The organism is Cedecea sp. P7760, assembly GCF_013386425.1.
In the GTDB taxonomy this organism is placed as follows: Bacteria; Pseudomonadota; Gammaproteobacteria; order Enterobacterales; family Enterobacteriaceae; genus Cedecea; species Cedecea selenatireducens.
In genome coordinates, this window is sequence record NZ_JACARU010000008.1 from 140,165 (window position 1) to 197,431 (window position 57,267).

Annotated in this window: 53 protein-coding genes and 1 pseudogene (1 of these 54 running past the window's edge); 19 read left to right on the forward strand and 35 right to left on the reverse strand. The window is 56.4% G+C overall.

Going from position 1 to position 57,267, the window contains the following annotated elements; genetic code table 11:
• Positions 1 to 365: 365 nt before the first annotated feature.
• Positions 366 to 1,619 (forward strand): valine--pyruvate transaminase, encoded by a 1,254-nt coding sequence (gene avtA / locus HX778_RS03490; protein ID WP_038477409.1) that lies wholly within the window; start codon positions 366 to 368, stop codon positions 1,617 to 1,619.
• 39 nt (positions 1,620 to 1,658) lie between these two features.
• Here the strand turns inward: avtA and HX778_RS03495 are convergent, their stop codons facing one another.
• From HX778_RS03495 to hycA, 13 genes are all read right to left on the reverse strand, one after another.
• Positions 1,659 to 2,681 (reverse strand): HoxN/HupN/NixA family nickel/cobalt transporter, encoded by a 1,023-nt coding sequence (locus HX778_RS03495; RefSeq protein ID WP_176981302.1) that lies wholly within the window; start codon positions 2,679 to 2,681, stop codon positions 1,659 to 1,661.
• Positions 2,659 to 4,917, reverse strand: coding sequence for a carbamoyltransferase HypF (gene hypF / locus HX778_RS03500; RefSeq protein ID WP_176981303.1), 2,259 nt, complete (start codon positions 4,915 to 4,917; stop codon positions 2,659 to 2,661). Before hypF ends, HX778_RS03495 begins: the two co-directional genes overlap by 23 nt.
• Positions 4,918 to 5,054: 137 nt before the next feature.
• Positions 5,055 to 7,205, reverse strand: a complete 2,151-nt coding sequence (fdhF, locus tag HX778_RS03505) for a formate dehydrogenase subunit alpha (RefSeq protein ID WP_176981304.1) — start codon at positions 7,203 to 7,205, stop codon at positions 5,055 to 5,057.
• A 37-nt stretch (positions 7,206 to 7,242) separates the two neighbouring features.
• Positions 7,243 to 7,788 (reverse strand): electron transport protein HydN, encoded by a 546-nt coding sequence (gene hydN / locus HX778_RS03510; protein ID WP_008457677.1) that lies wholly within the window; start codon positions 7,786 to 7,788, stop codon positions 7,243 to 7,245.
• Positions 7,789 to 7,933: 145 nt separating this feature from the next.
• Positions 7,934 to 8,413, reverse strand: coding sequence for a hydrogenase maturation peptidase HycI (gene hycI / locus HX778_RS03515; RefSeq protein WP_038477397.1), 480 nt, complete (start codon positions 8,411 to 8,413; stop codon positions 7,934 to 7,936).
• A complete protein-coding gene (locus tag HX778_RS03520; RefSeq protein ID WP_176981305.1) occupies positions 8,406 to 8,816 on the reverse strand; it encodes a formate hydrogenlyase maturation HycH family protein in 411 nt (136 codons plus the stop codon). Before HX778_RS03520 ends, hycI begins: the two co-directional genes overlap by 8 nt.
• Positions 8,816 to 9,580, reverse strand: coding sequence for an NADH-quinone oxidoreductase subunit B family protein (locus HX778_RS03525; RefSeq protein ID WP_038477391.1), 765 nt, complete (start codon positions 9,578 to 9,580; stop codon positions 8,816 to 8,818). Before HX778_RS03525 ends, HX778_RS03520 begins: the two co-directional genes overlap by 1 nt.
• Positions 9,580 to 10,122 carry a formate hydrogenlyase complex iron-sulfur subunit gene (locus HX778_RS03530; protein ID WP_038477388.1) on the reverse strand — a complete coding sequence of 181 codons (543 nt, stop codon included), beginning with the start codon at positions 10,120 to 10,122 and terminating at the stop codon, positions 9,580 to 9,582. Before HX778_RS03530 ends, HX778_RS03525 begins: the two co-directional genes overlap by 1 nt.
• A 149-nt stretch (positions 10,123 to 10,271) precedes the next feature.
• Positions 10,272 to 11,981 (reverse strand): NADH-quinone oxidoreductase subunit C, encoded by a 1,710-nt coding sequence (locus tag HX778_RS03535; RefSeq protein WP_038477385.1) that lies wholly within the window; start codon positions 11,979 to 11,981, stop codon positions 10,272 to 10,274.
• Positions 11,982 to 11,998: 17 nt separating this feature from the next.
• Positions 11,999 to 12,925, reverse strand: coding sequence for a respiratory chain complex I subunit 1 family protein (locus HX778_RS03540; protein WP_176981306.1), 927 nt, complete (start codon positions 12,923 to 12,925; stop codon positions 11,999 to 12,001).
• A gap of 9 nt (positions 12,926 to 12,934) precedes the next feature.
• On the reverse strand, positions 12,935 to 14,743 hold the full coding sequence (hycC, locus tag HX778_RS03545; protein WP_176981307.1) for a formate hydrogenlyase subunit 3: 1,809 nt from the start codon (positions 14,741 to 14,743) through the stop codon (positions 12,935 to 12,937).
• Complete coding sequence (locus HX778_RS03550) at positions 14,740 to 15,345, reverse strand: 4Fe-4S dicluster domain-containing protein (RefSeq protein ID WP_038477376.1); 606 nt, start codon at positions 15,343 to 15,345, stop codon at positions 14,740 to 14,742. The genes hycC and HX778_RS03550 overlap by 4 nt, the downstream gene beginning before the upstream one ends.
• 88 nt (positions 15,346 to 15,433) lie before the next feature.
• Positions 15,434 to 15,889 (reverse strand): formate hydrogenlyase regulator HycA, encoded by a 456-nt coding sequence (gene hycA, locus HX778_RS03555; protein ID WP_176981308.1) that lies wholly within the window; start codon positions 15,887 to 15,889, stop codon positions 15,434 to 15,436.
• A 413-nt stretch (positions 15,890 to 16,302) separates the two neighbouring features.
• Between hycA and hypA the strand changes: the two genes are divergently transcribed.
• From hypA to yiiM, 10 genes are all read left to right on the forward strand, one after another.
• Positions 16,303 to 16,665 carry a hydrogenase maturation nickel metallochaperone HypA gene (gene hypA / locus HX778_RS03560; RefSeq protein WP_038477370.1) on the forward strand — a complete coding sequence of 121 codons (363 nt, stop codon included), beginning with the start codon at positions 16,303 to 16,305 and terminating at the stop codon, positions 16,663 to 16,665.
• On the forward strand, positions 16,658 to 17,521 hold the full coding sequence (gene hypB, locus HX778_RS03565) for a hydrogenase nickel incorporation protein HypB (protein WP_176981309.1): 864 nt from the start codon (positions 16,658 to 16,660) through the stop codon (positions 17,519 to 17,521). The genes hypA and hypB overlap by 8 nt, the downstream gene beginning before the upstream one ends.
• Complete coding sequence (locus tag HX778_RS03570; protein WP_038477365.1) at positions 17,512 to 17,772, forward strand: HypC/HybG/HupF family hydrogenase formation chaperone; 261 nt, start codon at positions 17,512 to 17,514, stop codon at positions 17,770 to 17,772. Before hypB ends, HX778_RS03570 begins: the two co-directional genes overlap by 10 nt.
• Positions 17,772 to 18,893, forward strand: coding sequence for a hydrogenase formation protein HypD (gene hypD, locus HX778_RS03575; RefSeq protein WP_176981310.1), 1,122 nt, complete (start codon positions 17,772 to 17,774; stop codon positions 18,891 to 18,893). Before HX778_RS03570 ends, hypD begins: the two co-directional genes overlap by 1 nt.
• Positions 18,890 to 19,900, forward strand: a complete 1,011-nt coding sequence (gene hypE, locus HX778_RS03580; RefSeq protein WP_038477360.1) for a hydrogenase expression/formation protein HypE — start codon at positions 18,890 to 18,892, stop codon at positions 19,898 to 19,900. The genes hypD and hypE overlap by 4 nt, the downstream gene beginning before the upstream one ends.
• Positions 19,901 to 20,009: 109 nt before the next feature.
• On the forward strand, positions 20,010 to 22,094 hold the full coding sequence (flhA, locus tag HX778_RS03585; RefSeq protein ID WP_176981311.1) for a formate hydrogenlyase transcriptional activator FlhA: 2,085 nt from the start codon (positions 20,010 to 20,012) through the stop codon (positions 22,092 to 22,094).
• A gap of 46 nt (positions 22,095 to 22,140) precedes the next feature.
• Positions 22,141 to 22,485, forward strand: coding sequence for an HNH nuclease YajD (yajD, locus tag HX778_RS03590; protein ID WP_176981312.1), 345 nt, complete (start codon positions 22,141 to 22,143; stop codon positions 22,483 to 22,485).
• Between the two features lie 150 nt (positions 22,486 to 22,635).
• Positions 22,636 to 23,604 carry a chemotaxis protein gene (locus tag HX778_RS03595; protein WP_176981313.1) on the forward strand — a complete coding sequence of 323 codons (969 nt, stop codon included), beginning with the start codon at positions 22,636 to 22,638 and terminating at the stop codon, positions 23,602 to 23,604.
• 274 nt (positions 23,605 to 23,878) lie between these two features.
• The gene (sodA, locus tag HX778_RS03600; RefSeq protein WP_038477349.1) at positions 23,879 to 24,499 is read left to right on the forward strand and encodes a superoxide dismutase [Mn]; all 621 of its coding nucleotides are present in this window, start codon (positions 23,879 to 23,881) and stop codon (positions 24,497 to 24,499) included.
• A 78-nt stretch (positions 24,500 to 24,577) separates the two neighbouring features.
• Positions 24,578 to 25,255, forward strand: a complete 678-nt coding sequence (gene yiiM / locus HX778_RS03605; RefSeq protein ID WP_176981314.1) for a 6-hydroxyaminopurine reductase — start codon at positions 24,578 to 24,580, stop codon at positions 25,253 to 25,255.
• A 96-nt stretch (positions 25,256 to 25,351) separates the two neighbouring features.
• Here yiiM and phoU read toward each other — a convergent pair whose 3' ends face one another.
• From phoU to asnC, 20 genes are all read right to left on the reverse strand, one after another.
• Positions 25,352 to 26,077, reverse strand: a complete 726-nt coding sequence (phoU, locus tag HX778_RS03610; protein WP_008457720.1) for a phosphate signaling complex protein PhoU — start codon at positions 26,075 to 26,077, stop codon at positions 25,352 to 25,354.
• A gap of 12 nt (positions 26,078 to 26,089) precedes the next feature.
• Positions 26,090 to 26,863 carry a phosphate ABC transporter ATP-binding protein PstB gene (gene pstB / locus HX778_RS03615; protein WP_008457722.1) on the reverse strand — a complete coding sequence of 258 codons (774 nt, stop codon included), beginning with the start codon at positions 26,861 to 26,863 and terminating at the stop codon, positions 26,090 to 26,092.
• A 47-nt stretch (positions 26,864 to 26,910) separates the two neighbouring features.
• Positions 26,911 to 27,801, reverse strand: a complete 891-nt coding sequence (pstA, locus tag HX778_RS03620) for a phosphate ABC transporter permease PstA (protein WP_038477343.1) — start codon at positions 27,799 to 27,801, stop codon at positions 26,911 to 26,913.
• On the reverse strand, positions 27,798 to 28,760 hold the full coding sequence (gene pstC, locus HX778_RS03625; RefSeq protein WP_038477339.1) for a phosphate ABC transporter permease PstC: 963 nt from the start codon (positions 28,758 to 28,760) through the stop codon (positions 27,798 to 27,800). Before pstC ends, pstA begins: the two co-directional genes overlap by 4 nt.
• 64 nt (positions 28,761 to 28,824) lie before the next feature.
• The gene (pstS, locus tag HX778_RS03630) at positions 28,825 to 29,865 is read right to left on the reverse strand and encodes a phosphate ABC transporter substrate-binding protein PstS (RefSeq protein WP_016538819.1); all 1,041 of its coding nucleotides are present in this window, start codon (positions 29,863 to 29,865) and stop codon (positions 28,825 to 28,827) included.
• Positions 29,866 to 30,104: 239 nt separating this feature from the next.
• A complete protein-coding gene (glmS, locus tag HX778_RS03635) occupies positions 30,105 to 31,934 on the reverse strand; it encodes a glutamine--fructose-6-phosphate transaminase (isomerizing) (RefSeq protein WP_176981315.1) in 1,830 nt (609 codons plus the stop codon).
• A 241-nt stretch (positions 31,935 to 32,175) separates the two neighbouring features.
• The gene (gene glmU / locus HX778_RS03640; RefSeq protein WP_038477331.1) at positions 32,176 to 33,546 is read right to left on the reverse strand and encodes a bifunctional UDP-N-acetylglucosamine diphosphorylase/glucosamine-1-phosphate N-acetyltransferase GlmU; all 1,371 of its coding nucleotides are present in this window, start codon (positions 33,544 to 33,546) and stop codon (positions 32,176 to 32,178) included.
• A gap of 297 nt (positions 33,547 to 33,843) precedes the next feature.
• Positions 33,844 to 34,263: a F0F1 ATP synthase subunit epsilon gene (locus HX778_RS03645; protein WP_038477328.1), complete on the reverse strand. Its 420-nt coding sequence runs from the start codon at positions 34,261 to 34,263 to the stop codon at positions 33,844 to 33,846.
• 19 nt (positions 34,264 to 34,282) lie between these two features.
• Positions 34,283 to 35,665, reverse strand: a complete 1,383-nt coding sequence (gene atpD / locus HX778_RS03650; RefSeq protein ID WP_038477325.1) for a F0F1 ATP synthase subunit beta — start codon at positions 35,663 to 35,665, stop codon at positions 34,283 to 34,285.
• Positions 35,666 to 35,821: 156 nt separating this feature from the next.
• Positions 35,822 to 36,685: a F0F1 ATP synthase subunit gamma gene (atpG, locus tag HX778_RS03655; RefSeq protein WP_038477322.1), complete on the reverse strand. Its 864-nt coding sequence runs from the start codon at positions 36,683 to 36,685 to the stop codon at positions 35,822 to 35,824.
• Positions 36,686 to 36,736: 51 nt separating this feature from the next.
• Positions 36,737 to 38,278: a F0F1 ATP synthase subunit alpha gene (gene atpA, locus HX778_RS03660; protein ID WP_008457747.1), complete on the reverse strand. Its 1,542-nt coding sequence runs from the start codon at positions 38,276 to 38,278 to the stop codon at positions 36,737 to 36,739.
• A gap of 12 nt (positions 38,279 to 38,290) precedes the next feature.
• Positions 38,291 to 38,824, reverse strand: coding sequence for a F0F1 ATP synthase subunit delta (atpH, locus tag HX778_RS03665; protein WP_038477318.1), 534 nt, complete (start codon positions 38,822 to 38,824; stop codon positions 38,291 to 38,293).
• A 14-nt stretch (positions 38,825 to 38,838) separates the two neighbouring features.
• Complete coding sequence (gene atpF, locus HX778_RS03670; protein ID WP_038477317.1) at positions 38,839 to 39,309, reverse strand: F0F1 ATP synthase subunit B; 471 nt, start codon at positions 39,307 to 39,309, stop codon at positions 38,839 to 38,841.
• 61 nt (positions 39,310 to 39,370) lie between these two features.
• On the reverse strand, positions 39,371 to 39,610 hold the full coding sequence (atpE, locus tag HX778_RS03675) for a F0F1 ATP synthase subunit C (protein WP_000429386.1): 240 nt from the start codon (positions 39,608 to 39,610) through the stop codon (positions 39,371 to 39,373).
• Positions 39,611 to 39,657: 47 nt separating this feature from the next.
• Complete coding sequence (gene atpB, locus HX778_RS03680; RefSeq protein ID WP_038477314.1) at positions 39,658 to 40,476, reverse strand: F0F1 ATP synthase subunit A; 819 nt, start codon at positions 40,474 to 40,476, stop codon at positions 39,658 to 39,660.
• Between the two features lie 8 nt (positions 40,477 to 40,484).
• Positions 40,485 to 40,865 carry a F0F1 ATP synthase subunit I gene (gene atpI / locus HX778_RS03685; RefSeq protein ID WP_038477311.1) on the reverse strand — a complete coding sequence of 127 codons (381 nt, stop codon included), beginning with the start codon at positions 40,863 to 40,865 and terminating at the stop codon, positions 40,485 to 40,487.
• 617 nt (positions 40,866 to 41,482) lie between these two features.
• A complete protein-coding gene (gene rsmG, locus HX778_RS03690; RefSeq protein WP_176981316.1) occupies positions 41,483 to 42,106 on the reverse strand; it encodes a 16S rRNA (guanine(527)-N(7))-methyltransferase RsmG in 624 nt (207 codons plus the stop codon).
• Positions 42,107 to 42,162: 56 nt separating this feature from the next.
• A complete protein-coding gene (mnmG, locus tag HX778_RS03695; RefSeq protein WP_038477305.1) occupies positions 42,163 to 44,052 on the reverse strand; it encodes a tRNA uridine-5-carboxymethylaminomethyl(34) synthesis enzyme MnmG in 1,890 nt (629 codons plus the stop codon).
• Between the two features lie 370 nt (positions 44,053 to 44,422).
• Positions 44,423 to 44,872: an FMN-binding protein MioC gene (mioC, locus tag HX778_RS03700; RefSeq protein ID WP_038477302.1), complete on the reverse strand. Its 450-nt coding sequence runs from the start codon at positions 44,870 to 44,872 to the stop codon at positions 44,423 to 44,425.
• Positions 44,873 to 44,961: 89 nt separating this feature from the next.
• Positions 44,962 to 45,420 carry a transcriptional regulator AsnC gene (gene asnC, locus HX778_RS03705; RefSeq protein WP_008457765.1) on the reverse strand — a complete coding sequence of 153 codons (459 nt, stop codon included), beginning with the start codon at positions 45,418 to 45,420 and terminating at the stop codon, positions 44,962 to 44,964.
• Between the two features lie 155 nt (positions 45,421 to 45,575).
• Between asnC and asnA the strand changes: the two genes are divergently transcribed.
• A complete protein-coding gene (asnA, locus tag HX778_RS03710; protein ID WP_176981317.1) occupies positions 45,576 to 46,568 on the forward strand; it encodes an aspartate--ammonia ligase in 993 nt (330 codons plus the stop codon).
• Between the two features lie 3 nt (positions 46,569 to 46,571).
• Here asnA and viaA read toward each other — a convergent pair whose 3' ends face one another.
• Complete coding sequence (gene viaA / locus HX778_RS03715; protein WP_176981318.1) at positions 46,572 to 48,023, reverse strand: ATPase RavA stimulator ViaA; 1,452 nt, start codon at positions 48,021 to 48,023, stop codon at positions 46,572 to 46,574.
• On the reverse strand, positions 48,020 to 49,513 hold the full coding sequence (ravA, locus tag HX778_RS03720; protein WP_176981319.1) for an ATPase RavA: 1,494 nt from the start codon (positions 49,511 to 49,513) through the stop codon (positions 48,020 to 48,022). The genes viaA and ravA overlap by 4 nt, the downstream gene beginning before the upstream one ends.
• Positions 49,514 to 49,737: 224 nt before the next feature.
• Here ravA and kup point away from each other — a divergent pair, with 224 nt between their 5' ends.
• The 7 genes and pseudogenes from kup to rbsR all read left to right on the forward strand — a co-directional run.
• Positions 49,738 to 51,606, forward strand: a complete 1,869-nt coding sequence (gene kup / locus HX778_RS03725) for a low affinity potassium transporter Kup (RefSeq protein WP_038477290.1) — start codon at positions 49,738 to 49,740, stop codon at positions 51,604 to 51,606.
• A 237-nt stretch (positions 51,607 to 51,843) separates the two neighbouring features.
• Complete coding sequence (rbsD, locus tag HX778_RS03730) at positions 51,844 to 52,263, forward strand: D-ribose pyranase (protein ID WP_038477287.1); 420 nt, start codon at positions 51,844 to 51,846, stop codon at positions 52,261 to 52,263.
• A gap of 10 nt (positions 52,264 to 52,273) precedes the next feature.
• Positions 52,274 to 53,788, forward strand: a complete 1,515-nt coding sequence (gene rbsA, locus HX778_RS03735; protein ID WP_038477284.1) for a ribose ABC transporter ATP-binding protein RbsA — start codon at positions 52,274 to 52,276, stop codon at positions 53,786 to 53,788.
• Positions 53,785 to 54,750: a ribose ABC transporter permease gene (rbsC, locus tag HX778_RS03740; protein WP_038477281.1), complete on the forward strand. Its 966-nt coding sequence runs from the start codon at positions 53,785 to 53,787 to the stop codon at positions 54,748 to 54,750. The genes rbsA and rbsC overlap by 4 nt, the downstream gene beginning before the upstream one ends.
• 27 nt (positions 54,751 to 54,777) lie before the next feature.
• Positions 54,778 to 55,665 carry a ribose ABC transporter substrate-binding protein RbsB gene (gene rbsB / locus HX778_RS03745; RefSeq protein WP_176981320.1) on the forward strand — a complete coding sequence of 296 codons (888 nt, stop codon included), beginning with the start codon at positions 54,778 to 54,780 and terminating at the stop codon, positions 55,663 to 55,665.
• A gap of 68 nt (positions 55,666 to 55,733) precedes the next feature.
• A complete protein-coding gene (gene rbsK, locus HX778_RS03750; RefSeq protein ID WP_176981321.1) occupies positions 55,734 to 56,663 on the forward strand; it encodes a ribokinase in 930 nt (309 codons plus the stop codon).
• Between the two features lie 3 nt (positions 56,664 to 56,666).
• A pseudogene (rbsR, locus tag HX778_RS03755) lies at positions 56,667 to 57,267 on the forward strand (ribose operon transcriptional repressor RbsR) (it continues 391 nt past the right edge of the window).

Sequence of the window (57,267 nt, forward strand, 5' to 3'; positions counted from 1 at the left end):
AGAGCGATCGTCGGGAACGCCCCCGAATGTTTGGGTGATAGCCGGTGGGTTTACCGCTTTAGCGGCGATGAGCTCGCCGGGCGCCGGGGCTGTTCGGGGGATGGCGTTATCCCCCGGACACGTTCACCGTGCGCTGAAAGTGCAGGGGAAGCAGATCTCAAGGTGAACGGAACTTCATCCGTTTTCCCATAGAAAATATCATATGAGCCAGCATCAATGATGCCGCCGCCATTCAACATATCCTGCTGCACAGCACAAATCCCACAGCATATTCGCCAACAGTGGCCAGGCTTACCGGGTTTGCACGGCGTTATTTGTAGCGCTATGGTTAGCCTCTTTTCAAAAGCATTCAGCAGACCCACGTTATGACGTTTTCACTTTTCGGCGACAAATTTACCCGCCATGCAGGCATTACCCGCCTGATGGAGGATCTCAACGACGGCCTGCGCACGCCCGGCGCCATCATGCTTGGCGGCGGTAACCCTGCGCAAATCCCGGCGATGAACGACTACTTCCAGCAGCTGCTTTCCGAGATGCTGGCCAGCGGCAAACTGACCGACACGCTATGCAACTACGACGGTCCGCAGGGGAAAAGTGAACTGCTAAAATTGCTTGCCGGAATGCTGCGCGATGAACTGGGTTGGGACATCGAACCACAGAATATTGCACTAACAAACGGCAGTCAGAGCGCGTTTTTCTACTTGTTTAACCTTTTCGCCGGACGTCATGCGGATGGCCGCACCAAAAAGGTGCTTTTCCCGCTGGCGCCGGAGTACATCGGCTACGCGGATGCCGGGCTTGAAGAAGATCTGTTTGTCTCCACTCGCCCGAACATCGAACTGCTGCCAGAAGGCCAGTTTAAGTACCACGTTGACTTCGAACATCTGCATATCGGCGAAGATACCGGCATGATTTGCGTATCACGCCCGACTAACCCGACCGGCAACGTGATAACCGATGAAGAGCTGATGAAGCTGGACGCGCTGGCCAACCAGCACGGTATTCCGCTGGTTATCGATAACGCTTACGGCGTACCGTTCCCCGGCATTATCTTTAGCGAAGCCCGCCCGCTGTGGAACCCGAACATCATCCTGTGCATGAGCCTGTCCAAGCTCGGCCTGCCGGGAAGCCGCTGCGGAATCATTATCGCGAACGAGAAAATCATCTCCGCGATCGGCAACATGAACGGTATTATCAGCCTGGCGCCGGGCGGGATTGGCCCGGCTATGGCCTGCGAAATGATTAAGCGTAACGATCTGCTGCGCCTGTCCGAGACGGTTATCAAGCCGTTCTACTACCAGCGCGTGCATGAAACTATCGCCGTTATTCGCCGCTACCTGTCGCCGGAGCGCTGCCTGATTCACAAACCGGAAGGCGCTATCTTCCTGTGGCTGTGGTTTAAAGACCTGCCTATCACCACCGAACTGCTGTACCAGCGCCTGAAAAAGCGCGGCGTGCTGATGGTGCCGGGCGATTACTTCTTCCCAGGCCTGGATAAGCCGTGGCCGCACACTCACCAGTGCATGCGCATGAACTATGTGCCGGAGCCAGAAAAAATTGAGGCGGGGGTGAAAATCCTGGCCGAAGAGATTGAGCGAGCCTGGGCGGAAGCCGGGTAACGAGCAGCAATAGAAAACGGGGCTCAAGGCCCCGTTTTTTTATCTCACCACTAAAGCGTCGTACCCTTTCCAGCGGTAGTTCAGCATCGAAATTCCCCAGCAGGCGATAAACAGCCCGACGACGACAAATCCTGCGTTGCCGAGGTTATCGTTGAGCGCGCCAACCCACGACCAGATACCGTCCTCAAGCCCGAACTTGTCCGCCAGCAGGCCCAGCGCCTCGAGGCCGCCGATAAACAACGCCACCACCACAGAAGTGCCGGTAATCGTCATATTGTAGTAAAGCTTGCGCTGCGGCTTGTTGAAGGCCCAGCCGTAAGCGCCAACCATAATCACGTTGTCGAGGGTATCGATCAGCGCCATGCCGCTGGCAAACAGCGCCGGGAACACCAGAATCGACCAGATAGACATCCCGCTGGACGCGCTGGCGGCAGAAATGCCCAGCACGCCGATTTCGGTGGCGGTATCAAAGCCCAGGCCGAACAGGAAACCGACCAGATACATGTGCCAGCTTTTGCCGATCAGGCGGAAAACGGAGTTAAACAGCCAGCTCATCATGCCGCCGCCGGTCATTTCCGTCGCATCTGCCGCCAGCGGCTCGCCGCGTTTAAGCTGGCGGAAGTTACGCCACACGCCGCGTAAAATAACGAGGTTCACCAGCGCCATCGCCAGCAGGAAGCAGGCTGAAACAGCGGTGCCGATCACGCCGCCAACGTCGTGAAACCAGTCCATTCTTTGCTGGAAGGCCGCCGCCGTGGCCGCAATAGCGACAGAAGCCAGAATCACAATGCTGGAGTGGCCCAGCGAGAACCAGGCCCCCACGCCAAACGGGCGTTTTCCCTGCTGCATCATCTTGCGGGTCACGTTATCAATCGCGGCAATATGGTCGGCATCCACCGCGTGACGCAGGCCATAACACCAGGCCAGCAGGCTGGCCGCCATCAGCGCCGAGCTGTGGTTAAACGCCACCAGCGCCCAGGCCCATGCGGCAAAGTTAGCCGCCACTAAAACCGCCAGCAGCAGGCCGGCTCGTGGATTGTCACGAAGAACACGCATTAACATCTTTTTTATCCTTGTGGTGATTCAAATAGCGGGCAGCGGCAACCACTGCCTGCCCCAGGGAAAGCGCCCCGTCGCCGGCCGGAAGCCGCATCGGGAAGAGAGTTTTAAAATCGGAGAGGTAGAACGCGAGACGCTCGCGCAGCAGACGGTTGTGCAGCACGCCGCCACAACAGGCCACGGTGGTTACGCCGGTCAGCAACGCATGATGGCGAACCAGCTCAGCAAGGCCTTTCGCCAGCGCATCGTGGAAGGCCCAGGCCCGCGCGCCGTCCTCGCCCGGCCAGCCAAACCACTGCCGCCAGAACGCCGCGAGATCGAGATGACCGTTCACCAACGGCAGCGTGACCGGATGCAAACAGGGGCCCGCCTCCAGCGCCAGCGCCTCAAGGCGGCAGGCGGCTTCGCCTTCGTAGCTTTGCTGGTGGGGGGCACAGTTAAGCGCGGCGGCAACCGCATCAAACAGACGTCCGCAAGAAGAGGCCAACGGAGCGTTAACCCCGCGTGCCACGGCTCTAGCCAGCGGCTGCCAGTTCTGCGCCCTGACAGCTTCCGTTTCGGGAAAGCGCTGCCAGCCGGGCACAAACGCCTCGCACTGCGCCAGCAGGTTGCGCCACGGCTGCACGGCCGCCAAATCGCCACCCGGTAGAGCCACGGCAGGCAGTCCGCCAAGGTGTACGCAGCGGCGGTAATTCACCAGCAGGCATTCCCCGCCCCAAAGCCTGCCGTCCTCGCCATAACCAATACCGTCCAGCGCGAGAGCAATCACCTTGCCGCCGTTCAGCGGCCAGCCGTGTTCAGCCAGGCAGGCCGCCGCGTGAGCGTGGTGATGCAGCACTTCGCTGACCGGCAGCGCCATTTCACGCCCCAGCTGCGAGCTGCAGTAGCCGGGATGAGCGTCGAGCGCGACATGTTCAGCTGTAAAGCCGTAGATCTCGCTCATCAGCGCCAGCGAACGCTGCCATTGAGCCTCCACGCCTTCCTGAGCCAGATCGCCAAGGTGCTGGCTGAGCACCGCCTGCCCGCCGCGAACCAGGCAGAAGGTATTTTTAAGATCGCCGCCCAGCGCCAGAATCGGCGGCAGGTCTTTAAAGCCCGCAGGCAAAGGCAGTGCATCGGGCACAAAGCCCCGTGCACGACGCAGCATTTCGCCGCTGGGGCGCACAACGGAGTCGTCCATGCGCTGAAGAATGTCGCGGTTATGCAGCAGAAAGCCGTCGGCAATAGCCTCAAGATCCTGAAGAGCCTGGGCATTATCAACAGCTGGCGGTCTGCCGTTCAGGTTTCCGGAGGTCATCACCAGCGGGCCGCCGAAGTCCTGCGCCAGCAGGTGCTGGAGGGGATTGGCGGGCAACATCACGCCGATTTCATTCCGCCCCGGCGCCACGGCAGCGCTCAGCCCATGCAGGCAGTTGCTTGCCACCAGCACTACCGGCGCAGCGGGAGTTGAAAGCAGCGCCACGGCCTGCTCGGGCAGCCCTTCGGTCGTGGCAATCATCACCGCCAGCGGTTTGGCAGGCCGCTGCTTACGCGCCCGGAGGCGTTCAACGGCGGCATCGTTACGGGCATCCACGGCAAGATGAAAACCGCCGAGGCCTTTCACCGCAACGATTTTGCCCTCGTGCAGCGCGGCAACGGCCTGCGCAAGCGCCAGCTCGCCCTCGAGTCGTTGCTCTCCCTGCTGCCAGAAAATCTGCGGCCCGCAGTCCGGGCAGGCTACCGGCTGAGCGTGAAAACGCCTGTCCATCGGGTTGCGATATTCCTCATCGCAAGCCTTACAGAGCGGAAACGCCGCCATCACCGTGGACGGACGGTCATAAGGCATCGCGCGGATGATGGTGAAGCGCGGCCCACAGTGGGTGCAATTGATAAACGGGTAGCGGTATCTGCGGTCGGCGGGATCGTTCAGCTCGCGCAGGCATTCGGGGCAGGTGGCGGCATCCGGCACGATTTGGGTGTCCATCGCGCCGCTGCCGCTGTGGCGAATGCTAAAGTCCGCAGGCAAAACGTCCCAGGTCATGGGCTGCTGCACCACGCTGTCGATGCGAGCCAGCGGCGGGCAATGTGCGTAAAGCTCGCCCAGAAACGCTTCCGGGCTGGCCTCCAGGCGAACCACAACACCTTCGCCGTCGTTGCAGACGTCGCCCACCAGCTTAAGGCGCTGTGCGATTTGCCAGACAAACGGGCGAAAGCCAACGCCCTGCACTTTGCCGCGAATGCGGAGTACGGTGCCCCTCACCCTAACCCTCTCCCCATAGGGGCGAGGGGACAGATCGAGTTCAACCACAGCTTCTCCCATTTCTGAACGAGGAGAGACATCAGACTCAGATCTTCCCCCTATCCCTTCCAGGGAGAGGGCCGGGGTGAGGGTAAAAATCACGCTTCCACCGCCTCGCGCAGCCGCGCCTTCATGCTGTTGTAGGTCGTTTGCGCGTAGTTCTCGGCCCAGGCCTGATCCTCAATCGCGCTAACCTTCACCGCGCAATACTTGGTTTCCGGCGTTTTGGAGATCGGGTCGAGATTATCCTGCGTCAGTTCGTTACAGGCGCCAATCCACCACTGATAGGTCATGTAGACGGAGCCTTTGTTAATGCGCTCGCTCACGTCGGCTCGGCTGATAACCTTGCCGCGACGCGAACTTACCCAAACCAGCTGCCGGTCTTTAATACCTAACGCATCCGCATCCAGCGGGTTGATTTGCACAAAGCCGGGCTCGTCGGCGAGAGTTTGCAGCGCGGCACAGTTGCCGGTCATCGAGCGGCAGGAGTAATGCCCGACCTCACGCACGGTGCAAAGCACCAGCGGGTAGCTGTCGTCGGGAACTTCGGCTGGCGCGCGCCATGCGGCGGCAAACAGCTGACCTTTGCCTGTCGGCGTGTCGAATTTGCTCCCCTTGTAGAGATACGGCGTGCCGGGATGATCGAGCGTCGGGCAGGGCCACTGCACGTGCCCCATATCGCCCATTTTTTCGTAGGTTACGCCGTAAAACAGCGGGCACAGTTCGCGCAGCTCATCCCAGATTTGCTGGTTGTTTTCGTAGCGCATCGGATAGCCCATCGCCGTCGAAAGCAGGCTGATGATTTCCCAGTCGCGCTTCACGTTGTACTTCGGCTCAATCGCTTTTTCAAAACGCTGGAAGCCCCGGTCGGCGCAGGTAAAGACGCCGCCGTGCTCGCCCCAGGAGGTCGCCGGCAGCAGCACGTCCGCCACTTCGGCCGTTTTAGTCATGAAGATGTCCTGCACCACCACGAAGTCGAGCGCCTCAAACCCTTTGCGCACCAGGCCCAGGTCCGCTTCGGTCTGGAGCGGATCCTCGCCCATGATGTAATAGGCTTTAACCTTGCCCTCTATCGCCAGGTGCGGCACTTCGGTAATGCGCACGCCAACTTTGTCATCCATCACCGCCGGGTCGATGCCCCAGGCTTTGGCAAACTTCGCGCGAACCTCGGGATCGACCACATCCTGGTAGCCGGGGAACTGGTTAGGCAGCACGCCCATATCGCAGGCGCCCTGCACGTTGTTCTGTCCGCGTACCGGACCAACGCCGACGTTTTCGCGGCCCAGATTACCGGTGAGCAGCGCCAGGCTGGACAGTCCTTTAACCACGTCTACAGCCTGGCCAAACTGGGTCACGCCCATGCCCCACATGATGGTGGCAGAAGGCGCCGCGGCGAAGGTGCGCATCGCCTGGCGAACCTGCTGCGCGGGAATGCCGGTCAGGTGCTCGACGTCCTCTGGCGCATACCCCTTCACGGTTTCGCGGTAGGCATCCAGCCCTTCGGCATATTTGGCGACGTACTCTTTGTCGTACAGCTGCTCTTCCAGCAGCACGTAGCCAAAGGCGTTTACCAGCGCCATGTTGCAGCCGTTTTTGATTTGCAGATGCTGGTCGGCAATGCGGGCGGTTTCAATACGGCGCGGATCGCAGACGATAATTTTGGCGCCGTTGCTTTTGGCCTTAATTACCCGGCGCGCCACGATAGGATGCGAGTCGGCGCAGTTGTAGCCCACCACCAGCAGGCATTTGGAGTTTTCGATATCGCCGATGGAGTTGCTCATCGCCCCGTTACCCAGCGTCGCCTGCAGCCCGGCAACGGAAGGGCCATGGCACACGCGGGCGCAGCAGTCGACGTTGTTAGTGTTCAGCACCGCGCGGGCAAATTTCTGCATCACGAAGTTGGTTTCGTTCCCCGTTCCGCGCGAGGAACCGGTGGTCATAATGGCGCGTGGGCCAAACTGCTCTTTGATCGCCTTCAGGCGCGCAGCGGTATAGCTAATCACCTCTTCCCAGCTGACAGGCTGCAGCTTGCCGCCCTTCTCGTAGCGGATCATTGGCTGCGTCAGACGAGGGGTCAGCAGCTTGGTGTCGTTAAGAAAATCCCAGCCGTAGTAGCCTTTCAGGCAGAGTTCGTTTTGGTTAGTCACGCCCTCGGCCGCTTCGGCGCGAATGATTTTGTTGTTCTCGACGACCAGTTTCAGTTTGCAGCCTGCGCCACAGTAAGGGCAGACGCTGGTAATTTTTTTCATCAGTAACAGACCTGTTAAAAGTTGAAATGCATAGGGATTAGAAGGTCAGGGCCGCAGGGGCATCTAACGCAGCACGGCGACGTTTTTCCGCGCTCATTTGTTCCAGCCGGTTGCGGTCAACGCACAGAATGGCGTTGGTCGGGCAGGCTTCCAGACAGGCCGGGCCAGCCTCGCGGTGGTAGCAAAGGTCACATTTGTTGGCCTCGGCTTTTTCCGCCATCACGTTCAGCCCGGCACCGCTGTTGCGAATCACCGGCCGCACGACGACCTCCATCGCGCCATAAGGGCAGGCGACGACGCAGGTTTTGCAGCCGATGCAGCGTTCCTGCATCACGTGCACAAAGCCCTGGTCCCGGCTGATGGCGCCGTTAGGGCAGACGTTCGCGCAGGGCGCGTCCTCGCACTGGCGGCACATGGTGGCCGTAGATACGTTCACGCCTTTGATGACGTGAATGCGCGGCAAGAAAGTTTGTGGGGTCAGCGCCGAGCAGTCCTGGTTCTCCTGGTGGGAGACGACGCAGGCCACCTCACAAGTGCGACAGCCGATGCATTTGCTCGAATCGGCAATGATGAAGCGGTTCATCATAAACTCCTGCAATAAGTGTGTTATCGCAGGGGCTTATTCACAAACCGTGCCAGAAATTAAAAACCAATAATTTCAATGCATTGAATTGAAAGGATCAATAAAAGTAGATGACATCGACACTAATGACGATGTCATTAGTGACTTACAGACCTTCTGTTTCTTCCGCCGTCAGCTGGGCATACCCACCGTAACCGGACCACGTCGCCAGCCGCTGGTAAACCTGCTCCACTGCCGCTTTCACCGCCTCCGTCATCGGATAGTAAAAACCGACGATATCCGGCTGAATGCCGAGGAACACCACTTCGCCGACATCCTCTTGAAGCTGATCGACCAGATAATTAAGCGGCATGTTGTGGGTGGTCATCATAAACATCTCGGCGATGTCGTCCGGGTCGATGACGCGGATCTCGCCGGGATTGAGCATCATGTCGGTGGCATCGACAATCAGCAGCAGTTCCGGGTGCAGTTCGCGAATAGCAACCACGTCGTTTTCCGGCGCGCTGCCGCCGTCAATCACCACCCAGTCGCCCTGCGGAGAAGCCTGACACTTCTCGGCCAGCAGCGGGCCAGCGCCGTCGTCACCCATCATGCTGTTGCCTACGCAAAGCAGTACCTTAGTCATAGCGTCTCCTTACCATCAGGTAGATGGCGGGTTCTTGTTGAATGGCCTGCAGCATGTCGAGCAGCGCCTGGCTCCAGCCCTGCTGTTCAGCCGTTTGCGTCGGCTTAGCGGCATCCAACGCGCGGGCCAGCATCACCACGTGGTTCTGGTCGATAACGATTTCACCGTAGCGCGGCACGCCGTTCATTTTGCGCCGGGCCTCGCCGTCGGCCTCAAGCGTAGCTATCCACGCCTGATAAGCTTCAAGCGGGCAAACCAGGCTCTCTTTCAGGCAGTCGATCACCCCCAAATGGTGGCCAATAGCCAGGCTGTAATAGACCACCTGCTGGGCGTCAGCCGGGGTGTTGTCGTTCTCGTCGACAAACTTGCGGCTGAGCTGACAGAACACCACCGACTCGCTCATTACGCGCGCTCCTGATGAACCAGATGCTCAAGATTAGTGACGATTTCCGTCAGGCGTGGGTCGTTTTCCGCGCTCAGCCATTGCTGAACAGCATCGCCTCCGGCCGTCAGGTTAGTCATGTAGCTGTCGGCAATCTGGCGACCATAGCGGTAACCGGCCAGGCGACGAGCGGCGCGGTCAATGCGCACGCGCAGCGGCTGCACCATATCCGGATGCAGGATTTTTGCCGGTTCTACGTCCAGCTCGCTTGCCGGGCGGGCGTGGATTTTCTGCTCCAGCAGGCCAAGCGCCATCGCGAAGCCGTACAGCGTGGCGGCAGGGGTTGGCGGGCAGCCAGGGATGTAAACGTCGACCGGCACGATTTTGTCAGTGCCGCCCCACACGCAGTAAAGATCGTGGAAAATCCCGCCGCTGTTGCCGCAGGCACCGTACGAGATGCAGATTTTAGGATCGGGTGCCGATTCCCAGGCACGCAGCGCCGGAGAGCGCATCGCGCGGGTTACCGCGCCGGTAAACAGCAAAATATCGGCATGGCGCGGTGACGGAACAACTTTAATACCAAAGCGTTCTGCATCGAACAGCGGCGAAAGAGTAGCGAAAATCTCGATTTCACAACCGTTACAGCCGCCGCAGTCCACGCGGTAAACGTAGGCGGAGCGTTTGATGTTTTTCAGCAGCGACGCCTTCATGCTGGCGATAGATTCGTCCACCGTCATCGGCACCGGAATGCCGTTGTGGTCGCGCGGCCCCAGTAGGTTACTCATTAGCTGGCCTCTCTCATCTGACGGCTAAAGTCGATCCGGTCGGACGACACCAGGCTTTGCTGGCGCTTGCAGTCCGGGCAGGTTTCAAACGCCCCACGGCGGCTTTCCGCGCGGGAATCGCCGTTGTGCTCAAGCAGCGCAATGGCGTAGTCGATCTCTTTTTGCACGGCGAACGGGCGGCCACACTCGCGGCAGTTGCACAGCGGGAAGCTGGCCTGCTGCAGGAAGTCGGCTTTATTCCATACCGCCAGCTCGTACTGCTGCGAAAGCTTGATGGCGGCAGTCGGGCAAACCTCTTCGCAGCGCCCGCAGAAGATGCAGCGCCCGAGGTTAAAGCTCCACTGCAGTTGCCCGGCGGCAAGATCGGTCTCAACGCTCAGCGCATTGGACGGGCAGGCGTTAACGCAGGCGGCACAGCCGATGCACTGCTGCGGGTTGTGCTCGGGCTTGCCGCGAAAATTCGGGTCCACGGCAATGGGCTGGAGCGGATAAGACTCGGTTGCCACGCCGCCCTTGATGGCTTTTTTGATGAAGTTAAACATGCGTTTTCCTTGTTTGCCTGGTCTTAGAACAACCCCTCACCCTAACCCTCTCCCCTGAGGGGAGAGGGGACAGATCGAAGCAGGTTTTCCCCCTCTCCCTTCCAGGGAGAGGGCCGGGGTGAGGGTCAGTCACCGACCAGACATCAAAATTATTTCAGCGGCGAATTGGTGCGCTCAATGCTGTAGCGCTCCAGCTCTTTGTACGGCACCACCTGGCTTTTCTTCTTGCGCACGTCCACCACCGTCATGCGGTCGGTGCAGGAGTAGCAAGGGTCAAGGCTGCCGATAATCAGCGGGGCATCTGACACCGTGTTGCCGCGCAGCATGTAGCGCAGCGTTGGCCAGTTGGCGTAGGTCGCCGCCCGGCAGCGCCAGCGGTAAAGCTTCTGGTTGTCGCCGGTCATGCTCCAGTGGATATCGTCCCCGCGCGGCGCTTCCGAGAAGCCAAGCGCAAAGCGGTTTGGAATGTAGGTAAAACCATCCACGGCGAGCGGGCCACCCGGCAGGTTATCCAGCCCAAAATCAATCATGTTCAGCGCGGTGAAGACTTCGTTGATGCGTACTTTCAGGCGGGAAAGCACGTCGCAGCCGTCGAGGCTATGGACTTCCATCGGCAGCAGGCCGTAGCCCACAAACGGGTGGTCGGCGCGGGTATCTCGGGCGTGGCCGCTGGCGCGCACCATTGGGCCGACGTTGCTGAAGTCACGGGCGATTTGCGGGTCAAGGCGGCCAATGCCCACGGTGCGCTGCTCGATGTTCGGCGTGCTCAGCAGAATATCCACCAGATCTTTCACTTCCCGACGCATCTGCTGGGCGAGCTGGCGGGTCTGGATCATGTCGTCTTTCAGCAGGTCGCGGCGGATGCCGCCGATCAGGTTCAGGCCGTAGGTTTTACGCGCCCCGGTCAGGATCTCCGCCATCTTCATCGACATTTCGCGCACCCGGAAGAACTGCATAAAGCCGGAGTCGAAGCCCACGAAGTGACAGGCCAGGCCGAGGTTCAGCAGGTGGCTGTGCAGGCGCTCAACCTCCAGCAGGATGGCGCGAATCATCTGCGCGCGCTCCGGGACCACAATCCCCATCGCGTTTTCGACCGAGGTGGTATAGGCGGTGCTGTGGGCGAAGCCGCAAATGCCGCACACGCGGTCGGACAGGAAGGTGACTTCGTTGTAGCCCATGCGGGTTTCCGCCAGCTTCTCCATGCCGCGGTGGACGTAGAACAGGCGATAATCGGCGTCGATAATGTTTTCGCCATCGACGAACAGGCGGAAGTGGCCCGGTTCGTCAGAAGTGACGTGCAGCGGGCCAATCGGCACCACGTTGTTCTTTTTCGTGCCCAGTTCGTTAATGAACTCGTAGGTCTCTTTGTCGGTGGTCGGCGCCGGGCGCTGGCGGTAATCCATGCTGTCTTTACGCAGCGGATAGAGATCGTCAGGCCAGTCGTCCGGCAGCACCAGGCGGCGTTCATCGGGCAGGCCAACCGGCTGCAGGCCGTACATATCGCGGACTTCGCGCTCGCCCCAAACGGCGGCAGGCACACGAGGCGTGACGGACGGGAACTCCGGTTTGTCGGCGTCTACTTCCACACGCACGGTGATCCAGCACTTCACGCCGCTTTCCATCGACAGCACGTAATACACCGCATAGCTGCCGCACAGCTGGCGTTCATCGTTCCCAAACAGCACCGAAAGCCAGCCACCCTGCTGGTAGTAAAGCCATTCCACCACGTCCGGCAGCATGTTGAGCTTCACGGTGACGGTGATTTGATCTTTCGTCTGCCAGGCTTCGTCGAGCACGGCATTCGGGAATTGCTGATGCAGCGCGGCGAGATACTGTTGACCAATTTTTTCTTCAGACATCGATAAATTCTCTTAAATCACGCCGCCAGCAAGGAGACGAAGGCTAAAAAGGCAAAGCCAAAACCGGCCCAGGTAATGCGCGAGGTTTCCAGCATCCGCAGGCGCGCCATGCTGTTTTCAAACAGCGCGATAATCAGTACGCCCACCACCAGCTTGACGATGGCCAGCGCTACGGCGAGAACAAGTCCACCCCAGCTAAAGGCGCTCATTTGCCCCCACGGCAGGAACACGCCGACAAACATTTGCAGAACAACCAGCTGCTTGAGGGAAATACCCCACTTCAGCACCGCAAAACCCGCGCCGCTGTATTCAGACAGTGGCCCTTCCTGCAGCTCCTGTTCGGCTTCGGCAAGGTCAAACGGCAGCTTGCCCATTTCAATGAAGGTCGCGAAAGCGCAGGCGACGAAGGCCAGCCCCAGCGTCAGGCTTTGCGCCACCGGCCAGGCGTGAATAGCCCCGGCGATATTGCTGATGTGCGTGCTGCCCGCAACCTGAGCGGCCACCCACAGGCTAAGCAGCAGAATCGGCTCGACCAGCACGCCGAGCATCGCTTCGCGGCTCGCGCCAATCCCGGTGAACGGGCTGCCGGTGTCTAACCCGGCGATGGCGAAGAAGAAGCGGGCGATGGCGAACAGGTAAATTAAGGTGATCAGGTCACCTAATGACGGCAGCGGCGAGGCAATCGTCACCACCGGCAGCGCGGTGGCGATGGTCAGCATCACGCCAACCATCACGAACGGCATGAGGCGGAAAACCCAGCCGGCCGCGGCGGGCGCCACGCTCTGGCGACCCAGCAGCTTGAACAGATCCCGGTATTCCTGCAGCACGCCGGGGCCACGGCGGTTATGCAGGCGGGCTCGCGTCACGCGGGTAATGCCGGACAGCAGCGGCGCGGCAAAAAACAGCGCCAGCGCCTGGATCAGGGCAAATAAAAACGTAGTCATATCAGTTCCTCAGGCAACCATCGCCACCAGTAAGACCGCCAGCTCAACCATCGCGAGGCGGCGGAACGTGCCGGACAGGCACTCGCACTGCCAGCCGGGCATCCATTTCCCAGGGTTCAGGGTGTGGCGCAGCTTAAGCAAAGGCGCGAACGCCGCTTTTACCGGCTGGGCAAAGCCCGTCGCGGTGATCACCATCGCCTGTTCATGGTCGTAGCCGCAGACCCATGCCGAGCCGCGAGAGCGGTTTGGCAGGCGCTCGCCACGGAAAACGATCGTCAAAATAAACGGCAGCAGCGGAGAGGCGACCAGCAGCAGCGTCATCATTGGCTGAGAAACAGCGGTATGCGCCGTTTGCAGCGGCAGCGGAACGGCGTGCTGAAGCAAAGGCAGCAGCCACGGCGAAGCCACACCGGCCACAACGCAGCACGCGGCCAGCAACGCTACGCTCACGTTCATCAGCCACGGCGCAGAGCTCGCGTTTTCTGCTTCTTTGGTACGCGGCGCGCCCAGGAAAGTGACGCCATAAACTTTCGCCATGCACATCACCGCCAGCGCGCCGGTAATCGCCAGCCCAACGGCCAGCAGCGGGCCGATAAAGCGGCCGACAAACAGCGGCAGGCTGCCGAGACGGAAGAATGACTGATAGATAACCCATTCCCCGGCAAAGCCGTTCAGCGGCGGTAACGCGGCCATCGCCATCAGCCCGACCAGCATCGCCAGCGAGATAACCGGCATGCGTTTACCGATCCCGCCCAGTTTCTCGATGTCACGGTGTCCGGTACGGAACCAAACCGCGCCAGCGCCGAGGAACAGCGTGGTTTTAAACAGGCTGTGGTTGAACAGGTGATAAAGGCCGCCGGTCATGCCCAGCGCCACCAGCACCGGCTCATTCAGCGCGATACCGATCAGGCCGCAGCCCAGGCCCAGCAAAATAATGCCGATGTTTTCAAGGGAGTGATAAGCCAGCAGGCGGTTGATGTTGTGCTCCATCAGCGCGTAAAGCCCGCCGATAAACGCCGTAATCATGCCGACCACCACCACCAGCACACCCCACCACAGCGGCAAAACGTTGCTGATAAGCGAGAAGCACATGATGCCGTACAGGCCAATCTTCAACACCACGGCGGAGAACAGCGCGGCTGCCGGAGCAGAGGCATTCGCATGCGCCTGCGGCACCCAGCCGTGCAGCGGAATAATCCCGGCCAGCAGCCCAAAACCGAACAGCGCGAGGATCAGCACCGGCGTAGGCAGCGGCGCACCGGCGACAAGATGACGCAATTCACCGTAGCCCAGGGTGCCGTAGCGCTGCCACATCAGCCAGCAGGCGATGACCAGCAGCGCGGTGCCGAGGCGGCCCAGCGCAAACCACAGCTGCCCGGACTTCTGGCAGCCGGTCAGGAAGTAGCCTGCCAGAGAGATGATTTCCGCCATCGCCACCAGGGTGACGAAGTTGTCGGCCACCAGCGCCGCCACGCTAGCCGCCAGGATTAAATTAATCAGCAGGCCGTTGGCTTTTATTTCAGGATGGCGATGCCACGCGCAGTTAAACAGGGAGATGAACAGGCCGCTGAGCGCCACGGTGACCAGCCAGACGCCGTTAAAGGCGTTAAGCTGAAGGTGCCAGTGCCAGATTTGCGCGTCGCCGTTAAAGCCCAGCAGCGCCTGAGCGCCCGCGACCAGCAAAAGCACGGAGCTGATTGCGCCGCCAACGCCGGCGAAAAATCCGCTAATCGGCTTAGAAAATGCCAGAACTCCGGCTAACACGGCGCTAACGACAAACCCCAAAAGCGCCCAGTGAATCAGTAGAAAAGCATTCATTTTCTCGCCTCTGGCTGGGTAAACAGGGTCAGGTCGCCGAGCGACGCACCAAGCGTCAGCTCACGCTTACGTTTGCTGGCCTGGGCGATGTCTTTGTTGTCGATAAGGCGCAGCGCCTTGGTCGGGCAGGTGCGAACGCAGGCCGGGCCGCTTTCATCGAAGCTGCACAGGTCACATTTGACCGCGATAGCGCGAACGCCGGGCACCCAGTCGAGCAGTGGGCTAACGCGAGCCGGGGCCGGAGGTGCAGGCGGCGCTTTCGGGCTGTTAACGTTGGCGGGAATATGCAGCGGGCGGCTGCCGGAGAATTCAATGGCGCCGAACGGGCAGGCAATACCGCAAAGTTTGCAGCTTACGCACAGGCTTTCATTCAGCTGTACGGCCCCGTCCACGCGGGTAATAGCGTTAACCGGGCAAACCCCGGCGCAGGGCGCGTCTTCGCAGTGGTGGCACATCTGCGGCGCAGATTCATTCAGGTTGCGCATGACTTTCAGGCGCGGCAGGGACTGCAGGCCGTGCAGACGGTGCGTCTCGGCGCAGGCCGCTTCGCAGGTATGGCAGCCCATACACAATTTTGAGTCAGCGATTACAAAACGGTTCACCAGCTCTTCCTCAGGTGACGATCGTCATTTTTGACGAAAACATGCCGAAAAGCTGCCGGTTCGACAGTTCTCGACACCCCAAATCTCTTCATGCCACGGCGGACTGCTGAAGCAGCGTCATGGACAGTGGGGTGTTTTGCTGCACGGCCAGATAAAGGCTGTCGTACACCGGGCGGATAAGCTCCAGGTAGTGGTCGAGCACTTTCTCGCGGTCGCGGTTGCTGATGGCGTTATCAATCAGCCCGTCATCGTCGATAGTCGCCTTTGCAATCAGCACTTTATCGCTGCCGTCACGCAGTTCGATGCCGTACTCGATGGTGTGGCTGTTAAAGCCTTCGGCGAGGTTGATTTGAATGACGAAGTGGTCAAACAAGAAGAAGCGCAGGCTTTCGTCCGGGTTGCAGCCCACGGCGTGATGCAGCTTCGCTTTCGATAAGGTGATCCCCTGAATCAGGGTGTTGCCGTAGTGATGCCACTGCGAAAGCAGGCGTTGGTGCTTGTCGGCGATATACTCGGCTTTCTCGCTCAGTTCCCAAATGTTCATGTTTTGTTCACTCTGTTAATGCTTGTCCCTCCGTAAGGCACATTTCGTGCCATGTTTTTAATTCATTGTATTTAAATGCTTTTTCGTTAAATGGTTGGCGGAAAAATGACGGGTGACGTGTCATTTCGTCATCTTTGACTTTTCGTGTCGGGATTTTTTTACCCTCACCCTAACCCTCTCCCTGGGAGGGAGAGGGGATAAAAAGCAGGGCTGGAGAACCCTCTCCCTGCAAGGGTGAGGGGATAAAAAGCAGGACTGGAGAACCCTCTCCCTGCAAGGGTGAGGGGATAAATCATTCCCTTTCCTTTAAAGAATTCCCCCTCGCCCCTTCGGGGAGAGGGCCGGGGTGAGGGGCAAAAAAAAGGCCTGGCACCGTCTTTGCATTACCAGCCCCAGTTAACCCCGGAGGCCCCATGCACGAAATCACCCTTTGCCAGCGCGCAGTCGAACTTATCGAAAGCCATGCCCGCCAGAACAACGCCCGCCGCGTCACCGGCGTCTGGCTGGAAGTCGGCGCCTTCTCGTGCGTGGAAACCAGCGCCCTGGAGTTTTGCTTTGATCTGGTCTGCCGCGGCACGCTGGCGGAAGGCTGCGAGCTTCATGTCCACCAGCAGGAAGCCGAATGCTGGTGCCATGACTGCCAGCAGTTCGTCACGTTGCTGACCCAGCGCGTGAAGTGCTGCCCCAACTGTAACGGCAGCAACCTGCGCATCGTGGCGGATGACGGCATGCAGATTAAGCGTCTGGAAATCGATCAGGAGATAGCTCATGTGTAGCACTTGCGGTTGCGGTGAAGGCAACCTGTATATTGAAGGGGACGAGCGTAATCCTCACTCAGGCTTTCGCAGCGCCCCGTTTGCCCCGGCGGCACGCCCGCTGCAGCAGATAACCGGCGTCAAGTTCGCCCCGACGGCCGACGAGCAGGGCGACCTGCATTACGGCCACGGCGCGGCGGGCACCCACGCGCCGGGCATGACGCAGCGCAAAATGCTGGAGATTGAGCTGAACGTGCTGGATAAAAACAACCAGCTCGCCGCCCATAACCGCGAACGCTTTGCCAGCCAGAATCAGCTGGTGCTGAACCTGGTGTCCAGCCCCGGCTCAGGCAAAACTACCCTGCTCACCGAAACGCTAAAACGTCTGAATACTAAAGTGCCGTGCGCGGTTATCGAAGGCGATCAGCAAACGGTGAACGACGCGGCGCGCATCCGCGAAACCGGGACGCCGGCCATTCAGGTGAATACCGGTAAAGGCTGCCACCTTGATGCCCAAATGATCCGCGATGCCATGCTGCGCCTGCCGCTTGAGCAGGACGGCGTGCTGTTTATTGAAAACGTCGGCAACCTGGTGTGCCCGGCGAGCTTTGATTTAGGCGAACGCCACAAGGTCGCGGTGCTGTCGGTCACGGAAGGGGAAGACAAGCCGCTCAAATACCCGCATATGTTCGCCGCCGCGTCATTGATGCTGCTGAACAAAATAGATCTGCTGCCGTACCTGCAGTTCGACGTCAACAAATGCCTGGCCTTTGCCCGCGAGGTCAATCCGGACATCAAAATTATTCTGGTTTCTGCGACCAGCGGCGAAGGAATGGACGAGTGGCTTAGCTGGCTGGAGGCGGAACGATGTGCATAGGCATTCCCGGCCAGATAGTCGAGCGGCTGGCCGACGGTAGCGCAAAAGTGGACGTCTGCGGCGTACAGCGCGACGTGAATTTAACCCTGGTCGGCGACGCCGCCGTGGGGCAATGGGTGCTGGTCCACGTCGGGTTTGCCATGAGCATCATTGATGAAGCCGAAGCGCGCGACACGCTCGATGCCCTGCAAAACATGTTCGAGGTGGAGCCGGACGTCGGCGCCCTGCTCTACGGCGAGGAGCATCGCTGATGCGCTATGTCGACGAATACCGAGATCCGGAACGCGTGATGCAGCTGATTGAGACGCTAAAAGTACGCGCCCCGCTGCTGGACTACACGGCAGCCCGCCCGTTGCGCATCATGGAGGTTTGCGGCGGCCATACCCACGCTATTTTTAAATTCGGCCTCGACCAGCTGCTGCCGGAAAACATCGAGTTTATCCACGGCCCAGGCTGCCCGGTTTGCGTGCTGCCGATGGGGAGAATCGACAGCTGCATTGAGATAGCCAGCCATCCGGAGGTGATTTTCTGCACCTTTGGCGATGCGATGCGCGTGCCGGGAAAAAACGGTTCGCTGATGCAGGCGAAGTCGCGTGGCGCGGACGTCAGGGTGATTTACTCACCAATGGACGCGCTGACTCTGGCGCGCCAGAACCCGGAGCGCAAAGTGGTGTTCTTCGGCCTCGGCTTTGAAACGACCATGCCCGCCACGGCGATTACCCTGCAGCAGGCAAAGTCGCAGGGCATCGATAACTTCTATTTCTTCTGCCAGCACATCACGCTGATCCCGACGCTGCGTAGCCTGCTTTCCCAGCCCGATAACGGCATCGGCGCTTTTCTCGCGCCGGGGCACGTCAGCATGGTGATTGGCACCGAAGCCTATGACTTTATCGCCTCTGAGCACCAGCGGCCGCTGGTCGTCGCCGGTTTTGAGCCGCTCGACCTGCTGCAGGGCGTGCTGATGCTGGTTGAACAAAAAATCCAGCAGCACAGCCTGGTGGAAAACCAGTACCGCCGCGTAGTGCCGGAAGAAGGCAACAGGCTTGCGCAAAAAGCGATAAGCGAAGTGTTTACCGTACGCGGCGAAGCCGAATGGCGCGGCCTGGGGGTTATCAGTGATTCCGGCGTCCAGCTCACCGAAGCGTACCGTCAGTTTGACGCCGAGGACCATTTTCAGCCCAAACCTCAGCGTGTTTACGACGACCCAAACGCCCGCTGCGGCGACGTCCTTACAGGGCGCTGCAAGCCGCAGCAATGCCCGCTGTTCGGCAGCGGCTGCAACCCACAAAACGCCTTTGGCGCGCTGATGGTCTCCTCCGAAGGAGCCTGCGCGGCGTGGTATCAGTACCGTTCTCAGGAGTGTGAAGTATGAAAACCGTTGAGCTGGCCCACGGCAGCGGCGGCCAGGCGATGCAGCAGCTGATCGCCAGCCTGTTTATGCAGGCCTTCGATAACCCCTGGCTCGCAGAGCAGGAAGATCAGGCCCGGCTTTCGCTGGCAGAGCTTACCGCCGGCGGCGACCGGCTGGCATTTTCCACCGACAGCTACGTTATTGACCCGCTGTTTTTCCCCGGCGGCGACATCGGCAAGCTGGCCGTGTGCGGTACGGCGAACGACGTCGCGGTGAGCGGCGCTACGCCTCGCTGGCTGTCGTGCGGATTTATTCTCGAAGAAGGCTTGCCGTTTGAAACGCTGGAGCGCGTGGTCACCAGCATGGCAAAGGCCGCCCGTGCAGCAAATATCGCCATCGTGACCGGTGACACCAAAGTGGTGCCTCGCGGCGCGGCGGACAAACTTTTTATCAACACTGCCGGGATCGGCGCTATTCCTGCTGGCATTAACTGGGGCGCGGCTCAGATTACAGCCGGAGATTTGCTTATCGTCAGCGGCACGCTCGGCGATCACGGCGCAACCATCCTTAATTTGCGCGAGAAGCTTGGCCTGGACGGCGATCTACAGAGCGACTGCGCGGTGCTGGCGCGAATGATTGCCCCACTGCTTCATATTCCCGGAGTAAAAGCCTTGCGGGACGCCACGCGCGGCGGCGTAAACGCCGTTCTGCATGAGTTTGCAGACGCCAGCGGCTGCGGCATGGAAATCAGCGAAAACCAACTGCCGCTGAACCCGGCGGTGCGCGGAGTTTGCGAGCTGCTTGGGCTGGATGCGTTAAATTTTGCTAATGAAGGCAAGCTGGTTATCGCCGCTTCCCCCGAGTCTGCCGCTGCGGTTCTACACGCTTTGCAGCAGCATCCCTGCGGCAAACAGGCCACGATCGTAGGTGAGGTCGTGGAGCGTAAAGGCGTGCGCGTGACGGGGCTTTACGGCGTAAAACGCACCCTCGACCTGCCGCACTTTGAACCCTTACCGCGCATTTGTTGACCTGCGCCAGTACGCAATCACCTCACGCCGACTAAACTTAAAAAATATTTATATTAATAAAATCTTTTAGCCCTGCGCCCGCCGCGGGGCATTTCAATGGAAAGCAAACATGTCATACACGCCGATGAGCGATCTCGGGCAGCAGGGGTTATTTGATATTACCCGTACGCTGCTGCAGCAGCCCGATCTCAACGAACTCGCCAGCAGCCTGACGCAGCTGGTGAAACAGGGCGCGCTGGCCGATCGCGTAAATATCCTGCTTTACCATCCCCAGCACCAACGGGTGAGTTTTTACGGTAAGGATAAACACGGCAAGGGACTGCACTACGAAGATGAAATGGCGCTGGCCAACGGCCCGGTGCGCCGCATGCTGTCGCGCCCGGAGGCGCTAATTTGCAGCCAGCAGGAGTTTGATGAAACCTGGCCGCAGATGGCGAGCCTTGATTTGTACGCCCCTTTTGGCCGCTACGGCCTGCTGCCGCTGGCTTCAGAAGGCAAGATTTTCGGCGGCTGCGAATTTATTCGCGACAGGGCGGATGCCTGGACCGAAAAAGAACTTAACCGACTTTACACCCTGGCGCAGATCGTAGGCCTGGTGACCGAGCAGATCCAAACCCGGCTTAACTCGAGCCACGATCATCAGCTGCTGTGCCGCGAACGCGACGACTTTCGCATTCTGGTGGCCGTCACCAACGCCGTGCTGTCGAAGCTGGATCTGGACGAGCTGATAAGCGAGATTGCCCGCGAGATTCACTACCACTTCGCCATTGATTCCATCAGCATTGTGCTGAAAAGCAGCCGCAAGTCGCGGCTCACGCTCTATTCCACCCACTTTGTTGATGAAGCCTCGCCGATTCACGATCAGAGCGATGTCCTTGAGACCGGCACCCTTTCGGAGCGGGTCTTTAAAAGCGGCGAGATGCTGCTGCTCAACCTTTGCCCCGGCGACAAGCTGGCACCGTATGAGCGGATGCTGCTCGAGATGTGGGACAACAAACCGCAGATGCTTTGCCTGCTGCCGCTGAAGTTTGGCAACAATATGCTGGGCGTGCTGAAGCTGGCCAGGTGCAGCGAACAGGGCTTTACGCCGGCCAACCTGAAGCTGCTGCGCCAGATTGCCGAACGTATCGCGATTGCGGTGGATAACGCCCTTGCCTATCAGGAAATCAACCGCCTGAAAGAAAACCTGGTGGATGAAAACCTCTATCTCACCGAGCAAATTAATAACGTCGACAGCGATTTTGGCGAGATTATCGGCCGCGGCGAGGCGATGTCTATCGTGCTCAAACAGGTAGAGATGGTCGCCAGCAGCGATAGCACCGTGCTGATCCTCGGCGAAACCGGCACCGGCAAAGAGCTGATTGCCCGCGCAATCCATAACCTGAGCGAGCGCAACGGCCGCCGGATGGTGAAGATCAACTGCGCCGCAATGCCCGCCGGGCTGCTGGAGAGCGATTTGTTCGGCCACGAGCGTGGGGCGTTTACCGGAGCCAATAATCAGCGCATCGGCCGCTTTGAGCTGGCGGACAAAAGCTCGCTGTTCCTGGACGAAGTCGGTGATATGCCGCTTGAGCTTCAGCCCAAGCTGCTGCGCGTGCTGCAGGAGCAGGAATTCGAGCGCCTCGGCAGCAATAAAGTCCAGGAAGTGGACGTGCGCCTGATAGCCGCCACCAACCGTAACCTGAAAGAGATGGTGGCCGACCGCGAGTTCCGCAGCGACCTTTACTATCGGCTGAACGTTTTCCCTATCACCCTGCCGCCGCTGCGCGAGCGCCCGGAGGACATCCCTCTGCTGGTGAAATCCTTCACCTTTAAAATCGCCCGCCGCCTGAACCGCAACATCGACAGTATTCCGGCGGAAACGCTGCGCGCCCTGAGCCGCATGGAGTGGCCGGGTAACGTGCGTGAGCTGGAAAACGTGATTGAGCGCGCCGTGCTGCTGACGCGCGGCAACGTTCTGCATCTTTCGCTGCCGGAGGTGGACTACCATCCGTCAGTTGAGCGAACGCTGTCTGGCCTCGCCAGCGAAGAGATACGTGAAGATGAAGACGAGTATCAGCGCATCCTGCGCGTGCTGAAAGAGGCAAACGGCGTCGTTGCCGGGCCTCGCGGCGCGGCTCAGCGTTTAGGGCTGAAGCGCACCACGTTACTTTCGCGGATGAAGCGTCTGGGGATTGATAAAGACGCGCTTTAGCCGGAAACTGGGCATAACCCTACATTTTTTGTCTGGAACCTGAATCATGGCAATTATTCCCAAGAACTATACGCGGCTGGAAAGCGGCTACCGCGAAAAGGCGCTGAAGCTTTTCCCGTGGGTGTGTGGCCGCTGCTCCCGCGAGTTTGTGTATTCCAATTTGCGCGAGCTGACCGTTCATCATATGGATCACGATCATAACAATAACCCGGAAGATGGCAGCAATTGGGAGCTTTTATGCCTGTATTGCCACGATCATGAGCATTCGAAATACACCGAAGCAGACCAGTACGGCTCGAGGGTGATTGCCGGCGAGGATGCGCAAAAGGACGTGGGCGAAGCGACCTATAATCCATTTGCCGACCTGAAAGCGATGCTGAACAAGAAGTAGTAAGCGCTATCCGTTGAGAGGGAGTCACTTCCCTCTAAACGAAATCATTTCACCTTCTCCCTTCATTTTTTCCTGCTGCTGCCGATAACTTATACAAGCATTCACTCCGTACGGTTGGGTTCTGAGGCCGGGTTATCACTTGAGGTTAAAATGGATAGTTTTCAGAAAGATATCGATGAAAGGGCCAACCTGGCGTTATCCAACAAGTTCGAGCTGCTGCTGTTCCGCTTAGGCACAGGCCAGCACGACAGCAAGTCCGAGCTGTACGGCATCAACGTCTTTAAGCTGCGTGAAATTGTGCCCATGCCGAAGATTAATCGTGCCGCAGGCATGGAGTCGCCGCTGCTGGGGATGGCCAATATTCGCGACCAGATTATCCCGGTCATCGACCTTCCCGCCGTGACCGGCTGCACGCCTAAGACTGGCTTAAATTTATTACTGATCACCGAATATGCCCGCAGCACCCAGGCTTTTGCCGTGGAGTCCGTGGAGAATATTATTCGCCTCGACTGGAGCCAGGTGCACGCCGCCGAAGCCGGGGTCAGCAGCCGCAATATCACCAGCATCGCCAATATTGACGATCCGCTGACCGGTAAAGACCTGGCGCTGGTGCTGGACGTGGAGCAGATCCTCTATGACATCATCCCGTCCGGGAGAGATGTGAACATTGCCGCGATTGAAGAGAAAACCTATACCCTGAAGCCGGGCGCGGTGGCTATCGTTGCCGAAGATTCCAAAGTCGCGCGTTCGATGCTGGAGCAGGGCCTGAAGGGGATGGGCATTCCGGCCATCATGCACGCCACCGGCCTGGAAGCCTGGGAAAAAATCAAAGCTATTGCCGCCGATGCCAAAGCCTCCGGCACGCCGATAACCGATAAAATCGGCCTTGTGCTGACCGATATCGAGATGCCGGAAATGGACGGTTTTACCCTGACCCGCAACATCAAAACCGAGCCAACGCTTAAGCATATCCCGGTGGTGATTCACTCCTCGCTTTCCGGCAGCGCCAACGAAGATCACGTGCGTAAAGTCGGTGCCAACGGCTACGTTGCGAAGTTCGACGTGGTCGAGCTTTCTGCCGTGATCCACAAAGCGCTGGAAGACGCCGCCCGTCAATAATAAAGATTCCGGCTCTGCCTAAAGGTGGAGCCGTTATGCCTCTTTTTATTCCCCCGTCATGCTCGGGTAACACGTTTCACTTACCCTCAGCACAAAGCTTTTTACCCGCTGCGTTATAGCCGTAAGCCGTGGTTTCATGAAGAAAAGTTATAACCACACGCTAAGTACGGCATTGATAAACATTTTCAATATCATTTAATTAACTATAATGAACCGACTGATTACGCGGCGTTAACAGCACTACAGCCGCTCTACGTTAATGGAGACGATGAATATGAGCTATACACTGCCATCCCTGCCTTACGCTTACGACGCGCTGGAACCGCATTTCGATAAAGAAACCATGGAAATCCACCACAGCAAACACCACCAGGCCTACGTTAACAACGCGAACGCCGCGCTGGAATCCCTGCCTGAGTTTGCCAGCCTGTCTGCTGAAGAGCTGATTACCAAACTGGATCAGCTGCCTGCTGATAAGAAAACCGCGCTGCGTAACAACGCCGGCGGCCACGCTAACCACAGCTTCTTCTGGAAAGGCCTGAAAAAAGGCACCGAGCTGAAAGGTGACCTGAAAGCCGCTATCGAGCGTGATTTCGGCAGCGTTGACGCGTTCAAAGCTGAGTTCGAAAAAGCTGCAGCTACCCGTTTCGGCTCCGGCTGGGCGTGGCTGGTGCTGAAAGGCGACAAACTGGCCGTAGTGTCTACTGCAAACCAGGACAGCCCGCTGATGGGCGAAGCTATCTCCGGCGCTTCCGGCTTCCCGATTGTGGGCCTGGACGTTTGGGAACACGCTTACTACCTGAAATTCCAGAACCGTCGCCCGGACTACGCAAAAGAGTTCTGGAACGTGGTTAACTGGGACGAAGCAGCAGCCCGTTTCGCCGCTAAAAAATAAGGTTGCAATACGACCTTAGAGAAGCGAGCCTGATGGCTCGCTTTTTTTATGTCCGTAGCACAACGCAGGGAGTCGCTTATGCACCGCTATCCGCTTCAGGTTTACGCTGGCCAGATTCGTGATTACGAAGGGAGCCGGCCCAGCGCCATCGCCAAGGTTCAGGTGGACGGCGAGCTTCGCTTAACCGAGACTGGGCTTGAGGGCGATCAACAGGCGGAGAAGGTGATTCACGGCGGGCCAGACAGGGCGCTGTGCCACTATCCGCGCGAGCATTATCAGCATTGGGCGCAAATCTTCCCGGATAAGGCGGATCTGTTTAATGCCCCGGCCTTCGGCGAAAACCTGTCTACGCAAGGGATGACGGAAAAGAACGTCTATATGGGCGATATTTACCGCTGGGGTGAGGCGCTGATTCAGGTGACCCAGCCTCGCTCGCCGTGCTTTAAGCTTAACTACCATTTTGTCGTAGAGGATATGGCGGCGCGGATGCAGGAAGCAGGCTACTGCGGCTGGCTTTATCGCGTGATTCTGGCAGGGAATGTTTCTGCCGATGCGCCGCTGGAGCTGGTTTCACGCGTTAGCGACGTGACGGTGGCAGAAGCTATCGCCATTGCCTGGCATATGCCGTTTGATGATTCGCAATATCATCGGCTTTTGTCGGCGGCTGGGTTGTCGGTGAGCTGGAGCAGAACGATGCAGAAAAGGCGTATTTCAAGAAAGATAGAGGATAATTCGCGGCGTTTGCTCGGGAAGTAACTGCCCCTCACCCCAGCCCTCTCCCCAAAGGGGGCGAGGGAGAAAAAAGATGTGCCGGCCCTCTCCCCTTTGGGGAGAGGGGGGAAAGAAGTGCACTTACTCTTTCGGGTCTTTACCCGCCAGCAGCTTGTCCAGCTCATCGCCGCCCACGTGACGGAAGTCCTGCCCCTTCACGAAGTAGAAGATGTATTCGCAGATGTTCTGGCAACGGTCACCGATACGCTCGATGGAACGGGCGCAGAACAGCGCGGTCAGCACGCTTGGAATGGTGCGGGAGTCTTCCATCATGTAGGTCATCAGCTGACGCACGATACCTTCATATTCCTGGTCAACTTTCTTGTCTTCGCGGTAGATACGTACCGCTTCATCCAGATCCATACGTGCGAAAGCGTCCAGCACGTCGTGCAGCATTTGCACGGTGTGGCGCCCCAGCGACTCGAGGCTGACCAGCAGTGGCTGGTGCTGCTGGGAGAATTTCTCCAGCGCGGTGCGGCAGATTTTATCCGCTACGTCACCAATACGTTCCAGCTCGGCGATGGTTTTGATGATGGCCATCACCAGGCGCAGGTCGCTGGCGGTTGGCTGGCGTTTGGCGATGATGCGCACGCAGGCTTCATCGATCGCCACTTCCATCATGTTGACCTTTTGGTCACCGGCGATAACGCGCTTCGCCAGCTCGCTGTCCTGGTTGTGCATCGCGGTGATCGCGTCGGAGAGCTGCTGTTCCACCAGCCCGCCCATCGTCATCACCTGAGTACGGATGTACTCCAGCTCGGCGTTGAACTGGCCAGAAATATGTTTGTTTAAGTTGAGGTTATCCATCGCGCTCTCCAATCAACCGTAGCGGCCAGTAATGTAATCTTCGGTTTGTTTCTTCGCTGGCGTAGTAAACAGCGTATCGGTCTCGCTGAATTCGATCAGCTCGCCGAGGTACATAAACGCCGTGTGGTCAGAACAACGCGCCGCCTGCTGCATGTTGTGGGTCACGATCACTACGGTATAGTCTTCTTTCAGCTCGGTGATCAGCTCTTCAATACGCCCGGTTGAAATCGGGTCAAGCGCCGAACACGGCTCGTCCAGCAGCAACACTTCCGGGCGAATCGCGATCCCGCGAGCAATGCACAGACGCTGCTGCTGACCACCGGAGAGGCTGTAGCCGCTCTGGTGCAGTTTATCTTTAGTTTCGTTCCACAGCGCGGCTTTCGTCAACGCCCACTGTACGCGCTCATCCATGTCGCTCCGGGACAGCTTTTCAAACAGACGCACGCCAAAAGCGATGTTGTCATAGATGGACATCGGGAACGGCGTCGGCTTCTGGAAGACCATACCGACTTTGGCACGCAGCAGGGCGATGTCCTGGCTCTGGGTGAGGATATTTTCCCCATCCAGCAGGATTTCGCCTTCTGCACGCTGCTCCGGGTAGAGCGAGTACATTTTGTTAAAGGTACGCAGCAGGGTGGATTTACCACAGCCTGACGGCCCAATGAAGGCGGTAACCTGGTTCTTCGCGATATCCAGATTGATGTTCTTCAGGGCGTGGAACTTACCGTAGTAGAAGTTCAGGTCACGAACCTGGATTTTGCCTGGGGCTAAATCAACCTTACTCATCTGTGTCTTAATCTCCGTCCGGCGCCGCGAGGGCCGCGCCGTAAAATTTAACCGTGTTTACTCTTCGAGAAAATCACGCGCGCCAGAATGTTCAGCAGCAGTACGCAGAGGGTAATGATCAGCACCCCTGCCCAGGCCAGCTGTTGCCACTCGGCAAACGGGCTCATAGCAAATTTGAAAATGGTCACCGGCAGGTTGGCGATAGGCTGCATCATGTCCGTGCTCCAGAACTGGTTGGAGAGGGAGGTAAAGAGCAGCGGTGCGGTTTCGCCCGCGATACGGGCAATTGCCAGCAGCACGCCGGTGATAATCCCGGAGACGGACGCTTTCAGCGTAATCGCGGAGATCATCTTCCATTTTGGTGTTCCCAGCGCGTAGGCCGCTTCGCGCAGGCTGTCCGGTACCAGTTTCAGCATGTTTTCGGTGGTACGAATGACGATTGGCACCTGCAGCAGCGCCAGCGCAATCACGCCCGCCCAGCCGGAGAAGTGTTCCATTTTCGCCACCACGATGGTGTAAACGAACAGGCCGACCACAATCGACGGCGCGGACAGAAGAATGTCGTTAATAAAACGAATCACTTCGGCCAGCGCAGATTTACGCCCGTACTCCGCCAGATAAATCCCGGCCATGATGCCCAGAGGCGTGCCGATAACCGTCGCCCACAGGATCAGCAGGCCGCTGCCCGCCAGGGCGTTCGCCAGGCCACCGCCCGCGGTATTTGGCGGAGGCGTCATTTCGGTAAACAGCGCCAGCGACATACCGTCGATACCACGGGTCACCGTCGAGAACAGGATCCATACCAGCCAGAACAGGCCGAACGCCATCGTCGCCATAGAGAGCGTCAGGGCAATGCGGTTTTTCATGCGGCGACGAGCCTGCATTTTACGGCGCGATTCAGCCAGCGCCGCGCTGCTTTGCATTTCCATCGTGGTCATGAGCGAGCCCCTTCGTTTTTCGCCAGGCGCATAATCATGAACTTAGAAATAGCCAGTACGATAAAGGTAATCACAAACAGGATTAAGCCAAGCTCCATCAGCGCGGCGGTATGCAGGCCAGATTCCGCTTCGGCGAATTCGTTTGCCAGCGCGGAGGTAATGCTGTTGCCCGGCATATACAGCGAGGCGCTGTCGAGCTGGTAGGTGTTACCGATAATAAAGGTCACCGCCATGGTTTCACCCAGCGCACGGCCAAGGCCGAGCATCACGCCGCCGATCACGCCATTTTTGGTGAACGGAAGAACGATGCGCCAGATAACTTCCCAGGTGGTGCAACCGATGCCGTAGGCCGACTCTTTCATCATCACCGGCGTTTGCTCGAAAACATCGCGCATTACGGAGGCGATGTACGGGATGATCATAATAGCGAGGATCACACCGGCGGCAAGAATACCGATACCAAACGCAGGGCCAGAGAACAGCGCGCCAACGATAGGCACGGCAGACAGCACGTCGCCTACCGGCTGCTGGAAGTAAGTCGCGAACAGCGGAGCAAAGATAAACAGGCCCCACATGCCGTACACGATACTTGGAATGGCCGCCAGCAGCTCAATGGCGATACCCAGCGGGCGCTTCAGCCAGCCAGGCGCAAGTTCTGTCAGGAACAGGGCGATACCAAAGCTCACCGGCACCGCAATCAGCAGCGCGATAAACGAGGTCACGAGGGTTCCGTAAATCGGCACCAGCGCGCCGAAGACTTCATTAGGGGCATCCCACTCTTTGGACCAGAGGAAGGAGAAGCCAAACTTCTCAATGCTCGGCAGCGAGGAGATAAACAGCGAGATGATAATCCCACCCAGCAGAAATAGCACAATCAGCGCAGCCAGTCTTACTAGCGCACTGAAAATTACATCGCCTTGTTTGCCGGGGGCTTTAAACGTCGGCTTAGTCACAGCCATAGCGTACTCTTCGTGGTTGCTGAATAAACCGGGGTAACATACCTGTTACCCCAGATTTTTGCACTTAGTACAGCGCCTTACCGGAGCTGTCTTTTACATTGGTCTTCCATGCAGCGCGAACTTGCTCAACCACAGAGGCCGGCAGCGTTGCGTAATCCAGGGCGTTAGCTTCTTTCGCGCCAGATTTGTATGCCCAGTCAAAGAACTTCAGCACTTCTGCGCCCTGCTCAGGGTTTTTCTGCTCTTTGTGGACCAGGATGAAGGTGGTGGAGGTGATTGGCCACGCTTCGTCACCTTTCTGGTTGGTCAGATCCTGTGCGAAGGATTTGCTCCAGTCAGCGCCTTTAGCCGCGTTAGCAAAGTTTGCTTCGGTCGGGCTAACCGGCTTACCGTCAGCGGACAGCAGCTTGGTGTAGGTCAGGTTGTTTTGCTTAGCGTAAGCGTATTCAACGTAGCCGATAGAGCCAGGCAGACGCTGTACGAAGGCCGCGATGCCGTCGTTACCTTTACCGCCCAGGCCGGTTGGCCAGTTAACGGTAGAGCCTGCGCCGATTTTGGTTTTCCACTCTTCGTTCACTTTAGCCAGGTAGCTGGTGAACACGAAGGAAGTACCGGAGCCGTCAGCACGACGAACAACCGCGATGTTCTGATCCGGCAGCTTGTGGCCTGGGTTCAGCTTAGCAATCGCCGGGTCGTTCCATTTTTTGATGGTGCCCAGGTAGATGTCACCCAGGGTTTTGCCGTCCAGCACCAGTTCGCCAGACTTGAAGCCCGGCAGGTTAACCGCCAGCACCACGCCGCCGATCACGGTAGGGAACTGGAACAGGCCTTCTTGCTGTAATTTGTCATCCGCCAGAGGGGCGTCAGAAGCGCCGAAGTCAACGGTGTTAGCAATGATTTGCTTCACGCCGCCGGAGGAACCGATACCCTGGTAGTTCACCTTGTTACCAGTTTCTTTCTGGTAGGTATCTGCCCACTTGGCATACACCGGCGCAGGGAAAGTTGCACCAGCGCCAGTCAGGCTTGCAGCTGCAAACGCAGTAGAAGCGCTCAGAGATAAGGTCGCGGCGACAACAGTTGCGACAGTGGTACGCATAACGTTCATAATGTCTCCTGCCAGATGTTCGTAAATTGTTGTTTAATTAAATACAGGGTAGAAAATAGGACAGTTTGGTGACAGTTAAATGTACGAATTATGACGGTTTTATGACAATGCAGACCTGCAATAATACCTAAGCCAAACACACTTATTATTCGAATAAAAATCAAATAGTTAAACTCAACAAGCGGGCAATAAAAAAGCTGCCCGTAGGCAGCTTATTCTTCAACATTTATGACAACAGCTTATTCCACTGTTACCGATTTCGCCAGGTTACGCGGCTGGTCCACGTCGGTGCCTTTGATCAGCGCCACGTGGTAGGACAGCAGCTGCAGCGGCACGGTGTAGAAGATTGGGGCAATCACCTCTTCCACATGCGGCATCTCGATGATGTGCATGTTGTCGCTGCTGGTAAAACCTGCGTCACGGTCGGCAAAGACATACAGCTGGCCGCCGCGGGCGCGAACTTCTTCGATGTTGGATTTCAGTTTTTCCAACAGCTCGTTGTTCGGCGCCACAACGATAACCGGCATATCAGCGTCGATCAGCGCCAGCGGGCCGTGCTTCAGCTCGCCGGCCGCATAGGCTTCGGCGTGAATGTAGGAGATCTCTTTGAGCTTCAGCGCGCCTTCCATGGCGATCGGATACTGATCGCCACGGCCAAGGAACAGCGCATGATGTTTGTCGGAGAAATCTTCTGCTAATGCTTCAATGCGTTTGTCCTGGGACAGCATCTGCTCGATACGGCTTGGCAGCGCCTGCAGGCCATGCACGATATCTTGCTCAATTTTAGCGTCAGCACCCTTCAGACGGCTCAGCTTCGCCACCAGCATCAGCAGCACGGTGAGCTGGGTGGTGAACGCTTTGGTTGAAGCCACGCCGATTTCCGTGCCGGCATTGGTCATCAGCGCCAGGTCGGATTCGCGCACCAGAGAAGAGCCAGCCACGTTACAAATCGCCAGTGAACCAAGATAGCCCAGCTCTTTGGAGAGGCGCAGCGCCGCCAGGGTGTCCGCCGTTTCGCCAGACTGGGAAAGGGTGATCATCAGGCTGTTGCGGCGCACGGCAGATTTGCGGTAGCGGAATTCAGAGGCGATTTCGACATCACAAGGCACGCCGGCCAGCGATTCAAACCAGTAGCGGGAAACCATACCTGAGTTATAGGAGGTGCCGCAGGCTACGATTTGAATATGCTCGACCTGAGAGAGCATTTCATTGGCTTTTGGCCCCAGCTCCGTCAAATCCACTTCGCCGTGGCTGATACGCCCGGCAAGGGTGTTTTTGATGGCGTTCGGCTGCTCGTAGATCTCTTTCTGCATGTAGTGACGATAAATGCCTTTGTCGCCAGCGTCATACTGCAGATTAGATTCGATGTCCGGGCGCTTAACCTGCTCGCCTTTGGTATCAAAAACAGTGACCGCGCGGCGGGTCACTTCGGCGATATCGCCCTCTTCCAGGAAGATAAAGCGACGGGTCACCGGCAGCAGCGCCAGTTGGTCAGAAGCGATAAAGTTTTCGCCCATGCCCAGGCCAATCACCATCGGGCTACCGGAACGAGCGGCCAGCAGAACCTCCGGGTTACGGGTGTCCATGATAACGGTGCCGTAAGCGCCGCGAAGCTGTGGGATAGCACGAAGTACCGCCTCGCGCAGCGTGCCGCCCTGTTCCAGCTCCCAGTGCACCAGGTGAGCAATAACTTCGGTATCGGTCTGTGAAACAAACGTGTAGCCGCGAGATTGCAGCACTTCGCGCAGCGGTTCATGGTTTTCGATGATACCGTTGTGTACCACTACGATGTGGTCGGAAACATGTGGGTGAGCGTTAATTTCTGAAGGTTCGCCGTGCGTTGCCCAGCGAGTGTGAGCGATACCGGTGCCGCCATGCAGAGCGGTTTCTTCCGCGGCTTCCGCCAGCTTCTGCACCTTACCCAGACGGCGCAGACGAGTCATCTGGCCTTTGTCGTCCACGACCGCCAGGCCCGCCGAGTCATACCCGCGGTATTCCAGACGACGTAGTCCTTCAAGAAGGATTTCAGCGATATCGCGTTGCGCTACTGCGCCAACAATTCCACACATAATTTTTAAGTCCTGATAATGGCGTTAGCCATGTGTTGTCGCTGACCTGTTTTTTCCGGTTTTCCGGAGCCCCGAGCCTTGTAGAGAGTGGGGTTATTTTTATGGTTACTGCCTTGGGGGGGAGGATTATGTTATCCCCTCACCCCGACCCTCTCCCCAAAGGGGCGAGGGAGAAAAACACCGCACCGAACGATCCCCTCTCTCCTGTGGAGAGAGGATTAGGGTGAGGGGTATAAATCCGTTACTTTTTCTTCACCGGACGCTGCCAGCCCTGGATGTGCTTCTGTTTTACGCGACTGATCACCAGTTCATTTTCAGCCACGTCACGCGTGACGGTCGTCCCGGCGCCAATCGTAACGCCACTCGCCACGGTAACCGGCGCCACCAGCTGGGTATCAGAGCCCACAAACACGTCGTCACCGATAATGGTTTTGTGTTTATTCGCACCGTCGTAGTTACAGGTGATGGTACCTGCGCCAATATTCACGTTGTCGCCAATTTCGGCATCACCGAGGTAGCTCAGATGGCCCGCTTTAGAGCCTTTACCCAGGCGCGCTTTCTTCATCTCGACGAAGTTGCCAACGTGAGCACCTTCCGCCAGTTCGGCACCAGGACGCAGGCGGGCAAATGGCCCGATGGTGCAGGCGGCTTCAAGCGTCGCATCTTCGATAACCGTATATGGGCTGATTTCGCAGTCATCGCCGATAACCGCGTTTTTAATCACGCAGCCGGTCCCGATCTTCACGCGGTTGCCCAGCGCCACGCGGCCTTCCACAATGACATTAGTATCGATTTCAACATCGCGCCCGTGCGTTAATTCACCGCGCAGATCGAAACGAGCCGGATCGCGCAGCATCACGCCAGCCAGCAGCAGCTTATCGGCCTGTTCCGTTTGGAAGACACGTTCCAGACGAGAGAGCTGCAGGCGGTTATTTACGCCTTCGACTTCACTCAGGCGATCCGGATGAACGGCGGCGATTTCGCGCCCTTCTCCGTGGGCCAGGGCAATAATGTCCGTGATGTAGAACTCGCCCTGGGCGTTGTTGTTATCCAGCTTACCAAGCCAGCGCTTCAGGTCTGCGCCGTTAGCCACCAGAATCCCGGTGTTGATTTCGTTGATTTTACGCTGCTCTTCGCTGGCGTCTTTATGCTCAACGATGCCAACGACCTTGCCATTTTCCCGCGCAATGCGGCCATAGCCGGTAGGGTCGTCCAGCTTAACGGTCAGCAGGCCGATGCCACCCTGCGGTTTGGCTTCACGCAGGCGCTGCAAAGTCTCCACCGAGATCAGCGGCACATCGCCGTACAGCATCAGAATATCTTCGTCATCGGCAAAGAACGGGGCCGCCATCTGCATGGCGTGGCCGGTTCCCAACTGCTCAGCCTGCAGCACCCAGTTGAGGGCCTCATCGTTCAGGGTCTGTTTGAGCAGATCGCCGCCGTGGCCATACACCAGGTTAACCCGCTGGGCGCCTAATTTATTCGCGGCATCAATGACATGTTGAACCATTGGCTTCCCGGCCAGCGTGTGCAGCACCTTAGGAAGATCTGAGTACATGCGGGTCCCTTTGCCTGCGGCAAGGATAACCACGCTCATTGCGCTGTTTGACATACGTGTCCTGAATCTGTTTAGTGTGTGAAGTAAAGCGATTTAGCCTTGAAAATTCTACATATTTTGCACCAAAAAATACGTTGCTGCTAATTTAACCGCCATAATGTTATCTGAGTCTTTTATAGCAGTAACGGCGGCAGAATCCATGGGATTTAAGGTCAAAATGGTGCCAACACACCCCGCAGACCACGCTATCTCGCTGGTTTTACAATTATTTTGAAGGCGGAATAAAGTTGAAAGATAAAAAAAATGCCAGTCAGGTTTCCCGGACTGGCATTTGTCTTTTCAAGCAGGTAGTTACATCGCTTTTTTGGTTAACTCGATAACGCGCAGTTTGGCGATCGCTTTAGCCAGTTCAGCAGAAGCCTGAGCGTAATCCACGTCACCGTGGGAGCTATGCATGTGCTCTTCAGCTTTGCGTTTCGCTTCCAGGGCACGCGCTTCGTCGAGATCCTGGCCGCGAATCGCGGTGTCAGCCAGGACGGTTACGTTACCCGGCTGCACTTCCAGAACACCGCCGGACAGGTAGATAAACTCTTCATGTCCGTGCTGCTTAACGATGCGAATCATACCAGGCTTAATGGCGGTGAGCAGCGGCGCGTGGCCTGGGAAAATACCCAGCTCGCCTTCGCTACCCGTTACCTGGATCTTCTCGACCAGACCGGAGAACATTTGCTGCTCCGCGCTGACGACGTCCAGGTGGTAAGTCATAGCCATGTCACCCTCCGATTAGGCGTTAAAGTTTTTTCGCTTTCTCAACGGCTTCGTCGATGGAGCCAACCATGTAGAACGCCTGCTCTGGCAGATGGTCGTATTCGCCGTCCATGATGCCTTTAAAGCCACGGATGGTGTCTTTCAGCGAAACGTATTTGCCTGGAGAACCGGTAAAGACTTCTGCTACGAAGAACGGCTGAGACAGGAAGCGCTGGATCTTACGCGCACGTGCTACAACCAGTTTGTCTTCTTCGGACAGTTCGTCCATACCCAGAATCGCGATGATGTCTTTCAGTTCCTGGTAACGCTGCAGGATGGACTGAACGCCACGCGCGGTGTCGTAGTGCTCCTGACCAACAACCAGCGGATCAAGCTGACGGCTGGTGGAGTCCAGCGGGTCTACTGCCGGGTAAATACCCAGAGATGCGATCTGACGGCTCAGCGTAACGGTTGAGTCCAGGTGCGCAAAGGTGGTCGCCGGAGACGGGTCAGTCAAGTCATCCGCAGGAACGTAAACGGCCTGTACGGAGGTGATAGAACCGGTCTTGGTGGAGGTAATACGCTCCTGAAGAACACCCATCTCTTCTGCCAGCGTAGGCTGGTAACCTACCGCAGAAGGCATACGACCCAGCAGGGCAGATACTTCGGTACCGGCCAGGGTATAACGGTAGATGTTATCAACGAACAGCAGAACGTCGCGGCCTTCGTCACGGAATTTTTCCGCGATGGTCAGACCGGTCAGCGCTACGCGCAGACGGTTACCTGGTGGCTCGTTCATCTGGCCGTAAACCAGCGCTACTTTGTCCAGAACGTTGGAGTCGGTCATTTCGTGGTAGAAGTCGTTACCCTCACGAGTACGCTCACCCACGCCTGCAAACACGGAGTAACCGGAGTGCTCGATCGCGATGTTACGGATCAGCTCCATCATGTTTACGGTTTTACCTACGCCCGCACCACCGAACAGACCTACTTTACCGCCCTTAGCGAACGGACAAATCAGGTCGATAACTTTGATGCCGGTTTCCAGCAGTTCCTGAGAGCTGGACAGCTCTTCGTAGGAAGGTGCTGCACGGTGAATCGCCCAACGGTCTTCTTCGCCGATGTCGCCTTTCATGTCGATCGGCTGACCCAGCACGTTCATGATACGGCCAAGGGTCGCTTTACCTACCGGGACTTCGATCGGGTGCTCGAGGTCTGTCACTACCAGACCACGACGCAGACCGTCGGAAGAACCCATTGCGATGGTACGCACGATACCACCACCGAGCTGCTGCTGAACTTCCAGCACCAGCTTCTCACTGTTGTTCTGTACCTCAAGCGCGTCATAAACGCGCGGTACGCCGTCCTGAGGGAACTCGACGTCCACCACGGCGCCGATTACCTGGACAATCTTTCCAGTAGCCATCTTGAATCCTCTACGTAATTCGTTTACCCGTCATATTTCAATTTGCAGATGCGTTGACTGCCTTCCCTCACCCCGGTCACTTACTTAAGTAAGCTCTTGAGGATTCGCTCAGTTGCCGCCTTTCTGCAAACCGAACTATTTAGGGTAATAACCTGGTTAAACCGCGGACGCGCCACCGACGATTTCGGTAAGTTCCTGAGTAATGCTTGCCTGACGAGCTTTGTTGTAGACCAACCGCAGCTCTTTAATCAGGCTACCGCCGTTATCGGTTGCGGCTTTCATCGCCACCATACGCGCGGCCTGCTCACTGGCCAGGTTTTCTACGACGCCCTGATAAACCTGCGATTCGACATAACGACGCAGCAGGGTGTCCAGCAGCGCTTTCGGATCCGGTTCGTACAGGTAGTCCCAGGATTTACGCTTCAGATCCTCATCTTCTGATGCCGGTAACGGCAGCAGCTGAGTGATGGTCGGAACCTGAGACATGGTGTTGACAAATTTGTTGCTGACAACGTACAGCTTGTCCAGACGACCTTCGTCGTAGGCTTGCAGCATCACTTTCACCGGGCCGATCAGTTCAGACAGGGAAGGGTTATCTCCCATGCCGGTAACCTGAGCAACCACGTTGCCGCCAACGGAGTTGAAGAAAGATACGCCTTTAGAGCCGATCATCGCGAGTTCGCTCTGAACGCCCTTATCGGACCACTCTTTCATATCCGCCAGCACTTTTTTGAACAGGTTAATGTTCAAACCGCCGCACAAACCACGATCGGTCGACACCACCAGGTAGCCCACGCGCTTAACGTCGCGTTCTTCCAGGTATGGGTGCTTATATTCCAGATTACCGTTCGCAAGGTGACCAATCACTTTGCGCATGGTATCTGCATAAGGACGGCTGGCCGCCATGCGATCCTGCGATTTACGCATTTTGGAAGCGGCGACCATCTCCATCGCTTTGGTGATCTTCTGCGTGTTCTGGACGCTTGCGATCTTACTACGTATCTCTTTTGCGCCGGCCATGAGCTTCTCCTCAATGCCTCGCGGCCTGTCCTAAGACAGGCCGCTAAGACGTTACCAGGACTGGGTTGCTTTAAAGGAGTCGAGGATGCCTTTCAGCTTGCCTTCGATCTCGTCGTTATAGCCACCGGTCTGGTTAATTTCTTGCATCAGCGGAGCGTGATCACGGTCAGCGTAAGCCAGCAGAGCGGCTTCGAAGCTACCGATTTTCGCCAGTTCCACGTCTTCGAGGTAACCGCGTTCAGCCGCGAACAGCACCAGGCCCTGCTGTGCAACAGACATTGGGGCATACTGTTTCTGTTTCAGCAGCTCGGTCACTTTCTGACCGTGGCTCAGCTGTTTGCGGGTTGCTTCGTCCAGATCGGATGCGAACTGAGAGAACGCAGCCAGTTCACGATACTGTGCCAGCGCGGTACGGATACCACCGGACAGTTTCTTGATGATCTTAGTCTGAGCAGCACCACCAACACGAGATACCGAAATACCTGGGTTAACCGCCGGACGAATACCGGAGTTAAACAGGTTGGTTTCCAGGAAGATCTGACCATCGGTAATGGAAATTACGTTGGTCGGAACGAACGCAGAAACGTCACCCGCTTGGGTTTCGATGATCGGCAGAGCGGTCAGGGAGCCGGTTTTACCTTTAACTTCACCTTTGGTGAAAGCTTCCACGTATTCCGCGTTAACGCGGGATGCGCGCTCCAGCAGACGGGAGTGGAGGTAGAACACGTCGCCTGGGAATGCTTCACGACCTGGTGGACGACGAAGCAGCAGGGAAACCTGACGATAAGCAACAGCCTGTTTGGACAGGTCATCGTATACGATCAGCGCATCTTCACCGCGGTCACGGAAGTATTCGCCCATTGCGCAACCGGCATATGGTGCCAGGTATTGCAGTGCAGCAGATTCAGACGCAGTCGCCACAACAACGATAGTGTTGGACAGTGCACCGTGCTCTTCCAGTTTACGAACCACGTTAGAAATGGTGGACGCTTTCTGGCCGATAGCCACGTACACACATTTGATGCCGGAGTCACGCTGGTTGATGATGGCATCGATTGCCATCGCGGTTTTACCGGTCTGACGGTCACCGATGATCAGCTCACGCTGGCCACGGCCGATTGGAATCATCGCATCGACGGATTTATAACCGGTCTGAACCGGCTGGTCGACGGACTGACGTTCGATTACGCCCGGTGCGATAACTTCGATTGGCGAGAAGCCATCGTTATCAACTGGACCTTTACCGTCAATTGGTGCACCCAGGGTGTTCACCACACGGCCCAGCAGGCCGCGGCCGACCGGTACTTCCAGAATACGGCCAGTACACTTAACTTTCATGCCTTCGGCAAGGTCAGCGTATGGACCCATAACTACAGCACCTACGGAGTCGCGCTCCAGGTTCAGTGCGATAGCGTAACGGTTTCCCGGCAGGGAAATCATCTCACCCTGCATACAATCGGCCAGGCCGTGAACGCGGATAATACCGTCACTTACAGAAACAATTGTACCTTCGTTGTGAGCTTCACTCACAACATTGAACTGAGCAATGCGCTGCTTGATCAGTTCGCTGATTTCGGTGGAATTCAGTTGCATGCTCCAGTCCCCTTAAGACTGCAAGACGTCTGCAAGGCGTTCAAGACGGCCGCGTACGCTACCGTCAATGACCATATCACCCGACTGGATGATAACGCCCGCCATAACAGACTTATCGATTTTGCAATTCAGCTTAACTTTGCGTGACAGACGTTTTTCCATTGCGGTCGTGATGTTCGCGAGTTGCTCATTACTCAGTTCAGCAGCAGAAGTTACCTGAACCTCTGCAATCGCTTCACTCAGCGCGCGTAAATGCGCAAACTGCTCGAGAACATCCGGGAGCGCTTTTAGACGACCATTATCAGCCATCACCTTAATCAGGTTCTGGCCGTTGGCGTCCAGCTGCTCGCCGCAAATGGCGATGAACGAATCTGCGAGCGTTTCGGGTGCCAATGCACCGGAAAGGAGCTCTTCCATTTGTTCGTTTTTCGTTACCTCGGCAGCAAACGCCAGCATGTTCTGCCAGCGATCAATGCTCTGGTGTTCGACGGCAAAGTCAAAAGCTGCTTTGGCGTAGGGGCGAGCTACAGTTACAAATTCAGACATCAGCCCCTCCCTCCTTACAGTTCAGCGACCAGTTTATCGACGATGTCGCTGTTAGCAGCTTCATCTACGGAACGTTCGATTATCTTCTCGGCACCGGCAATAGCCAGCAGAGCGACCTGCTTACGCAGCTCTTCACGAGCGCGTTTACGCTCAGCGTCGATTTCTGCCTGAGCCTGTACAACGATTTTATTACGTTCCTGCTCTGCCTCAGTTTTCGCTTCATCAAGGATCTGGGCACGGCGTTTGTTCGCCTGCTCAATGATCACCTGAGCTTCCGCTTTGGCTTTTTTCAGCTGGTCGGTCGCGTTGGCCTGTGCAAGGTCAAGGTCCTTGTGAGCACGTTCAGCAGAAGCAAGACCGTCAGCAATTTCTTTTTGACGTTTCTCAATGGCTGCCATTAAAGGCGGCCATACATACTTCATGCAGAACAGAACAAACAGGACAAACGCGATGGCCTGGCCGAGGATTGTTGCGTTAATGTTCACAGCACAATGCCTCTTTGTTAGTTAACGTTCTGATATTGCCAGATGACTCAAACATCGCTCACTAAGCGACGGCGAACATCACGTACAGACCCAGACCAACAGCGATCATTGGGATTGCATCCACCAGACCCATTACGATAAAGAACTGAGTACGCAGCAGTGGAATCAGATCTGGTTGGCGTGCAGCGCCTTCCAGGAATTTGCCCCCGAGGATGCCGATACCGATCGCAGCACCGATTGCCGCCAGACCCATCATCACAGCGGCAGCCATGTACAGCAGATCCATATTCAGGTTTTCCATGACAGTCTCCAAGTTTGTTTCAGTTAAACGCAGTAGTGGTAAGTAAATTAATGTTCTTCAGACGCCATCGACAGATAGACGATCGTCAGAACCATGAAGATGAAGGCTTGCAGCGTAATAATCAGGATGTGGAAAATGGCCCAAGGCACATTCAGAATCCACTGTGACCACCACGGCAGCAGGCCAGCAATCAGAATGAAAATCAGCTCACCGGCATACATGTTGCCGAAAAGTCGCAGACCCAGTGAAACAGGTTTGGACAGCAGGCTTACCCCTTCAAGGATTAAGTTGAATGGAATAAATGCCCAGTGATTGAACGGCTGCAGCGTCAGCTCTTTCGTGAAGCCGCTAATGCCTTTCATTTTGATGCTGTAGAACAGAATGAGGACAAACACGCCCAGCGCCATAGAGAGGGTGATATTCACGTCCGCAGACGGCACCACACGCAGGGCTGGCAGGCCAAAGATGTGCTCGCCAATGTATGGCAGCAGATCGATAGGCAACAGGTCCATCACGTTCATCAGGAAGACCCAGACGAAAATCGTCAGAGCCAGTGGAGCGATAACCTTGCTTTTGCCATGGTACATGTCTTTCACGCTGCCATGCACAAAGCCAATAATCAGCTCTACAAAAGTCTGGAATTTACCCGGGACGCCGCTGGTTGCGGTTTTCGCCACTTTACGGAACAACACCAGGAACACCAGACCCAGAAATACTGAGAAGAACATGGAGTCGATGTTGAGCGTCCAGAAGGTAGCCGGGGGGTTATGCGGATCCACCAGCGAGAAAGTACGCAGGTCCAACTGAAGGTTATTCAGGTGGTGACCTATATACTCCTGCGGTGTAGAGATTTCTCCTGCAGACATGATGCCTCTTACCCTTTGTTGTTAATTACAGCTGGTGCGAGTATCTGCACAACCAGCACCGAAACCCACGTCACTATTAGCGGCAATACCACCGCCTTAAAGTACGCCAGCGCCACCACCAGAATGATAAAGGTCGCAATCACCTTCAGCACTTCGCCGAAGGCGAATGTCCAGGCCACACGGCCTTTTGAGGGTGTATGCGCCTGATGGCGCCAGGCAAAAATCATAAACAGCACGTTTGGCAGCCAAACCGCCATGCCCCCGCCGATGGCAGAAGCGCCCCAAGCGAGGCCTTTAAGGCAAAACAGCAGTCCAATTGCTACTACAGCCAGAAGTTGGATGAACAGAAGCTTGCGGGCTACGTTCTTACTCAAGAGCGACACAGACATGACGTTTCTAACTCCTGCTACCTATGAGGTATGTCGCGTGTCGTATAAAACTGTCTTTGCGACGCTGAGTCAAGCCTCAAAAAGCGAGCAAATTATACGGTGCGGCCCAGTGATTTCAAACAATAAGTAGCGAAAAGGTGAACAAATGTTTAAATAATTTTCTGCACAGCCATTTTCTGACTTTTGGTGAATCGCATCGGCTTCCTCAAAAAGTGCAAATAAGCCGAAATCCCAGACAGCAAAGCGTGCACACGATCACAAATTAGACATCTTATCGTCAGGCGTTATTTTGCAGCCTAAGAAAGCACTAATTACAGATGACTGATAATTAAGCTGATTAATGTGCACTCTGTTTAAAACACGCCGAAACATCATTAAAACCTTTCATTGACATTCCAGTTAAACTTTTAACATACGAAGCAGGTCGTTTTTCGGCGTATTTTAGTCGGATGATATTTTCAAATAAAATTATTATCCTGGTAACCAATCACCCTGAGGTTAAAAACAGGATGATTCCGAGTTAAATTTTGGTTAAATGTAACCAGGCATTTCATCGGCAACCCCCTCTTTTTTTAACCTCAGTGAAACATTTCAATCGCGCCGTTTTTTGATAAATATTAAGTTTTGTTTGCCTTAATCAGCACCAAATGCCTCTCCCCTTCCAGGCTCGGCACGTTGAGTTTGACGATATTTTCAACAGAAAATCCGACAGGCAGTTCGGTAATCTCTTCATCCGGACGTACCCCTTTCAGCGCATAGAACCTTCCGTTTTCCGCAGGCAGGTGGTGACACCAGTTCACCATGTCGCTAAGCGAGGCAAAAGCACGGCTGATGACGCCGTCAAACGGCGGCTCTGCCGGGAAATCTTCGACCCGGCTTTGGACCGGCGTGATGTTCTCAAGCTTCAGCTCGTGCTGCACCTGGCGCAGGAACCTGACGCGCTTGCCGAGGCTGTCCAGCAGGGTGAAATGCGAATCAGGGCGAACAATGGCCAGCGGGATGCCCGGCAGACCAGGGCCTGTGCCCACGTCGATAAACCGGCTTCCCTGTAAATGCGGTTCAACCACAATGCTGTCAAGAATATGGCGCACCAGCATTTCATCAGGATTACGCACCGAAGTGAGGTTGTAGGCCTTGTTCCATTTGTCGAGCAGCGAAACATAGCCCACCAGCTGCTGCTGCTGATTTTCAGGGAGGGTGATGCCCGCTTCTTTCAGCAGGCGAGATAATTTAGTCAGCACGTCGTAAACCCATCAAAAAAAGAGGCCAGGAAAGCCTGGCCTGTTGTTTTCTGTTTTTAGGCGCTGCGTCGCAGCAGCCCTTGTTTTTTAAGCCAGACAAGCAAAATAGAGATTGCCGCAGGGGTAATACCCGAAATGCGCGATGCCTGGCCAATAGAAACCGGTTTGTGATCGTTAAGCTTGGCGATCACTTCGTTAGACAGCCCGCTCACCTGGCTATAGTCGAGCGTTGCAGGCAGCACAGTATTCTCATTGCGCTGCTGTTTTTCAATCTCATCCTGCTGGCGCGCGATGTAGCCTTCGTATTTAACCTGGATCTCAACCTGCTCGGCGGCCTGAGGATCTTCCAGCCCTGGTGCGAAAGTGGAGAGCTGCATCATCGAAGCATAGGTCATTTCCGGCCGGCGCAGCAGATCTTCGCCGTTGGCTTCTTTCGAAAGCGGTGCGCTAAGTTGAGCATTCACTTCTTCCACCTGCTCAGAGTGCGGATGCAGCCAAATGTCTTTCAGGCGCTGACGTTCACGCTCGATCATCTCAAGCTTGTCGTTGAAGCGAGCCCAGCGGGCATCATCCACCAGCCCAAGTTCACGACCTGCCGCGGTCAAACGCAGATCGGCGTTGTCTTCACGCAGCATCAGGCGGTATTCAGCCCGAGAGGTAAACATGCGGTACGGTTCTTTGGTACCCAGCGTACACAGGTCGTCCACCAGCACGCCAAGGTATGCCTGGTCGCGACGTGGGGCCCAGCCCTCTTTCTCAGCAGAGAAGCGGGCGGCGTTCAGACCGGCAAGCAGGCCTTGAGCAGCCGCTTCTTCGTAACCGGTGGTGCCGTTAATCTGGCCAGCAAAGAACAGGCCCTGAATAAACTTACTTTCCAGCGTCGGTTTCAGATCGCGCGGATCGAAGAAGTCGTACTCAATCGCGTAGCCAGGACGAACGATCTTCGCATTCTCCATGCCCTTCATAGAGCGGACGATCTGCATCTGAACGTCGAACGGCAGGCTGGTGGAGATCCCGTTAGGGTAAATCTCATTGCTGGTCAGCCCTTCAGGCTCCAGGAAGATTTGGTGCGCGTTACGATCGGCGAAACGCATCACTTTGTCTTCGATAGAAGGGCAGTAGCGAGGACCAATACCTTCGATAATCCCCGCATACATTGGGCTGCGGTCGAGATTATTGCGAATAACCTCATGGGTCTGCTCGTTGGTATGGGTGATGTAGCAAGGTACCTGCTCTGGGTGCTGGTTCACGTTCCCCATGAACGAGAAGACCGGCATTGGGTTATCCCCATGCTGTGGAGCAAGTACGCTGAAATCTATGGTGCGGGCGTCAATACGTGGAGGCGTGCCTGTTTTCAGGCGGCTTACACGCAGAGGCAGTTCACGTAAGCGACGTGATAGCGGGATCGACGGGGGATCGCCTGCCCGGCCACCGCTGTAGTTATCCAGCCCGATGTGGATCTTACCGTCCAGGAAGGTCCCTACGGTGAGCACAACCGCTTTTGCACGGAATTTAAGGCCCATCTGGGTCACTGCGCCTACAACCCGATCGTTCTCAACGATAAGATCTTCAACCGCCTGCTGGAAAATCATCAGGTTGGGTTGGTTTTCCAACGCGGTGCGAACGGCCTGGCGGTAAAGCACGCGGTCTGCCTGAGCACGAGTAGCGCGGACTGCCGGGCCTTTGCTGGCGTTTAGTATCCTAAACTGAATGCCTGCATGATCGATCGCGGTTGCCATCAGGCCACCGAGGGCGTCCACTTCCTTAACCAAATGTCCCTTGCCAATACCGCCGATAGCCGGGTTACAGGACATTTGTCCCAGCGTGTCGATATTGTGTGTCAGAAGCAGGGTCTGCTGACCCATACGAGCTGCGGCCATTGCCGCCTCTGTGCCTGCATGACCCCCGCCGATGATGATGACGTCAAAAGGATCTGGATAAAACATGGTAACTGCCTCGGTTTCGCGAATGAGGGTTTGTGACTTCCCGGGCTGGGGATTCTACTCAACTTTAGTCTTTCGAGAAAGCGTCGGGATCTTCGGTAATTAAAAGAAGATCTTTTTTATTTAAAGATCTCTTTATTATGATCTCTTATTAGGATCGACCACCTCTGTGGATAAGCCATTTATCCATTTTAGGATCAATAACCTGGAAAGGATCGTTTGCTGTGTACTTCCGGTGATCCCACTCCGTATAAGCTGGGATCAGAATAGGGGTTTATGCACAACTCAAAAAGTGAACAGCAGTTGTTATTGGGATAACTACCGCTTAACCCAAGCTTTTAACCAGACTTATCCACATCTGATCGCGCAATCTTTACACTTCAGGGAGTAAATTAATCCATGAACCGACCCAAATCTCGGCCGGATCCTCAGGAATGTCGTGATCGAGGATGTTAATTTTGAGCAAGGATCCTAATCGAGAGGCGCCGCATTCGGTCAGCAGCAGGTCGATCTTCTCTATTGCACCGCAAAAGGTGTCGTATTCACGGCTGCCGATCCCGATCGCACCATAGCTTACTCCGCTCAGATCCGGGCGCTGTTCATTTATAGCGTCATAGAAAGGCTGAAGGTTGTCCGGCAGATCGCCAGCACCGTGCGTAGAGGAGACCACAAGCCAGATACCGCTGGTTTTAAGATCGTCTAAAAGAGGGCCGTGCAGCATTTCGGTGCCATGCCCTGCTTCTTCAAGCTTCTCTGCCAGATGTTCTGCTACATATTCGGCACTACCGAGCGTACTGCCGCTAATCAGAGTGATATCAGCCATTGTGTCCCGCCTTTTCAAATCGTCGCGTATTGTACGCTGTGAAAGAGCGGGGATCTACCTGTGGATAATATGGGTATTAAAATTAGGCCTCAGGGGCGGATGGTGCGCATGATCGGGTTCTGCAGTGAGATCAGCGTCTCGGTGGACTGAATTTCATCGATTGTTTGGATCTTGTTGATAAGTACCTGCTGGAGGGCATCAATGGATCGGCACATCACCTTAATAAAGATGCTGTAGTGGCCCGTGGTGTAGTAAGCCTCGGTCACCTCATCCAGGTTTTCCAGCTTGGTCAGGGCGGAGGGGTAGTCTTTCGCGCTCTTTAAAATAATGCCGATAAAGCAGCAGACGTCATAGCCAAGCTGCTTCGGGCTGATATCGATGCGCGCGCCGGTAATAATCCCGGCCTGCTTCATTTTCTCTACGCGAACGTGAATGGTGCCGGGGCTGACGCCAAACTGCTTGGCCAGTTCCGCATAGGCGGTGCGCGCATTTGCCATTAATGCTTCAAGTATCCCGCGATCGAGATTGTCGATTTGATAATTATCCATCACTTTTTCCTATGATAAATGCCGATTCTCCATTTTTTATAGCCTTAAATTCGTCGATTAAAAAGAGGCTGGCCTTTTTTATTGTTGATTATTGAATGTGATGGCGTTTCTGTTGCTTAATCGATGACAGAAACAACACAACAAAGAGAAAAGCCATGAAAACCGCCTGGATTGCTAAACAACGTCAGATTAGTTTTGTGAAAACCCATTTCTCCCGTCAGCTGGAAGAGAAGCTTGGCCTGATTGAAGTCCAGGCGCCGATCCTCAGCCGCGTGGGCGATGGTACACAGGACAACCTTTCTGGCAGCGAGAAAGCAGTGCAGGTAAAGGTGAAAACCTTGCCGCAGGCGCAGTTTGAAGTGGTGCATTCGCTGGCCAAATGGAAAAGAAAAACGCTAGGCCGGCATGACTTCAGCGCGGGCGAAGGGCTTTACACGCACATGAAAGCCCTTCGCCCCGATGAAGACCGTTTATCCCCTATTCACTCGGTCTATGTTGACCAGTGGGACTGGGAACGCGTGATGGGCGATGGCGAACGCCACACCGGCACGCTAAAACAAACCGTAGAGAGCATCTGGTCGGCAATTAAAGCTACCGAGGCTGAGGTTAGCGAACGGTTTGGCCTGGCCGCCTTCCTGCCGGAGAAAATCCATTTTGTTCATAGCGAAACGCTGCTGCAGCGCTTTCCGGGCCTGGATGCGAAAGGCCGCGAGCGCGCTATTGCTAAAGAGCTTGGGGCCGTCTTCTTGATAGGTATCGGCGGCAAGCTGTCGGACGGGAAGCGTCATGACGTTCGCGCCCCGGATTATGATGACTGGTCAACGAGCGGTGAAGGCGGGCTGGCGGGTCTGAACGGCGATATTCTGGTCTGGAACCCGGTGCTGGAAGATGCGTTAGAGCTCTCTTCTATGGGGATCCGCGTGGATGCAGAAACCCTGAAGCGCCAGCTGGCGACCACCGGAGATGAAGACAGGCTCCAGCTGGAGTGGCACCAGTCGCTGGTAAAAGGCGAGATGCCGCAAACCATCGGCGGCGGTATCGGCCAGTCTCGCCTGACAATGTTGCTGCTGCAGCTGCCGCACATCGGCCAGGTTCAGTGCGGCGTCTGGTCACCAGAAGTTCAGACTAAGGTTAGCGACCTGCTGTAAGCCTTAGCGCCGCCAGCGACGCAGCAGGCGGCTTCTCATCCCGGTGTCAAAGCGCCAGATATGGTCGAAAATGCGCATGATGCCGGGCTTGCCGTGCCCCGACATAGCGACGGCGTGAAAACGGTTCTGATACTGCCGCTGCAGCGCCTTCACGCTGCTGACGACATCATCCGGCAAGCGCTGGGCGATAAAATCAGAGATAACCACGGCATCGGCATCGTGCCAGTCTCCGGTCTGCATTTTCTCCAGGATTGAACGGAAGCAGCTGGCCAGATCCGTCCCACCGCTGAAATGCTGGCTTAAAAAGCGGATCGCCTGATCGATCCCGTCCCGCCCGCTCACCTCATAGCGCACGACTTCGCTGGAAAACAGCATAATAAAGCAGCGTCGGTTATCGGCGAGGGCAATACGCATCAGCGCGAGGCAAAAGGCTTTGGCGCATTGTTCGTTGAACCCGCCCATTGAGCCGGAAGTGTCCACGCAGACAATAAATGGCCCGCGGGGCTGCTCGTCAAAATCCTGATGGGCGACCGGACGTTCGATAATTTTTTCACGCCATGAATCACCGTGCAGGCGGTAAGTGAGCAGTTGCTTCTCCACCAGCCTGCGGTAGAACTCAAACTCCAGCTCGGTAATGCCCAGCGTTGCCAGCTCCGGCGGCAACAGACGCAGGATATCGTCGCTGCGCTGCAGGCCATCAACCTGTTCAGGGACGGTGGCTGGCTCCCGGACCAGCATACGCCATGGCTCGGTGGGGGAATCTTTACGCGGCACGGATTTCGCCTCGCGAGAGCGCCCCAGCTGCTCGGCAAGCTGCATCAGTTCCGGCTGGCCGGTAAGAAACTCACCGTATTGCACAATCAGCTGATAATCTCCGCGCTTCAGGGCGCCGCCGCTCATATCCCACAGCTTGCCGGCGGCCTTGTCGTTTTCCGCCAGCGCCGGGTCCAGCTGCCCGCTGAGCGCCAGCCGCGCCTGAATCTCGGCCAGAAGTTTATCGCGTTCATCTTCCAGCAGCTGTTGGTTAAGCGACGTGGCCTGTACAACCAGGCTTAGCCGCCAGCGCTGCAGAAACAGCGTATGCTGCGCCGGGGTGAAGTGCGGGTTCTCGGCCACCAGCGTTTTGGCCTGCTCATAGAACGGCGAGCCGAGTTTGTGCAGCAGCTGAATAATCTCCGGCAACCGGGTAATAAGCTGCCCGGTGCTGAGCAGCTGGCTTTGCTGGTAGCAAAGGACTTCCTGCGCCAGCTCATCCGGGACATGGCCGTCCTTCAGGCGGCCTTTGAGCTGGTCTCGCCAACGAGGTAAGTCTTCACTAACTGCTTTTTTCAAACGCGGGAATTTTTCGAAAAACACCGCCAGCTGCGGCGCAGCCAGCAGGGTAATGATTATTTCTTCTATCAGTTCACCTTCACCAATGGCGAGGATCATATCCAGCGTTTCAACGCTTATCATTGCCGCGCCTGTTTCAGCTGCGCGGCCACGTCCTGCAGGCTGGCTTCAATTTTCCCCAGCCAGTCGCTTTCTATAAACAGGCACTTTTGCTGATCGTTAAAGCGCTCGTGCTGCTGGTGAAGCGCAGCATCAAGATCGTCGAACTGCTTTTTGATCTCATCAGGCACGCCTTGTTGCTGGTGGCCCGGCAGCGCAAGCCGGGTGGCCTGAAGGCTGACATCGCGAATAGTCAGGTGCAGGCTGTTGTCTACCTCCAGATTAAGCAGCTGCGCAAAGCCAATCCCATTGAGCTTACCGCGGATCTCGCCTCCTTTATTAAGCCACTGAGCCAGCGCCTCACGTGCAAGGGTGATATGAATCACTTCGATATCGTGCAGTTTCAGCGGCTTTTGCAGTAAAAGCGTCAGCGTTTCGCCGGTTATCTCATCCGGTAGCTGATACTGCGGTTTGCGGCTGAACATGCCGGTCTGTTTGAGTACGGTAAAGGCATCCCGGTCGCTGCTTTGCTGCTGGAGCTGAAGGCGCCGCTGCACGATAGCGCTGAGTTTGCTGAGAATAGCCTGCTGTTGCCACGCGTGTCCGGTCATCAAAACTTCAATCTGCTGCTGCATTAAATTCATCGTCGCCGTGTCGTGCCACAGGCAGTCTTTCAGCAGGATAAGATCGATAGGTGCCACGGTATCGCGGCCGTTAAAGAAGGCGCTGGCCTGCAGCAGGCGAATGGCTTTTTTCCAGCGGCGGTCAGAAACATAAGGCGCCCCCGGCGTGGCCTCAAGCAGCTGTCTCAGGGTGAAGATAAGTTCAAAAACGTCCTCCGGCAGCGCGATGCTGCCAATTTGCTGCTGCCAGCTGAAATATTCTTCATCGGTAACCTGCAGGCTTTCGGTAACCGGATTAAAATTCTCGTCGTGCTGGCTGATGAGCATCGAACGGAAATTGCCTTTGTCCTGCACCTTGTCGAGCCACAGACGAATCAGCATGCGGTCATACAGCGCTTCCAGGCTGCTGTCCGCTTCGGGTAATTCGTTGGACGCGGCCACCAGCAGGCGCATCGGGATTTTTTCTTCACTGGCGCCGTTGCGAAAGCGGCGTTCGTTAATGGCGGTCAGCAAGGTATTTAAAATCGCCGGGCCTGCTTTCCAGATCTCATCCAGAAACACAATTTCGGCTTCCGGCAGATAGCCTGCGGTCAGGCGCTCGTAGCGTCCTTCATCTTTCAGGGCCTGAATAGAAAGCGGACCAAAAACTTCTTCTGGCGTTGAGAAGCGAGTCATTAGATATTCAAAGGCGCGCGCTTCGCGGAAAGCGAACTTAAGACGGCGAGCGATCAGGCTTTTCGCAATGCCCGGCGGGCCAAGTAAAAAGACGCTCTCGCCGCTGAGCGCCGCCAGCAAACAAAGGCGAACGGCGTGCTGACGCTCAAAAAGTCCTTTTTCCAGCGCCTGGCTGAGACGAGAAATTCTTTCAGCCAGCAAATGTGATTGAGCCATAATTAGCTTTGCATCCTTACGCGGTTAACCCTGTGGAGGAACGCGAGTATAGCGTTTATTTTTAGCCAGTTAATGTGCTGATTATGCCGCATGCAGCGTTTGAGCTGGGATAAGTCAAATGCATTTAGGAGTACGATTTACACAATTATCGTGCATACTGTGCGCCGTTTTGTGGGCCAAGGGACTAAGCACACGTTTTCGGGATTCCAACAAAAGATTAGTCTATGAGCGCTGATAATAAACAATCGTTGCCGGCCGTTACGCTGGCTGCTATCGGGGTTGTGTACGGTGATATAGGTACCAGCCCGCTTTATACCCTTCGTGAATGCCTGTCCGGGCAGTTTGGGTTTGGCGTTGAACGCGACGCCGTGTTTGGTTTTTTGTCGTTAATTTTTTGGCTGTTGGTTCTGGTCGTCTCCATTAAATACCTCACCTTTGTGATGCGTGCGGATAATGCCGGGGAAGGCGGGATCTTAACGCTGATGTCTCTGGCCGGGCGCAATACGACGGCCCGCATGACCTCGGTGCTGGTAATCATGGGGTTGATTGGCGGCAGCTTCTTCTACGGCGAGGTGGTTATCACGCCGGCGATATCGGTGATGTCGGCCATAGAAGGCCTGGAGATAGCCGCGCCGCAGCTGGACCAATACATCGTCCCTCTCTCTATTATTGTTCTGACGCTGCTGTTTATGATTCAGAAGCACGGCACCGGGATGGTGGGCAAGCTGTTTGCTCCGGTGATGTTGCTGTGGTTCCTGACGCTCGCCGTCCTGGGCGCGCGCAGTATTATCGGCAACCCGGAAGTCCTGCAGGCGCTTAACCCTGCCTGGGCGGTGAATTTCTTCGTGCAGTATAAAACGGTGTCGTTCGTTGCTCTCGGTGCGGTGGTGCTGGCGATAACCGGCGTTGAAGCGCTGTATGCCGATATGGGGCACTTCGGTAAGCTCCCGATTCGCATCGCATGGTTTATTGCGGTTCTGCCTTCTCTGGTCCTTAACTATTTTGGCCAGGGCGCGCTGCTGCTGAAGAACCCGGAAGCGATTAAAAACCCGTTCTTCCTGCTGGCGCCTGACTGGGCGCTGATCCCGCTGCTGATTCTGGCAACGCTGGCCACGGTTATCGCCTCTCAGGCCGTTATTTCCGGCGTCTTCTCGCTGACGCGTCAGGCGGTTCGTCTGGGCTATCTATCGCCAATGCGCATCATCCACACCTCGGAAATGGAGTCCGGGCAGATTTACATTCCAGCGATTAACTGGATCCTGTATATCGCCGTGGTGATTGTTATCGTTAGCTTTGAACACTCAAGCAACCTTGCGGCTGCTTACGGCATCGCGGTAACCGGCACGATGGTGCTGACCTCGATCCTCTGCTGTACCGTCGCGCGCAAAAACTGGCACTGGAATAAAATTGCCGTGCTCCTGATGTGCGTGGGCTTCCTGTTTATCGACGTGCCGCTGTTCTCGGCTAACCTCGAGAAAATCGTCTCCGGTGGCTGGCTGCCGCTCACGCTGGGCCTCGTCATGTTTACCATTATGACGACGTGGAAGAGCGAGCGCTTCCGCCTGCTGCGCCGCATGCACGAGCACGGTAATTCTCTGGAAGCGATGATTGCTTCGCTCGAGAAGTCGCCGCCGGTTCGCGTGCCGGGCACAGCGGTCTATATGTCCCGCGCTCTGAACGTGATTCCGTTTGCGATGCTGCATAACCTCAAGCACAACAAAGTGCTGCATGAGCGAGTGGTGCTGCTGACCCTGCGTACCGAAGATGCGCCGTACGTTCACAACGTGCGTCGTGTTTCCATTGAGCAGCTGTCGCCAACCTTCTGGCGCGTGGTGGCAAGCTACGGCTGGCGTGAAACGCCGAACGTGGAAGAGATTTTCCACCGCTGTGGCCTTGAGGGACTGAGCTGCCGGATGATGGAAACATCGTTCTTCATGTCGCACGAGTCGCTGATTATCGGCAAGCGTCCGTGGTATCTCCGCCTGCGCGGCAAGCTGTTCCTCGCCCTGCAGCGAAACGCTCTACGTGCGCCTGACCAGTTTGAGATCCCGCCGAACAGGGTTATCGAGCTGGGCACCCAGGTCGAGATTTAAGTTAGCGAATCAGTGCTGGTTTCAGATCTCAGGAACGATTCGGCATGATCCCCTCACCCCGGCCCTCTCCCACAGGGAGAGGGAGTAAACACTAAAAACGGTACTCAGGTACCGTTTTGCGTTTATTAGCGAAACGTTTCGATGTTGATCACACTTCTTTAACCTGGTGGTTGTTTAACCGCCATCTCATTTCCTACACTCATTGTCAGCGAAACGTTTCGCTAGTGGAGCAGGAAAATGAAGAAAGGTACCGTTCTTAACGCTGATATTTCGGCCGTTATCTCCCGTCTGGGGCACACCGATACGCTGGTGATTGCCGACGCCGGGCTGCCAATTCCGCGCAATACTCAGCGCATCGATCTGGCATTGACTCACGGCGTTCCGGGCTTTATGCAGGTCGTGGACGTGGTAACTCAGGAAATGCAGGTTGAGGCGGCAATCATTGCTTCTGAAATCAAACAACATAATCCCGCGCTTCACGAAACGTTGCTCAGTCACATTGAGCAACTGCAAAAACACCAGGGAAACACCATAACTATTCGTTACATCAGTCATGAGCAGTTCAAGCAGCACACCGCGGATGCACATGCGGTTATTCGCAGCGGGGAGTGTTCCCCGTATGCGAATATCATTCTCTGTGCTGGCGTAACCTTCTGAGGAGGCCAGTATGGAACCTTTACTGCAACTTAAAGGGATCGATAAATCGTTCCCTGGGGTGAAAGCCCTCTCTGGCGCGGCGCTGAACGTCTATCAGGGTCGTGCCATGGCGCTGGTGGGTGAAAACGGCGCCGGCAAATCCACCATGATGAAAGTCCTGACCGGGATCTACTCCAAAGATGCCGGTTCGCTGCTGTGGCTTGGGAAAGAAACGGCCTTCAGCGGGCCAAAAGCCTCCCAGGAAGCCGGCATCGGGATTATTCACCAGGAACTTAATCTCATCCCGCAGCTCAGCATTGCGGAAAACATCTTCCTTGGCCGCGAGTTTGTCGGGCGTTTTGGCAAAATTGACTGGAAGAAGATGTACCGGGAAGCCGACAAGCTGCTGGCGAAGCTGAATTTACGCTACACCAGCGAGCGCCTGGTAGGCGAACTGTCGATTGGCGATCAGCAAATGGTCGAAATAGCCAAGGTGCTGAGCTTCGAGTCAAAAGTCATCGTCATGGATGAGCCGACAGATGCGCTGACCGACACCGAAACCGAGTCGCTGTTCCGCGTCATCCGTGAGCTGAAGGCTCAGGGCTGCGGCATCGTGTACATCTCCCACCGCATGAAAGAGATCTTTGAAGTCTGCGACGACGTGACCGTTCTACGCGACGGGCAGTTTATCGCCGAGCGTGAAGTCTCCGCGCTCACCGAAGACACGCTTATCGAAATGATGGTTGGCCGCAAGCTTGAAGACCAGTATCCGCATCTGGACAAACAGCCGGGCGACATTCGCCTGCGGGTTGATAACGTGTCCGGCCCCGGCGTGAAAGAGGTTTCTTTCACGCTGCGCAAGGGCGAAATCCTCGGCGTGGCCGGACTGATGGGTGCCGGGCGTACCGAACTCATGAAGGTGCTGTATGGCGCGCTGCCGAGAACCGGCGGCTATGTGGCGCTGGATGGTCGCGAAGTGGTGACTCGCTCTCCGCAGGACGGGCTGGCAAACGGCATCGTTTACATCTCCGAAGACCGCAAGCGCGATGGCCTGGTACTGGGCATGTCGGTGAAAGAGAATATGTCGCTGACCGCGCTGCGCTATTTCAGCCGCGACGTTGGCAGCCTGAAGCATAAAGATGAGCAGCAGGCAGTGCAGGATTTCATTCGCCTGTTTAACGTCAAAACGCCTTCTATGGAGCAGCCAATTGGCCTGCTTTCCGGCGGCAACCAGCAGAAAGTCGCCATCGCGCGTGGCCTGATGACCCGTCCGAAAGTGCTGATCCTCGATGAGCCAACCCGCGGCGTTGACGTTGGGGCGAAAAAAGAAATTTATCAGTTAATTAACCAGTTTAAAGCCGAGGGTTTGAGCATCATTCTGGTGTCGTCCGAGATGCCGGAAGTGCTGGGCATGAGCGACCGCATCATGGTTATCCACGAAGGGCGACTGAGCGGGGAGTTCTCCCGAGAAGACGCTACCCAGGAGGCGCTGATGGCCGCGGCCGTTGGTAAGCTTAATCGAGTGAATCAGGAGTTAGATAAATGAGTACCCAGACCGTGTCCACCCGTCGCTGGTTCACCAAAGCGTGGCTGTTGGAGCAAAAATCGCTGATCGCTCTGCTGGTGCTGATTGCGATTGTTTCAGCGCTGAGCCCGAACTTCTTTACCGTGAATAACCTGTTCAACATCCTGCAGCAAACCTCGGTTAACGCCATTATGGCGGTGGGGATGACGCTGGTCATTCTGACCTCCGGGATCGACCTGTCCGTCGGTTCTCTTCTGGCGCTGACCGGGGCGGTGGCCGCCTCTATTGTTGGCTTTGAGGTTAATGCGCTGGTGGCCGTTGCCGCCGCGCTGGCTCTGGGGGCTGCTATTGGCGCCGTGACCGGGGTGATTGTTGCGAAAGGGCGAGTTCAGGCCTTTATCGCCACGCTGGTGATGATGCTGCTGCTGCGTGGGGTGACGCTGGTTTACACCAACGGCAGCCCGATGAATACCGGCTTCTCGGACAATGCAGACCTGTTTGGCTGGTTCGGTATTGGCCGTCCGCTGGGGATCCCAACGCCGGTCTGGATTATGGCTGTTGTCTTCCTGGCCGCATGGTACATGCTGCACCATACCCGCCTGGGGCGTTATATCTATGCGCTCGGTGGGAACGAAGCGGCGACGCGCCTGTCCGGGATTAGCGTCAACAAAGTGAAAATCATCGTTTACTCTATGTGTGGTCTGCTGGCGTCGCTCGCGGGGATCATCGAAGTCGCGCGTCTTTCTTCTGCGCAGCCTACGGCGGGTGCGGGATACGAACTGGATGCTATCGCGGCGGTCGTGCTGGGTGGTACCAGCCTGGCAGGCGGTAAAGGTCGCATTGTCGGTACGCTTATCGGGGCATTGATCCTCGGCTTCCTGAACAATGGCCTGAATTTATTAGGTGTTTCTTCTTATTACCAGATGATCGTCAAAGCGGTGGTTATTTTGCTGGCGGTGCTGGTGGACAATAAAAAGCAGTAAAACCATAACCCTACAGGACATCTGACTATGAATATGAAAAAACTGGCTACCCTGGTTTCCGCTGTCGCCCTGAGCGCCACCGTAAGCGCTAACGCCATGGCAAAAGATACCATCGCGCTGGTGGTGTCTACCCTGAACAACCCGTTCTTCGTATCGCTTAAAGACGGCGCGCAGAAAGAGGCCGACAAGCTGGGCTACAACCTGGTGGTGCTGGATTCACAAAACAACCCGGCGAAAGAGCTGGCTAACGTGCAGGACTTAACCGTTCGCGGCACCAGGCTTATGCTGATCAACCCAACCGATTCCGACGCGGTGGGTAATGCCGTTAAAATGGCAAATCAGGCTAAAATCCCGGTGATTACCCTCGACCGTATCGCAAACCAGGGTACCGTGGTGAGCCACATTGCTTCTGATAACGTTGCCGGCGGGAAAATGGCCGGTGATTTCATCGCTAAGAAACTGGGTGAAGGCGCGAAAGTCATTGAACTGCAGGGTATTGCAGGCGCTTCCGCTGCTCGTGAGCGTGGCGAAGGTTTCAAGCAGGCCGTTGCCGCACATAAACTTGACGTGCTGGCGAGCCAGCCGGCTGACTTCGACCGCACTAAAGGTCTGAACGTTATGCAGAACCTGCTGACCGCGCACCCTAACGTTCAGGCGGTATTCGCTCAGAACGATGAAATGGCACTGGGTGCCCTGCGTGCGCTGCAAACCGCGGGTAAATCTGATGTACTGGTCGTTGGTTTTGACGGTACGGCCGACGGCGTGAAGGCAGTAGAAGGCGGCAAGCTGGGCGCGACTGTTGCCCAGATGGCTGACCAGATCGGCGTTATCGGTGTGGAAACCGCCGATAAAGTGCTGAAAGGCGAGAAAGTGGATGCGAAAATCCCGGTCGACTTGAAACTGATCACCAAATAAGACGCAAAGAAAAGCAGGGCATCGCGCCGCTCAGCAATGAGTGGCGCACTCAAACTGGATATCAAGATATGAAAAGCACTGGCAAACTCGTCGTTCTGGGCAGCATCAACGCTGACCACATCCTCAACCTCGAACATTTCCCAACCCCGGGCGAAACCGTCACCGGGCAGGGCTATCAGGTGGCGTTCGGCGGTAAAGGCGCGAACCAGGCCGTGGCGGCCGGGCGTAGCGGGGCCGACATCGCGTTTATTGCCTGTGTGGGTGATGACGATACCGGCAGCCGAGTTTGTAAGCAGCTTGCCAGTGATAACATTGATACTTCGCCAATCAGCACGATTAAAGATGAAGCCACCGGCGTCGCGCTGATTTTCGTCAATGGCGCAGGTGAAAACGTTATTGGGATCCACGCTGGCGCTAACGCGGCCTTAACTCCTGGGCTGGTTGAGGCGGAACAGCAGAAAATCGCCGAAGCTTCTGCTTTATTAATGCAGCTGGAATCTCCGCTCGAAAGCGTGCTGGCGGCGGCGAAAATTGCCCATCAGCACCAGACCAAAGTTATTCTTAATCCGGCCCCGGCCTGTGAACTCTCCGATGAGCTTCTGGCGCTGCTGGATATGATCACCCCGAACGAAACCGAGGCGGAAAAGCTGACCGGCGTGCGCGTTGAGAGCGACGAAGATGCCGCCAAAGCCGCTGAAGTGCTTCACGGGAAGGGGATCGACACGGTAATTATCACCCTCGGCAGCCGTGGCGTATGGCTCAGCGAAAATGGCAGCGGCAAACGCGTGCCGGGCTTTAAGGTCAAAGCTGTTGATACTATTGCTGCCGGCGACACCTTTAACGGCGCGCTGGTTACCGCGCTGCTGGAAGATAAGCCGATGGAAGACGCCGTGAGATTCGCTCATGCCGCAGCCGCGATTGCCGTAACGCGTAAAGGCGCCCAGCCTTCCGTGCCGTGGCGTCAGGAGATTGACGAGTTTCTGCAACAGCAGAGGTAAGCTATGGCTACCATGAAAGACGTCGCCCGCCTGGCGGGCGTTTCTACTTCTACCGTTTCGCACGTCATTAATAATGACCGCTTCGTGAGCGATGCTATTCGCCAGAAGGTAGAGGAAGCTGTTAAAACTCTGAATTATGCCCCTTCTGCGCTGGCGCGAAGCTTAAAGCTCAATCAAACCCATACTATCGGCATGCTGATCACAGCGAGTAGCAACCCGTTCTATTCTGAACTGGTTCGCGGCGTTGAACGCAGCTGCTTTGAGCGCGGCTACAGCCTGGTGCTGTGCAATACCGAAGGCGATGAGCATCGCATGAACCGAAATCTGGAAACGCTGCTGCAAAAGCGCGTGGATGGATTGCTGCTGCTGTGCACCGAAACACATCAGCCTTCGCCTGAAATCATCAACCGCTACCCGACTATCCCTACCGTAATGATGGACTGGGCTCCGTTTGAGGGGCTGAGCGATGTGATTCAGGATAACTCGCTGCTCGGCGGGGAAATGGCCACGCAGCATCTGATCGACAATGGCTATGCCCGCATTGCCTGCATTGCCGGGCCGCAGGACAAAACGCCGGCCAGGCTGCGCCTTGAAGGCTACCGTA

Coding starts and splice junctions, on each gene's coding strand:
- avtA (WP_038477409.1), top strand. CDS start 366: ATGACGTTTTCACTTTTCGGCGACAAATTTACCCGCCATGCAGGCATT.
- HX778_RS03495 (WP_176981302.1), bottom strand. CDS start 2,681: ATGTTAATGCGTGTTCTTCGTGACAATCCACGAGCCGGCCTGCTGCTG.
- fdhF (WP_176981304.1), bottom strand. CDS start 7,205: ATGAAAAAAATTACCAGCGTCTGCCCTTACTGTGGCGCAGGCTGCAAA.
- hydN (WP_008457677.1), bottom strand. CDS start 7,788: ATGAACCGCTTCATCATTGCCGATTCGAGCAAATGCATCGGCTGTCGC.
- hycI (WP_038477397.1), bottom strand. CDS start 8,413: ATGACTAAGGTACTGCTTTGCGTAGGCAACAGCATGATGGGTGACGAC.
- HX778_RS03520 (WP_176981305.1), bottom strand. CDS start 8,816: ATGAGCGAGTCGGTGGTGTTCTGTCAGCTCAGCCGCAAGTTTGTCGAC.
- HX778_RS03525 (WP_038477391.1), bottom strand. CDS start 9,580: ATGAGTAACCTACTGGGGCCGCGCGACCACAACGGCATTCCGGTGCCG.
- HX778_RS03530 (WP_038477388.1), bottom strand. CDS start 10,122: ATGTTTAACTTCATCAAAAAAGCCATCAAGGGCGGCGTGGCAACCGAG.
- HX778_RS03535 (WP_038477385.1), bottom strand. CDS start 11,981: ATGTCTGAAGAAAAAATTGGTCAACAGTATCTCGCCGCGCTGCATCAG.
- HX778_RS03540 (WP_176981306.1), bottom strand. CDS start 12,925: ATGACTACGTTTTTATTTGCCCTGATCCAGGCGCTGGCGCTGTTTTTT.
- hycC (WP_176981307.1), bottom strand. CDS start 14,743: ATGAATGCTTTTCTACTGATTCACTGGGCGCTTTTGGGGTTTGTCGTT.
- hycA (WP_176981308.1), bottom strand. CDS start 15,889: ATGAACATTTGGGAACTGAGCGAGAAAGCCGAGTATATCGCCGACAAG.
- hypA (WP_038477370.1), top strand. CDS start 16,303: ATGCACGAAATCACCCTTTGCCAGCGCGCAGTCGAACTTATCGAAAGC.
- hypB (WP_176981309.1), top strand. CDS start 16,658: ATGTGTAGCACTTGCGGTTGCGGTGAAGGCAACCTGTATATTGAAGGG.
- HX778_RS03570 (WP_038477365.1), top strand. CDS start 17,512: ATGTGCATAGGCATTCCCGGCCAGATAGTCGAGCGGCTGGCCGACGGT.
- hypD (WP_176981310.1), top strand. CDS start 17,772: ATGCGCTATGTCGACGAATACCGAGATCCGGAACGCGTGATGCAGCTG.
- hypE (WP_038477360.1), top strand. CDS start 18,890: ATGAAAACCGTTGAGCTGGCCCACGGCAGCGGCGGCCAGGCGATGCAG.
- flhA (WP_176981311.1), top strand. CDS start 20,010: ATGTCATACACGCCGATGAGCGATCTCGGGCAGCAGGGGTTATTTGAT.
- yajD (WP_176981312.1), top strand. CDS start 22,141: ATGGCAATTATTCCCAAGAACTATACGCGGCTGGAAAGCGGCTACCGC.
- HX778_RS03595 (WP_176981313.1), top strand. CDS start 22,636: ATGGATAGTTTTCAGAAAGATATCGATGAAAGGGCCAACCTGGCGTTA.
- sodA (WP_038477349.1), top strand. CDS start 23,879: ATGAGCTATACACTGCCATCCCTGCCTTACGCTTACGACGCGCTGGAA.
- yiiM (WP_176981314.1), top strand. CDS start 24,578: ATGCACCGCTATCCGCTTCAGGTTTACGCTGGCCAGATTCGTGATTAC.
- phoU (WP_008457720.1), bottom strand. CDS start 26,077: ATGGATAACCTCAACTTAAACAAACATATTTCTGGCCAGTTCAACGCC.
- pstB (WP_008457722.1), bottom strand. CDS start 26,863: ATGAGTAAGGTTGATTTAGCCCCAGGCAAAATCCAGGTTCGTGACCTG.
- pstA (WP_038477343.1), bottom strand. CDS start 27,801: ATGACCACGATGGAAATGCAAAGCAGCGCGGCGCTGGCTGAATCGCGC.
- pstC (WP_038477339.1), bottom strand. CDS start 28,760: ATGGCTGTGACTAAGCCGACGTTTAAAGCCCCCGGCAAACAAGGCGAT.
- pstS (WP_016538819.1), bottom strand. CDS start 29,865: ATGAACGTTATGCGTACCACTGTCGCAACTGTTGTCGCCGCGACCTTA.
- glmS (WP_176981315.1), bottom strand. CDS start 31,934: ATGTGTGGAATTGTTGGCGCAGTAGCGCAACGCGATATCGCTGAAATC.
- glmU (WP_038477331.1), bottom strand. CDS start 33,546: ATGTCAAACAGCGCAATGAGCGTGGTTATCCTTGCCGCAGGCAAAGGG.
- HX778_RS03645 (WP_038477328.1), bottom strand. CDS start 34,263: ATGGCTATGACTTACCACCTGGACGTCGTCAGCGCGGAGCAGCAAATG.
- atpD (WP_038477325.1), bottom strand. CDS start 35,665: ATGGCTACTGGAAAGATTGTCCAGGTAATCGGCGCCGTGGTGGACGTC.
- atpG (WP_038477322.1), bottom strand. CDS start 36,685: ATGGCCGGCGCAAAAGAGATACGTAGTAAGATCGCAAGCGTCCAGAAC.
- atpA (WP_008457747.1), bottom strand. CDS start 38,278: ATGCAACTGAATTCCACCGAAATCAGCGAACTGATCAAGCAGCGCATT.
- atpH (WP_038477318.1), bottom strand. CDS start 38,824: ATGTCTGAATTTGTAACTGTAGCTCGCCCCTACGCCAAAGCAGCTTTT.
- atpE (WP_000429386.1), bottom strand. CDS start 39,610: ATGGAAAACCTGAATATGGATCTGCTGTACATGGCTGCCGCTGTGATG.
- atpB (WP_038477314.1), bottom strand. CDS start 40,476: ATGTCTGCAGGAGAAATCTCTACACCGCAGGAGTATATAGGTCACCAC.
- atpI (WP_038477311.1), bottom strand. CDS start 40,865: ATGTCTGTGTCGCTCTTGAGTAAGAACGTAGCCCGCAAGCTTCTGTTC.
- mnmG (WP_038477305.1), bottom strand. CDS start 44,052: ATGTTTTATCCAGATCCTTTTGACGTCATCATCATCGGCGGGGGTCAT.
- mioC (WP_038477302.1), bottom strand. CDS start 44,872: ATGGCTGATATCACTCTGATTAGCGGCAGTACGCTCGGTAGTGCCGAA.
- asnC (WP_008457765.1), bottom strand. CDS start 45,420: ATGGATAATTATCAAATCGACAATCTCGATCGCGGGATACTTGAAGCA.
- asnA (WP_176981317.1), top strand. CDS start 45,576: ATGAAAACCGCCTGGATTGCTAAACAACGTCAGATTAGTTTTGTGAAA.
- viaA (WP_176981318.1), bottom strand. CDS start 48,023: ATGATAAGCGTTGAAACGCTGGATATGATCCTCGCCATTGGTGAAGGT.
- ravA (WP_176981319.1), bottom strand. CDS start 49,513: ATGGCTCAATCACATTTGCTGGCTGAAAGAATTTCTCGTCTCAGCCAG.
- kup (WP_038477290.1), top strand. CDS start 49,738: ATGAGCGCTGATAATAAACAATCGTTGCCGGCCGTTACGCTGGCTGCT.
- rbsD (WP_038477287.1), top strand. CDS start 51,844: ATGAAGAAAGGTACCGTTCTTAACGCTGATATTTCGGCCGTTATCTCC.
- rbsA (WP_038477284.1), top strand. CDS start 52,274: ATGGAACCTTTACTGCAACTTAAAGGGATCGATAAATCGTTCCCTGGG.
- rbsC (WP_038477281.1), top strand. CDS start 53,785: ATGAGTACCCAGACCGTGTCCACCCGTCGCTGGTTCACCAAAGCGTGG.
- rbsB (WP_176981320.1), top strand. CDS start 54,778: ATGAATATGAAAAAACTGGCTACCCTGGTTTCCGCTGTCGCCCTGAGC.
- rbsK (WP_176981321.1), top strand. CDS start 55,734: ATGAAAAGCACTGGCAAACTCGTCGTTCTGGGCAGCATCAACGCTGAC.